This window comes from Bradyrhizobium vignae (assembly GCF_900324035.1).
GTDB classification, from domain to species: Bacteria; Pseudomonadota; Alphaproteobacteria; order Rhizobiales; family Xanthobacteraceae; genus Bradyrhizobium; species Bradyrhizobium vignae.
Genome location: NZ_LS398110.1, coordinates 4009812 through 4066655, shown reverse-complemented (window position 1 = coordinate 4066655; position 56844 = coordinate 4009812). Strand labels below are relative to the sequence as shown.

At 63.5% G+C, this 56844-nt stretch carries 50 protein-coding genes, 1 tRNA gene and 2 pseudogenes (2 of these 53 running past the window's edge); 34 read left to right on the top strand and 19 right to left on the bottom strand.

Annotated elements, in window-relative coordinates; translation table 11 throughout:
• Window positions 1-854, bottom strand: partial view of a glycoside hydrolase family 17 protein gene (locus BRAD3257_RS19790; RefSeq protein WP_122403199.1) — the 5' portion only. 706 nt of this gene lie to the left of the window's left edge; only the first 854 of its 1560 coding nucleotides appear in the window; it begins with the start codon at window positions 852-854; the stop codon falls past the left edge of the window.
• 345 nt (window positions 855-1199) lie between these two features.
• Here BRAD3257_RS19790 and BRAD3257_RS19785 point away from each other — a divergent pair, with 345 nt between their 5' ends.
• The 4 genes from BRAD3257_RS19785 to BRAD3257_RS19770 all read left to right on the top strand — a co-directional run bounded on the left by BRAD3257_RS19785 (window position 1200) and on the right by BRAD3257_RS19770 (window position 5511).
• Window positions 1200-1796: a beta-1-3, beta-1-6-glucan biosynthesis protein gene (locus tag BRAD3257_RS19785; RefSeq protein WP_122406664.1), complete on the top strand. Its 597-nt coding sequence runs from the start codon at window positions 1200-1202 to the stop codon at window positions 1794-1796.
• Window positions 1797-2013: 217 nt separating this feature from the next.
• A complete protein-coding gene (locus BRAD3257_RS19780; protein WP_122403198.1) occupies window positions 2014-4683 on the top strand; it encodes a glycosyltransferase in 2670 nt (889 codons plus the stop codon).
• Between the two features lie 293 nt (window positions 4684-4976).
• Window positions 4977-5052: transfer RNA gene (locus BRAD3257_RS19775), tRNA-Lys, on the top strand.
• A gap of 237 nt (window positions 5053-5289) precedes the next feature.
• Window positions 5290-5511 (top strand): hypothetical protein, encoded by a 222-nt coding sequence (locus BRAD3257_RS19770; RefSeq protein ID WP_122403197.1) that lies wholly within the window; start codon window positions 5290-5292, stop codon window positions 5509-5511.
• 496 nt (window positions 5512-6007) lie between these two features.
• Here the strand turns inward: BRAD3257_RS19770 and BRAD3257_RS39740 are convergent, their stop codons facing one another.
• Complete coding sequence (locus BRAD3257_RS39740) at window positions 6008-6169, bottom strand: hypothetical protein (RefSeq protein ID WP_160118827.1); 162 nt, start codon at window positions 6167-6169, stop codon at window positions 6008-6010.
• Between the two features lie 1806 nt (window positions 6170-7975).
• On the opposite strand from BRAD3257_RS39740, the gene BRAD3257_RS40345 reads away from it, so the two are divergent.
• Window positions 7976-8134 carry a hypothetical protein gene (locus BRAD3257_RS40345; RefSeq protein WP_164936882.1) on the top strand — a complete coding sequence of 53 codons (159 nt, stop codon included), beginning with the start codon at window positions 7976-7978 and terminating at the stop codon, window positions 8132-8134.
• 829 nt (window positions 8135-8963) lie between these two features.
• Here BRAD3257_RS40345 and BRAD3257_RS40070 read toward each other — a convergent pair.
• The 3 genes from BRAD3257_RS40070 to BRAD3257_RS19745 all read right to left on the bottom strand — a co-directional run bounded on the left by BRAD3257_RS40070 (window position 8964) and on the right by BRAD3257_RS19745 (window position 14485).
• A complete protein-coding gene (locus tag BRAD3257_RS40070; RefSeq protein ID WP_162500035.1) occupies window positions 8964-9248 on the bottom strand; it encodes a hypothetical protein in 285 nt (94 codons plus the stop codon).
• A 70-nt stretch (window positions 9249-9318) separates the two neighbouring features.
• Complete coding sequence (locus BRAD3257_RS19755) at window positions 9319-9987, bottom strand: hypothetical protein (RefSeq protein ID WP_162500271.1); 669 nt, start codon at window positions 9985-9987, stop codon at window positions 9319-9321.
• 1390 nt (window positions 9988-11377) lie between these two features.
• Window positions 11378-14485, bottom strand: coding sequence for a DEAD/DEAH box helicase (locus tag BRAD3257_RS19745; protein ID WP_162500597.1), 3108 nt, complete (start codon window positions 14483-14485; stop codon window positions 11378-11380).
• Window positions 14486-15107: 622 nt separating this feature from the next.
• Here BRAD3257_RS19745 and BRAD3257_RS19740 point away from each other — a divergent pair.
• Window positions 15108-15347: a hypothetical protein gene (locus BRAD3257_RS19740; protein WP_122403191.1), complete on the top strand. Its 240-nt coding sequence runs from the start codon at window positions 15108-15110 to the stop codon at window positions 15345-15347.
• 179 nt (window positions 15348-15526) lie between these two features.
• On the top strand, window positions 15527-15772 hold the full coding sequence (locus BRAD3257_RS19735; RefSeq protein ID WP_347338431.1) for a hypothetical protein: 246 nt from the start codon (window positions 15527-15529) through the stop codon (window positions 15770-15772).
• 1 nt (window position 15773) lies between these two features.
• Here the strand turns inward: BRAD3257_RS19735 and BRAD3257_RS19730 are convergent, their stop codons facing one another.
• Together BRAD3257_RS19730 and BRAD3257_RS19725 are read right to left on the bottom strand one after the other, a co-directional pair.
• Entirely contained in the window at window positions 15774-16166 is a 393-nt protein-coding gene (locus BRAD3257_RS19730; RefSeq protein WP_122403189.1) for an NUDIX hydrolase, read from the bottom strand.
• 146 nt (window positions 16167-16312) lie between these two features.
• Window positions 16313-17392 (bottom strand): AI-2E family transporter, encoded by a 1080-nt coding sequence (locus BRAD3257_RS19725; RefSeq protein ID WP_376707313.1) that lies wholly within the window; start codon window positions 17390-17392, stop codon window positions 16313-16315.
• A 505-nt stretch (window positions 17393-17897) separates the two neighbouring features.
• On the opposite strand from BRAD3257_RS19725, the gene BRAD3257_RS19715 reads away from it, so the two are divergent.
• The gene (locus BRAD3257_RS19715; RefSeq protein WP_122403186.1) at window positions 17898-18125 is read left to right on the top strand and encodes a hypothetical protein; all 228 of its coding nucleotides are present in this window, start codon (window positions 17898-17900) and stop codon (window positions 18123-18125) included.
• A 203-nt stretch (window positions 18126-18328) separates the two neighbouring features.
• Complete coding sequence (locus BRAD3257_RS19710; protein ID WP_122403185.1) at window positions 18329-18631, top strand: hypothetical protein; 303 nt, start codon at window positions 18329-18331, stop codon at window positions 18629-18631.
• Between the two features lie 162 nt (window positions 18632-18793).
• Here the strand turns inward: BRAD3257_RS19710 and BRAD3257_RS19705 are convergent, their stop codons facing one another.
• Window positions 18794-19012 carry a hypothetical protein gene (locus tag BRAD3257_RS19705; RefSeq protein ID WP_122406663.1) on the bottom strand — a complete coding sequence of 73 codons (219 nt, stop codon included), beginning with the start codon at window positions 19010-19012 and terminating at the stop codon, window positions 18794-18796.
• 321 nt (window positions 19013-19333) lie between these two features.
• Here BRAD3257_RS19705 and BRAD3257_RS19700 point away from each other — a divergent pair, with 321 nt between their 5' ends.
• The 3 genes from BRAD3257_RS19700 (at window position 19334) to BRAD3257_RS19690 (ending at window position 20959) form a co-directional block, all read left to right on the top strand.
• Window positions 19334-19921 carry a formyltransferase family protein gene (locus tag BRAD3257_RS19700; RefSeq protein WP_122403184.1) on the top strand — a complete coding sequence of 196 codons (588 nt, stop codon included), beginning with the start codon at window positions 19334-19336 and terminating at the stop codon, window positions 19919-19921.
• Window positions 19922-20118: 197 nt separating this feature from the next.
• Window positions 20119-20469, top strand: coding sequence for a hypothetical protein (locus BRAD3257_RS19695; RefSeq protein ID WP_122406662.1), 351 nt, complete (start codon window positions 20119-20121; stop codon window positions 20467-20469).
• A complete protein-coding gene (locus BRAD3257_RS19690; RefSeq protein WP_162500270.1) occupies window positions 20414-20959 on the top strand; it encodes a hypothetical protein in 546 nt (181 codons plus the stop codon). The genes BRAD3257_RS19695 and BRAD3257_RS19690 overlap by 56 nt, the downstream gene beginning before the upstream one ends.
• 49 nt (window positions 20960-21008) lie before the next feature.
• Here BRAD3257_RS19690 and BRAD3257_RS19685 read toward each other — a convergent pair whose 3' ends face one another.
• The gene (locus tag BRAD3257_RS19685; protein WP_122403182.1) at window positions 21009-21407 is read right to left on the bottom strand and encodes a RidA family protein; all 399 of its coding nucleotides are present in this window, start codon (window positions 21405-21407) and stop codon (window positions 21009-21011) included.
• 152 nt (window positions 21408-21559) lie between these two features.
• On the opposite strand from BRAD3257_RS19685, the gene BRAD3257_RS19680 reads away from it, so the two are divergent.
• The 3 genes and pseudogenes from BRAD3257_RS19680 to BRAD3257_RS41975 form a co-directional block, all read left to right on the top strand.
• Window positions 21560-22435 carry a DMT family transporter gene (locus BRAD3257_RS19680; protein WP_122403181.1) on the top strand — a complete coding sequence of 292 codons (876 nt, stop codon included), beginning with the start codon at window positions 21560-21562 and terminating at the stop codon, window positions 22433-22435.
• A gap of 200 nt (window positions 22436-22635) precedes the next feature.
• The gene (locus tag BRAD3257_RS19675) at window positions 22636-24063 is read left to right on the top strand and encodes a caspase family protein (protein ID WP_122403180.1); all 1428 of its coding nucleotides are present in this window, start codon (window positions 22636-22638) and stop codon (window positions 24061-24063) included.
• 91 nt (window positions 24064-24154) lie between these two features.
• A pseudogene (locus BRAD3257_RS41975) lies at window positions 24155-25138 on the top strand (integrase core domain-containing protein); the annotation flags it as partial.
• Between the two features lie 150 nt (window positions 25139-25288).
• Here the strand turns inward: BRAD3257_RS41975 and BRAD3257_RS39735 are convergent.
• Window positions 25289-25531 (bottom strand): BrnA antitoxin family protein, encoded by a 243-nt coding sequence (locus BRAD3257_RS39735; protein ID WP_129143470.1) that lies wholly within the window; start codon window positions 25529-25531, stop codon window positions 25289-25291.
• Window positions 25532-25534: 3 nt separating this feature from the next.
• Window positions 25535-26512 (bottom strand): cysteine synthase A, encoded by a 978-nt coding sequence (cysK, locus tag BRAD3257_RS19665; protein ID WP_122403178.1) that lies wholly within the window; start codon window positions 26510-26512, stop codon window positions 25535-25537.
• A 223-nt stretch (window positions 26513-26735) separates the two neighbouring features.
• On the opposite strand from cysK, the gene BRAD3257_RS19660 reads away from it, so the two are divergent.
• Window positions 26736-26954: a hypothetical protein gene (locus BRAD3257_RS19660; RefSeq protein WP_122403177.1), complete on the top strand. Its 219-nt coding sequence runs from the start codon at window positions 26736-26738 to the stop codon at window positions 26952-26954.
• 1 nt (window position 26955) lies between these two features.
• On the opposite strand, the gene tgt is transcribed toward BRAD3257_RS19660, so the two are convergent.
• Window positions 26956-28101 carry a tRNA guanosine(34) transglycosylase Tgt gene (tgt, locus tag BRAD3257_RS19655; RefSeq protein ID WP_122403176.1) on the bottom strand — a complete coding sequence of 382 codons (1146 nt, stop codon included), beginning with the start codon at window positions 28099-28101 and terminating at the stop codon, window positions 26956-26958.
• A gap of 193 nt (window positions 28102-28294) precedes the next feature.
• Between tgt and BRAD3257_RS19650 the strand changes: the two genes are divergently transcribed.
• The 4 genes from BRAD3257_RS19650 (at window position 28295) to BRAD3257_RS19635 (ending at window position 32510) form a co-directional block, all read left to right on the top strand.
• The gene (locus BRAD3257_RS19650) at window positions 28295-29503 is read left to right on the top strand and encodes a patatin-like phospholipase family protein (RefSeq protein WP_122403175.1); all 1209 of its coding nucleotides are present in this window, start codon (window positions 28295-28297) and stop codon (window positions 29501-29503) included.
• 134 nt (window positions 29504-29637) lie between these two features.
• Complete coding sequence (locus BRAD3257_RS19645) at window positions 29638-30384, top strand: TetR/AcrR family transcriptional regulator (protein ID WP_122403174.1); 747 nt, start codon at window positions 29638-29640, stop codon at window positions 30382-30384.
• Between the two features lie 252 nt (window positions 30385-30636).
• Window positions 30637-31239 (top strand): PepSY domain-containing protein, encoded by a 603-nt coding sequence (locus BRAD3257_RS19640; protein ID WP_162500269.1) that lies wholly within the window; start codon window positions 30637-30639, stop codon window positions 31237-31239.
• Between the two features lie 245 nt (window positions 31240-31484).
• Window positions 31485-32510: an aspartate-semialdehyde dehydrogenase gene (locus tag BRAD3257_RS19635; RefSeq protein WP_122403172.1), complete on the top strand. Its 1026-nt coding sequence runs from the start codon at window positions 31485-31487 to the stop codon at window positions 32508-32510.
• Between the two features lie 169 nt (window positions 32511-32679).
• On the opposite strand, the gene queA is transcribed toward BRAD3257_RS19635, so the two are convergent.
• The 5 genes from queA to coaD form a co-directional block, all read right to left on the bottom strand.
• Window positions 32680-33753, bottom strand: a complete 1074-nt coding sequence (gene queA / locus BRAD3257_RS19630) for a tRNA preQ1(34) S-adenosylmethionine ribosyltransferase-isomerase QueA (protein ID WP_122403171.1) — start codon at window positions 33751-33753, stop codon at window positions 32680-32682.
• Between the two features lie 143 nt (window positions 33754-33896).
• Window positions 33897-34361, bottom strand: a complete 465-nt coding sequence (locus BRAD3257_RS19625; protein WP_122403170.1) for a peptidylprolyl isomerase — start codon at window positions 34359-34361, stop codon at window positions 33897-33899.
• On the bottom strand, window positions 34358-34768 hold the full coding sequence (locus tag BRAD3257_RS19620; protein ID WP_122403169.1) for a hypothetical protein: 411 nt from the start codon (window positions 34766-34768) through the stop codon (window positions 34358-34360). The genes BRAD3257_RS19625 and BRAD3257_RS19620 overlap by 4 nt, the downstream gene beginning before the upstream one ends.
• A gap of 8 nt (window positions 34769-34776) precedes the next feature.
• Window positions 34777-35340, bottom strand: a complete 564-nt coding sequence (locus BRAD3257_RS19615; RefSeq protein WP_122403168.1) for a peptidylprolyl isomerase — start codon at window positions 35338-35340, stop codon at window positions 34777-34779.
• Window positions 35341-35376: 36 nt separating this feature from the next.
• The gene (coaD, locus tag BRAD3257_RS19610; RefSeq protein WP_122403167.1) at window positions 35377-35874 is read right to left on the bottom strand and encodes a pantetheine-phosphate adenylyltransferase; all 498 of its coding nucleotides are present in this window, start codon (window positions 35872-35874) and stop codon (window positions 35377-35379) included.
• Between the two features lie 267 nt (window positions 35875-36141).
• Between coaD and BRAD3257_RS19605 the strand changes: the two genes are divergently transcribed.
• The 7 genes from BRAD3257_RS19605 (at window position 36142) to BRAD3257_RS19575 (ending at window position 43140) form a co-directional block, all read left to right on the top strand.
• The gene (locus BRAD3257_RS19605) at window positions 36142-36399 is read left to right on the top strand and encodes a hypothetical protein (RefSeq protein ID WP_122403166.1); all 258 of its coding nucleotides are present in this window, start codon (window positions 36142-36144) and stop codon (window positions 36397-36399) included.
• Between the two features lie 195 nt (window positions 36400-36594).
• Window positions 36595-38448, top strand: coding sequence for a potassium transporter Kup (locus tag BRAD3257_RS19600; RefSeq protein WP_122403165.1), 1854 nt, complete (start codon window positions 36595-36597; stop codon window positions 38446-38448).
• Window positions 38449-38541: 93 nt separating this feature from the next.
• On the top strand, window positions 38542-38928 hold the full coding sequence (locus BRAD3257_RS19595) for a hypothetical protein (protein ID WP_160118826.1): 387 nt from the start codon (window positions 38542-38544) through the stop codon (window positions 38926-38928).
• Between the two features lie 188 nt (window positions 38929-39116).
• On the top strand, window positions 39117-40307 hold the full coding sequence (locus BRAD3257_RS19590) for an acyltransferase family protein (protein WP_160118825.1): 1191 nt from the start codon (window positions 39117-39119) through the stop codon (window positions 40305-40307).
• A 10-nt stretch (window positions 40308-40317) separates the two neighbouring features.
• On the top strand, window positions 40318-41451 hold the full coding sequence (locus tag BRAD3257_RS19585) for an ABC transporter permease (RefSeq protein ID WP_122403162.1): 1134 nt from the start codon (window positions 40318-40320) through the stop codon (window positions 41449-41451).
• Window positions 41448-42182, top strand: coding sequence for an ABC transporter ATP-binding protein (locus BRAD3257_RS19580; protein WP_122403161.1), 735 nt, complete (start codon window positions 41448-41450; stop codon window positions 42180-42182). Before BRAD3257_RS19585 ends, BRAD3257_RS19580 begins: the two co-directional genes overlap by 4 nt.
• A 31-nt stretch (window positions 42183-42213) precedes the next feature.
• Window positions 42214-43140 (top strand): alpha/beta hydrolase, encoded by a 927-nt coding sequence (locus tag BRAD3257_RS19575; RefSeq protein ID WP_160118824.1) that lies wholly within the window; start codon window positions 42214-42216, stop codon window positions 43138-43140.
• A gap of 94 nt (window positions 43141-43234) precedes the next feature.
• Here BRAD3257_RS19575 and gyrA read toward each other — a convergent pair whose 3' ends face one another.
• Together gyrA and BRAD3257_RS19565 are read right to left on the bottom strand one after the other, a co-directional pair.
• Entirely contained in the window at window positions 43235-45979 is a 2745-nt protein-coding gene (gene gyrA, locus BRAD3257_RS19570; RefSeq protein WP_122403159.1) for a DNA gyrase subunit A, read from the bottom strand.
• 311 nt (window positions 45980-46290) lie between these two features.
• Complete coding sequence (locus tag BRAD3257_RS19565; protein ID WP_122403158.1) at window positions 46291-46785, bottom strand: single-stranded DNA-binding protein; 495 nt, start codon at window positions 46783-46785, stop codon at window positions 46291-46293.
• Between the two features lie 439 nt (window positions 46786-47224).
• Between BRAD3257_RS19565 and BRAD3257_RS19560 the strand changes: the two genes are divergently transcribed.
• The 7 genes and pseudogenes from BRAD3257_RS19560 to BRAD3257_RS19525 form a co-directional block, all read left to right on the top strand.
• Window positions 47225-47995, top strand: a complete 771-nt coding sequence (locus BRAD3257_RS19560; protein WP_122403157.1) for an outer membrane protein — start codon at window positions 47225-47227, stop codon at window positions 47993-47995.
• A gap of 237 nt (window positions 47996-48232) precedes the next feature.
• Window positions 48233-48925: an outer membrane protein gene (locus tag BRAD3257_RS19555; RefSeq protein WP_122403156.1), complete on the top strand. Its 693-nt coding sequence runs from the start codon at window positions 48233-48235 to the stop codon at window positions 48923-48925.
• 237 nt (window positions 48926-49162) lie between these two features.
• Window positions 49163-49915: an outer membrane protein gene (locus BRAD3257_RS19550; protein ID WP_122406661.1), complete on the top strand. Its 753-nt coding sequence runs from the start codon at window positions 49163-49165 to the stop codon at window positions 49913-49915.
• 274 nt (window positions 49916-50189) lie between these two features.
• A complete protein-coding gene (uvrA, locus tag BRAD3257_RS19545; protein ID WP_122403155.1) occupies window positions 50190-53174 on the top strand; it encodes an excinuclease ABC subunit UvrA in 2985 nt (994 codons plus the stop codon).
• 220 nt (window positions 53175-53394) lie between these two features.
• Window positions 53395-54740 (top strand): annotated as a pseudogene (locus BRAD3257_RS19540) (IS5 family transposase).
• A gap of 980 nt (window positions 54741-55720) precedes the next feature.
• Window positions 55721-56362: an HAD family hydrolase gene (locus BRAD3257_RS19535; protein WP_122403154.1), complete on the top strand. Its 642-nt coding sequence runs from the start codon at window positions 55721-55723 to the stop codon at window positions 56360-56362.
• Window positions 56363-56642: 280 nt separating this feature from the next.
• Window positions 56643-56844, top strand: partial view of a hypothetical protein gene (locus BRAD3257_RS19525; RefSeq protein ID WP_122403153.1) — the start only. Its footprint extends 986 nt past the window's final position; the window shows 202 of its 1188 coding nt (coding positions 1-202); its start codon is at window positions 56643-56645; the stop codon falls past the right edge of the window.

The window sequence follows — 56844 nt, the reverse complement described above, 5'->3', positions numbered from 1 at the left end:
CTCCGGCGCACCGAGTCATACAGGCCCCAATAGCCGCCGACCGTGCCTTCCAGCCTGCGCTTCCACGGCTGGTCGTAGGATTCGATCAGATTGACGCGAAACTTCTGCGCCTTGGCAAGGCCCAGGATTTCCGAGACGACACGCGCCTGGTTGGTTCGCGACGGCAGCGCGCCGTCGCGCATGCGGCCCTCGCTCGGCCAGCCGGTTTCGCCGATCAGGATCTCCTTGCCGGGGAACGCCACCGCCATGCGCTCGCGGATCGCCTCGACATGGGCGGAGGCGAATTTCGCCCTCACGGGGAAATCCTCCCAATAAGGCAGGATGTGGATGGTGACGAAGTCGACGGCGTCGGAGACCTCGCGATTCCTCAGCCAGTATTCCCAGACGTCGGCATAGGTCACGGGCACGCTGACCTGCGTCTTCACCAGGCGGATGATCGAGACGAGATCCGCCGTCGTCATTTCACCGCGCAGCAGCACCTCGTTGCCGACGATGACCGCGGTGATGACGTCGGGGAATTGCTTGGTGAGGCGAATGGCGAGCCCGGCCTGTTCGAAATTCTTGGTGCGGTTGCTGGAGAGCCAGATGCCCTGGAGCACTTTCAACCCGCCGACTTTGGCGGCGATCGCCGGAACCTGATCGAGCCCGTTCTCCATCGAATAGGTGCGAACGCAGTCGGTGATTTGCTTGAGCTGGCGCAGGTCCTGCTCGATCTGGTCGGCTTCGATATGAGTCCATGCGTCCAGCGGCGACTGCTCGCCGCGGAACGGCGCGTAGGAGACGCATTGGACCTTGTCGGCGGGGTCGATCGGGGCGCGCGCGAGTGTGATCGGCGTGGCAAGCCACCACCACACGGCAGCGATCGCACCCAACGAAACGAGCAGAAGCGCCAGTGGCGTACGAAGAGAAATCGGTTCCGTCCTCCGCGAAGGGTCCGTCGATTACCTGCTCGCACGCCATCTGCCAAGGGGGTGGTCCAAATGCCGATCCACTCTGCGGATCCGCCCCTCCCCCAAAAAGGAATCTGGCTGCGGCCGTTCGACCGTGCTCTAGGATTGTGACTTTGCTGGACAAAATTCGAAATACAGGTCATGGACTCGCAAAGACTTTTCCGCCGCATTGGAGACCCATTTGGACGCCATCACCGGCGCGTCCGCGGGATCCTGATGCGGACGGCCAGCGGATACATTGGGGAATTCATGCGGCAACGGGTGTTCGAGTCACGAAATGCGGTCCTGCGGCAGTTCGCCGCCACCTTGGCCGTCTCCTCCCTTCTCCTTCTCGCCGGTCTTGGCGGCGTCTCCGCCCAGAGCGGCACACCGACCCCTGACCAGGGCAAGGCGGCTGCCCAGCCCGCCGACGCCGCCGCCAAGGATGCCGCCCAGAACCAGCGCCGCACCGACGAATTCGCCGAAGCGGCCCAGGTCATCAACGGCCCGGCCGGCAACCCCGAATGCGTCTGGCTCGGCCGGCGCGTGGTGCGGCTGATGTGGCGGGATGATCTCGACACCGCGTTTCGCCATCTCGACCTCTACGACCGTTTCGGCTGCCCGGGCGGCCACATCCAGGCCGCGTTCCGCTGCCTGACCCGATTCGGCGGGCAGATCGACCCCAAGGTCGCCGAAACGCTGGACAGCCGCGTGCACGCGTGCTGGATCAATCCGGCCGCCCAGCCGCAGCAGGCGGCGGCCACGGCCTCTCAGCCGGCGGCACCGGCAGCCGGCAATTCGCCGGCACCGCAGCCGGCCGCGAGCCCCTCGCCTGCAGCAAGTCCGACGCCGGCGCCGCAGAAATAGGCGAGGGTCGTTTCACCTGCCGTTCAGGAACGATCAGCCATAGACGCGGTTGGCACTGCCGCGCGTCGTTCGAAAAGACCATGCCCTCATAAGGACATGAGGCCATGACAGTTGTGAAACCGCGCGGCAGAGGTATGCTCCCTTTGCCGGGGACACGGTCGGATCTCGGGGTCGGATCCGCTTCCCTGCCACCTCAGCCCCTTTTGGTCTAGCCGCGATGCGCGTTGTCGCCGCCGTTCTGTTGCTTGTGTCCGCGCTTCACGCTGGTCTGTGGGGAGTCCTGCGCGACCAGAAACCCGCGCCCGACTTCAAGGGCCTCCTGCCCAGTGTGTCCTACGCACCGTTCGAAGGCTCGGCCCACCCCGACATCGACAACATTCCGACCGTCGAGAAAATCCGCGCCGACCTGAAGACGCTGTCGACCATGACGCGCGCGATCCGCCTGTATTCGTCCACGGGCGGCGTGGAACTGGTGCCGCCGATCGCCGCCGAGTTCGGCCTCAAGGTCACCGTCGGCGCCTGGATCGACAAGGACAAGGATCGCAACGAGCGCGAGATCAAGGCCGCCATCGAGCTCGCCCGCAAGAACAGCAACGTCGTCGGCGTCGTGGTCGGCAACGAGGTGATCTACCGCGGCGAGCAGAAGGTCGAAGACCTCATCGACATGATCAAGAAGGTGAAGGGCTCGGTCCGCGTGCCCGTCACCACCGGCGAGATCTGGAATATCTGGCGCGACAATCCGGACCTTGCCTCCAACGTCGATTTCATCGCCGCGCACGTTCTGCCCTACTGGGAAAACTTCCGTTCGGACCAGGCGGTCGACCAGGCCGTCGACCGCTACAACCTCCTGCGCAACCTTTTCCCGGGCAAGCGCATCGTGATCGCCGAGTTCGGCTGGCCGAGCCAGGGCTACAATTTGCGTAACGCCGATCCGGGCCCGTTCCAGCAGGCGCTGATCCTGCGCAACTTCGTCACCCGCGCCGAAGCCATCGGCATGGAATACAACATCGTCGAAGCCATCGATCAGCCCTGGAAGTTCTTCGAAGGCGGCGTCGGCCCCTACTGGGGCATCCTCAATGCCAGCCGCGAGCCGAAATTCGCCTGGACCGGCCCGGTGGAAAACCCCGACTATTGGAAGCTGATGGGCATCGCGCTGTTGGTCGGCGTCCTGCTGTCACTGCCGATCCTGCGGATCGAAAAAGCGACCGCGAAGCAGGCCTTCCTGCTCTCGGCGACCGCCAACGGCGTCGGTGCCTGGGCGGCGACCGTGTTCGCGTTCTGGAACAGCCATTACTTCATCTTCGGCTCGGCCTTCGCGCTGACGCTCGGCATGATCCTCCTTGTTCCCCTTGTTCTCATTGCGATGGCGCGCATCGACGAGATCGCGGCCGTCGCCTTCGGCCGGCCGCCGCAGCGGCTGCTCTCCAAGGGCAAGCCGGTCGAGAACGTGCCGGAGAATTACTATCCCAAAGTCTCGATCCACATCCCCGCTTATTTCGAGCCGGTCGACATGCTCAAGCAGACGCTGGATGCGCTGTCGCGGCTGAACTATCCGAACTACGAATGCGTGGTCATCATCAACAACACGCCGGATCCCGCCTTCTGGCAGCCGATCCAGGACCATTGCCGTGCGCTCGGTGAACGCTTCAAGTTCATCAACGCCGAGAAGGTGCAGGGTTTCAAGGCCGGCGCGCTGCGCATTGCGATGGATCGGACCGCGGCGGATGCCGAGATCATCGGCATCCTCGATGCCGACTATGTCGTCGAGCCCGACTGGCTGAACGACCTCGTGCCGGCATTCGCCGACCCGCGCGTCGGCCTCGTGCAGGCGCCGCAGGAGCATCGCGACGGCGATCTGTCGATCATGCACTACATCATGAACGGCGAATATGCCGGCTTCTTCGACATCGGCATGGTCCAGCGCAACGAGGCCAACGCCATCATCGTGCACGGCACCATGTGCCTGATCCGCCGCGCCGCGATGGACATGGCCGGCGGCTGGTCGTCGGACACGATCTGCGAGGATTCCGATCTCGGCCTTGCGATCCAGGAGCTCGGCTGGACCACCCACTACACCAACACCCGCTACGGGGCGGGCCTGTTGCCCGACACCTACGAGGCCTTCAAGAAGCAGCGGCACCGCTGGGCCTATGGCGGCCTCCAGATCGTCAAGAAGCACTGGCGCCGTTTCCTGCCCGGTTCGAGTCGGCTGACGCCCGACCAGAAGCGAGAATATGGCTTGGGCTGGCTCAACTGGCTGGGCGCCGAAAGCCTCGGCGTCGTCGTGGCGCTGCTCAACCTCGTCTGGGTGCCGATCGTCGCCTTTGCCGACATCGCCATCCCCGACAAGATCCTGACGCTGCCGATCATCGGCGCCTTCATCGTCTCGCTGGCCCACTTCCTGTCGATGTACCGCGCCCGCGTCGCGATCAAGCCCGGCCAGATGCTGGGCGCCATGATCGCGGCGATGAGCGTGCAGTGGACGGTGTCGCGCGCGGTGGCGCAGGGCCTGATCACCGAGCACATCGCCTTCGCCCGTACCTCCAAAGGCGGCCTGTCCAGGATGTCGATCGAGTTCCAGGCGTTCTGGGAGGCCGTGATCGGCACCCTGCTGGTGGTCGGTGCCGGCGTGCTGATCGCCTCCAACAGCTTCCGCCAGATCACCGAGATCTACATCTTCGCCGGCGTGCTGGTGCTGCAAAGCCTGCCGTTCCTCGCCGCGGTCGCGATCGCCATCCTCGAGCTCAGCCGGATCAACTCGTTCCAGTTCTGGCGCGACAGCGCCATCCGCACTGCCGAGCTGATCGGCCTACGCCCGGTCGCCCTGCCGACCCCCGTCGGCACGCCACAACCCGTGCCGAGCGAGGTGCGGCGGGAGCCGACGTGACGGGCGGCTTGTCCATCCTCGCTGTTCGGCGTGGATGACGGCCCGCCAATCAGGTTGAGAATCCCGGCTTAAGCCAACGATTCCGCGAGCAAATCTTCGTCCCTGCCAAGACTTTCGGCAACCACGCCCGGTATTGACCTCAGCGTCCCATCCCCCTACACAGCCCGGACCGAAAGCATGATCCGGAAACGGCCGGTTTTCCCCGCGACGCAAACTTGAAGCGCAGCGGCAAGACATGCTTCTCGAATGTCCGAACACGATGGCGATCTCGTCAAAGCCATCAGCGGCCATGGGAGCGCGTAGCTCAGCCGGTAGAGCACGTGACTTTTAATCACGGGGTCCTGGGTTCGAGCCCCAGCGCGCTCACCAAGCCGGATCAATGAGTTAGTTTAGATCGCAAGCCCACTGAAAAAGCTCTATGTGGGCACCGTGTTGGCAAATCGATTACGCGCGTGCGCAGCGCTCCGAGATATATGCCACTCAGCTCGGCAGTCCTGCCCGTAGCTTCCTTGCACTCGGCATTACGCCTCACCATAGGAACGTCTCCCTTCGGGATGCTTTCCGGAAATGGGACGAGCCGGAGCTGGCGAAGTTGGAGGTGCGGCCATGAAGCGGCACGCCATGAGCAAGCATTTCGGTAATGGCGCCGGCCACGTACTGCGCCAGCACAACAGTGCCGTGCTGCTGTTCAGCTGGCGCGGCAAGCCCGACGGATCGGCCAGCTATGTCGAGCACATCAACCGCTACGTCCGCAATGGCGTGGAATATCCCAGCCTTGCCGCCCTGCTCCGCGCCGTCGAGGCCGAACACGCTTACAAAGAAAACTGATATGCAGCTGTCCCGCAGAACGTCCCTACGCTCTTCTTCATTGGCTCAGATCAAACCCACGATGATCAGAACGCCGATCTCAATCAGTAGGAGCGCACCCGTTGCTGCGGAGATGAGACACAAATCACCTAGTGACAGGTGCATGATTTGCCTCACACTTTGCCCTAGAAGCGGCCTTACATCCTTGGCTGCAAGCAGGGCGGGATAATGGGGCCGCTTCTAGGAGGTCCTTGACGCGTTCGTCCGGCGCCAAGTGATTCTCATTCTAATCCAAATTTAAATCACGTCCAGTATTTAATTTATTTAATTTGGCTTATTGTCTTAATGCTTAATCGAGCCGCATCCGGACGATGCAGGCTGCTGATCCTGCGTGGAGCATCGTGATCGGCCATACCGTCGGCAGAAGCACTGGAACGACGGACCGGATTGCGAGCGATGGGCGCGGAGCCGCCCTGCGCACGACAACACCGCCGGATATGGCGACCACACGGCGGCGCTATTCCGTTTCGTCGCTCTGTGAATGCGCTGCCAGTGCTTTCCGCGCCTGCTGTTCGATGACCCTCACCGCCGCGTCGACGACCTGCTCGTGGGCCTCGTCGAGAGATTTGTCCCTCATCCAAGCATACACGTAGACCGCCAAAGCATCCTGCAGTGTCATCGCAGGCTCCTCTCTCGAACAGCGTCGTATGACCGTTCGGAATGATCCTGCTTTACGCACACCAAGGCAATCAGATGGAGCCTTTAAGTCGAGGTTAAGATTGATAGCAGCAATGCAATTCAAATGTTCGTCTCCGGTGGCGCTGCAAAGCGTTGCGCGAAGGCAGAACGATGTTCTCAGCAGTGGTACGGGTTGAGCTCTTGCTCGTGCAGCCTCAACGGCAAAAGGTTACACGTCAGGCCGTCGCAACCATCGTGCTTCTTGGAAATTTGTCATCGGTGGCTGTCTTGTCGTACCGACGCCTGCATCCCAACTCACCATTGCAGGTCACATGTGCGGAGAAAGGGAAACCATGCGTGTATTGTCGGTGGCACTCCTCGCGGCGGCTTCGCTCACCCAGGCCAATGCAGAGGTGAAGATGAAGGACCCCAGTCCTTCGTGCAGCTATACGATAGCGAGCGGGGAAACGTACCAGGTGCCCGCGGGCCAGACTCTTTGCTGGCGCGTCCCCCCGCCTTCCTACAGGACGTACACGCTCCTGCGTTGCGATCCGCCATTTCAGGAACTCAATCGGGTGCAACTGGGCGATGGTCGCTGCAACAAGTACGAAGAACGGCAATAGACGGCGGCCGGATGCGCATCCTCGGTGGCGGCTCGCGTCGAGCGAGGCGAAGGAGACCGTTCGCGCGGGCCTAGCTTAGCGCGGATATCTTCTGAGTGCTTCGCTTGTCTCGCCTTCAGCTCTCCGGAGCCGCGCTCGCAGCCGGCACACTTCCCAGTTGAGTCTTTCGGCCACGCTCGAACGCCGACGAAATTGCCTACTCTTGACCGGACGTCATTGTCCGACGTTCGGCGGCCGCGCCAAGCGCTTCTTTGGCCGATCGGGATTTGCCGATGACGATTTGGACTTCGCACTCCTGCGAATTGCTGCGGCCGGTTTGCCGTCGAGCCTTTGCCGCTCTTGCATTTGCTCGGCCGCGATCACGCGGGAGCGCAAATCTTCAAGCTCGGAACGACCGAAAGCCAGCTCGTCCCCACGCTGCTTTAGGACAGCGGTGCGATCACAAGTGCCCATTGACGCCCCCCAAGGCCCGACCGACCGGGAAAACCATGCAAGCGAGAAAACGCGCTGGCGAGGGTACAGTTCCTGCTTGGAAGTGCTGTCCAGGGGTCGCAGCGGCCTGCGCTGCAAAACGGCTCACCGACCCCAATGTCGCGAACGCTTAGAGGGCCAGCTTTACGGGATACGATCGATGGGTCGGGCTATCGCCAATGACGGCCCCGACCGTGGGGGCATTTGGGGTGTGGAGGCCGGGGCCGCTGGAGGTGCTTGGGCCTTTGGGAAAGGCCAAAGCCTCGAAAGACTAGGAAAAATCGGCAATCGCTTCTGTTCGCTTTCGGACATTGGTTGTACAGTTCCGCTTGCGGGGGACGGAGCCAGTTACCGATGAAGGATTATCTGGCCCAGCTTGAGAACTTCGGAACGATGCCGCTGAATGCGCCCTGATCCGCGATTTGGCAACAGATCCCGCCAAGCGCGAAGTGTTCGACCGGCTTGCGTGCCACCTCACGGTCCTGGCTGACCATGTTGAAATGGCGATGCTTGAGCGGAAGACCGGGACTGCCCCGTCGGCCTAAAAGCGTGCCGCCGCTAATCCAGCGGGCCAGGTGAGCGCGGACGCCAGCTGATTTCGTGTCTCCAGCTTTCGGAGCCGCAGATGCGGCTCAAATATAAGCACAGGAACGTTTCGACCCGCGGTGAGTCCTACAGGCGCAATCCATCCCGTATTCCTCGTGGATCGAATGATGGAAAAAGCACTCGCCTATGCCATCTCGGCGGCCCTCGTCGGCTTCGGTCTCCTGATCTTTTTCGCCGGCTTATCCTCCAGCTCGCCAGCCTTATGGACAATCGTCGCGCTGGTCCCGATCACGATCGGGATCGTGAGCGCCTTTGGTCCTGTGTGAACGGATGTGGAAATCAGGCCTTTAGGTCAGCGCGTCTGTATTTTCCGAATCGGCAACTCGTGTTCGCTCTCTCGTAGTTTCAAACTGCGGGTGATGCGCGTGAGCCATTTCGTCTCGATGCTTCTGCTTGCGACAGCCCTGGTCTTGACCTTGTGCTTCGGAGTGGCAGCCTGGCGCCTCTCAGCGGACAAAGAGGCCGACATCACCGCCGCGATTTCACATCAGGACTACGGCTGGAGGTTAAGGCCCAACAATTGACGCTCTTGATTAGGGTGACATTGCAGCGCGGCCGCGATCCGATCGGTTTTCCTGCCAATCCTCAACCCCCTTCGTCGCAAAAGAGCGGCAGATTCCGATAGAGCACCGTAGTCCCCCCGAGATGAACTGCCCGCAGCATCCGCGTAGTGTGCCCTACCCCCTGGGCACTTTGGCGATGATCGGTACAGCGCAAGACGGGCCGCCCGTTCTGATCTGCTGCAAGTGCAGACGGCCGATGACGTTCCTGGCCACGCTTCCCGCCATCCTCGATCTGCCCGCGGTACACGCCTTCCAGTGCCGCCCCTGTCTGCGCGTCGACAGCATTCCGCTGGGGTAGGCGTCGTGGAGCAGCGTGGTCCTCCCGGACAGTCCCCGTGGAGCGCGCCTTGCGGACGCATTTGTACTTGCAAGCTTGCAACGCCACCGCGCGGACACTGCGCGTTCAGTAGGTGGGTCAGTATTCTTCTAAGCCCGCCAGAACGTCGATCAGCAATCCGAGATGAAACGGATCGATAGTTATCGCGAGGCGCTATGAAGCGGTTCGTCGCTGACGAAGATGTCGCTTTCGCATTCACGCATGCGATTCAGACGGCAGCAATTTTGTGTTCTGGATCGGAGACAACGAGTCGATCTTGGGGAGATGCGGTTCAAGAGCACACTCTGCCGCGCCCTGCTCGCGCCTCAAAATGCTTGCCGGAGCGAGACAGCCGCCGCTTGGGCAGGATAGTCTCCACATCGTCATGGCCGGGCTTGTCCCGGTCATCCGCGCCTTGCCATGCAGCACAAGAACGTGGATGGCCAGGCCTTCGCCTCGCCGAAACGGCTTCGGCCGCGCAGGCGCGACGAGCCCGGGCATCACGACTTCCGATGAAGGTTCAAATGCGATTAGCCTGCCTCACTGGTGGAGAGGCAGCCGAGCCCGCGCCTCAGCTCTCCGGAGCTGACGTCGCAGCCGGCACACTCAGCGGGGCTCCGCCGACCGAAATGGGCCCTACGGGCTTGGACTCCCGAGCCAAGCGCTTCCGCATTGCCGCGGACAATCCATAGCGGGCATTCGCTCGTCGAATGGAGGACGTGACGTCCGACATCATTGCGTTTTGCAGCGAGTCGACCTTCGCGATCAGCGTGGACAGCTGCGAAGATATCTTCTTCACATCGACCCGCTCGTCCGTGATGCTCTGTCGCAGGGACAGCAGCACCATCGAATCCTGCTGCATCAGAGCTGCATTTTGCTGCAAGGCCTGATTGTTCTCCTGCAGCGATGCCGTGTGTTGCTGCTGGGCCGACTGGATCTCCTTCAAGGCGGCGACAACCGGATCCGGCTTCGGCGCGGGCGCTTCGCGGCGTGGAAGCAGCTCAGCCAGGCTGCTGACATTCAGCGGCGGCAAATCGGGCGGCAACGTATAGATGGCCGCGGCGCCGTTGATGGCCAGGGCACATACCGAGAGTGCCAAGACCGATTTCCGCCTGTAGCGCTTGATCGGTGCTGGAGCCTCCAGGGCCGGGGGCTCGTGCGCTGCTGCGGCGGCAGCAAGTGCTACCGCGTCGAGTTCTTCGGCGAAGCTTTGCGTTTCGAAGGTCGTGGTCACGTGCATTGACCCCAGTGAGCGAGCAACAGGAAGCCGCCCCTGGAACGTCCTCGCGACGAGTCCTTGTACGCAGCACCCAACTCCAACTGCCTAAAATTGTGAGCATTTCGGATTAATTTCACGTTAGCGACGCTGCTGGCCGACGGCTCAGCGACCCCGGCCGATTACGGGGTCGATGCGATGCAGGGACGAAGACAGCCGGGAAGCTACCCTGATGGGTGCAGTCGCCCCGGCCTGCGCACGCCTCGAAACGGATTTTCCGAAGCTGGCAGAATACCCGGTTTTGCCCGACGGTGTGCAATTGCTGTGTGCTGGAACTCCGGGGCCAGAGAATGCGGCATGCGCCGTTGGGCCCATCCTGATCACAGACCGACAGCTGTGTCGGCCCGGTGCAGCGATCGCGACCACCTTTTGCGCGATGCAGAAGACATTATGGCAGAAGCACTTAGCTACTGTGCATGGGGTTGTTCTCGCATTTTTGATGCGTCCTACCCCTCATCCAGCAGCTCGAACAACTCCTCCACACGCTCCAACCACGCCTCCCGCATCGGGCTGTGGTTGAGCGCGACGATCCATTGCCGATCCTTTGCCCTTCGCTCGCAGACTATAGACCTGGCTTTATCGGGCTCGAACCGCGTCTGGGCGACACATTCGTTCGTCGCTCGACCTGCGCTTTGGCATCCAGCACCTTGTCTCCAGCTCGTGCGGCTCGCCGGTGACTGATCTGATCCGAAAGACTCGAGCCTCTCCCCGACAGACCGTGTGAACCAGCACCGGTGTTTCCTTGAGCCTGTGTCGCCGGCCGGAATCTGTCTTGGGAGGACGTTGAGCCAGTGGCCAGTTGATCCTCATTGCTCGTGCCGCTCCCAATGGCGCCGATGGGCAGGCCATTTTGGGCGTGACCAGCCCCGGCATTTCTCGCGGCCTGGGCTGCCGCCCGCGACCTCGCGGGCGTGGCGGGCTGAACGTTCGGATTGGCCGGTTCGCTGTTGGTGCCCGGATTTCCGCCGGTGCCGGTATCTTTCGTCCCCATCCCCGGGGGCGCTGAGGGAGCCGCATTGCCTGCACTCGTCCCCATTCCAGAAGGTGCCGACCCGCCAGCGGTATTCGGCCCCGTTCCCATGCCCGCCCCTGCGGACCCGGCATTTGCGCCGCCTGCTTGCGCCAGGACCAACAAACATGAGCTTGCGATAATCGCGACAATGACCGGAGGAATGGCATGGGACATCGGACAATCTCCTGCGCCAAGCCCCCATTAACTATAACGGTGGAACAGGGTTCCCGCCACGAATTGGCAATTGAAAAGGCCCGGCCGGTGAGCGACCTCGGATGCGCGATCCGCGCTGGCGATGACGTCAGGCTGCTGTCGAAGGAGGACGCCAAGGCGCGGGCGCCCTCACCCCTCATCCAGCAGCTCGAACAACTCCTCCACCCGCTCGAATGGCGCATCGCGCATCGGGCTGTGATGAACGACGCGATCGCCGTCGCGTTGCAGTGACTTGCCCCGCGACTTCCGCAAGCGCCCCGGCAGGAACGTTGCAGCCGCGGCCTCAGGCCCGACATCGAGCCGGATGATGCCGCGTCGCTTGCACTCGATCCTGAGCTTCGCCGCAGCGAAGAAGTCGCGCGCGATCTTCGGCAAAGGTCCGAAGCGGCGGGAGGTTTCCTCCTCGAGATCGTCGAGATCATCCTCGCTGCTGCATCGTGCGGCGCGCGCATAGAGCTCGAGCCGCACGGGCTCGGACTGCACGTAGCTCTCGGGGAGCATGTCCCCGACCGGCAGGTTCAGGTCGGGCACCCACACCGCGGCGCGCTCCTCATCGGCCTTCTCCGAAGCCATTTTCAGGAGGTGGCTGTAGAGCACGGGCCCGAACACCTGGACATGGCCCGATTGCTGCTCCGAGAACAGGTCGCCTGCGCCCCTGAGATCGAGGTCGCGCTCGCTGATGGCAAAGCCGGCGCCCGGCCGGCTGAACTCCTCGAGCACGGCGAGCCGCTTCTCGGACTGTCCGGACTCCGTCTCGGTCAAGAGATGGGCGAAGGCGCGGATGCCGCCGCGGCCGACGCGTCCGCGCAGCTGGTGCAGCTGGGCAAGGCCGAACTTTTCCGGCCAGCACACCACGATGGTGTTGGCGCGGGGAATGTCGAGGCCGCTCTCGACGATGTTGGTCGCGAGCAGGACGTCGGCATCGCCTTCGACGAAGCTCATCATGCGATCGTCGATCTCGTCGGCGGGCAGTTTGCCGTGCAGACAGACGATGCGCAGGTCAGGCGCCACCGCTCGCACCCGCGCCAGCATGGGATCGAGATCCTGGATGCGCGGACAGATCAAAAAGCTCTGGCCGTGGCGGCGTTGCTCGCGCAGCAGCGCGGAGGCAATGGCCGCATCCGACAGCGGCGCGATCCGGGTTGCGACCGGAAGCCGGTGCACTGGCGGCGAAGCGATCACGCTGAGATCGCGGAAGCCGGCAAGGCCGGCGGCCAGCGTCCGCGGGATCGGCGTCGCGCTCATCATCAGCACATGGACGTTCTTGGCGAGGCCGGCGAGCTTTGCTTTCTCCGCCGCGCCAAAATGCTGCTCCTCGTCGATGATGACGAGACCGAGATCGTCGAACTTCACGTCCTTCCCCGTAAGCGCCTGGGTGCCGATCACGACCTTGATCCGGCCGCGGCGCAGTCCCTCCTTGGTCTCCCGCAGCTCCGCGCCCGAGGTCGCACGCGACAGGTTGCCCACCTCGATGCTGAACGGCGCGAAGCGCTTCTGGAACGTCGCGACATGCTGCCGTGCCAACACCGTCGTCGGCACCGCGATCGCCACCTGCTTGCCCGACAGCACCACCGCGGCCGCGGCCCGCAGCGCGACCTCGGTCTTGCCAAAACCGACGTCGCCGCAGATCACCCGGTCCATCGGATGACCGGATGCAAGATCGTCCAGCACGTCGTTGATCGCCTTGGCCTGGTCGATCGTCGTGAAGTAAGGGAAGCGCGCGACGAACTTCTCGTAGGTCGATCCCGGCGGCACCAGCTTTTCGCCGCGCCGCCGGCGGCGTTGGCTGATGTGCTTGGCGAGCACCTTGCCGGCGATCTGGATCTCGCGCTCGGCTTCGGTACGACGCGCCCACCATGTGCTGCCGTCCGCCTTGTCGAGCGCCAGCTTGCCGAGCTCGGTCGCGTAAGGCCACATCAAGGCGAGATCGGGCGGCGGCACCAGAACCGCGTTTTCGCCCGCGAACTTCAGGCGGATCATCTCGCGCATGGCGCCGCCGCCGGTGTTGACGGTCTGCAAGCCGTCGAGCACGGCAAGGCCGCGCTGGAGATGGACGACCACCGTACCCTGCTCGGGCACGTCGGCATGGTCGAAGGCCGCGCTCCAGGCGCGCGCCATCGGTTGCGGATGATGGGCGCGGCTGCCGAGCACGTCGGACGCCGTCACCACGACCACAGGCTTCTTTCCTGGCAAGACGAAGCCTGCATCGAGATCGGCCAGCAGCGCCGTCTCGCCGTTCCGCCCGCGCGTCGCCTCGTCCCAGTCCTCGCAGCGCGGCGTCTTGATGCCGCTCATCCGCTCCATCACGCGCAGATCGTCCTCGTGCGCGGCGATGAGGATCAGTCGCGCTCCGGCCCGGCGTGTCTCCTCGACGAAGGCCCGCAGCGCCTTCCTGGAGGACGTCAGCTTCGAAAATTCCGGAACGGGCTGGAACGACGCCGTCCGCGGCAGCATCTTCATGCCCTTGGAGAGCCGTTTCCAATCGCTCCGCCCGAGATATTCGCGCTGGCGCTCGCTGCGCGGCGCGGCCTCCTCGATCGTGTCGAGCCATCCGTCGGCGTGCGAGGGGACGCTTGCATCGGCGATCCATTTGGCACCCGCGCAATAATCGAACAGGCTCGCGCGCTTGCCGCCTTTGCCGGCAAGGCCGAGCCGCTCCGACATGGGATCGACGAGCAGCTCCCTGGTCTCGAAGATGATCCTGTGCTCATGCGGGTCGAACGCCACGATCCGTCTGATCGCATGCTGCGAATGCTCGATCCGGAACGGCCCCAGTGCGCCCGCGGGAAATATCTCGAAGGTCTGACCGTGGAACAGCGCTCCGCCTGGATAATCCGGTTCGTCGTCGAGATCGTATCCCAGAGCCGCGAGGCGAGTCTCGAGGTCCCGCTCGGAGAACGTGCCGCCCACCTTCAAGCTCAGGCTCAGGCGCGACAGGCTCGCCGGCGGCGGCAGGCGCTCCATCACCGCTTCCGCGGTCGACACCAGAAACAGGGGTTTCTTGGATCTTGCGAGGCGCCTCAGCACGGAAGCTCTGCGCCCCGCGAGCTCGTGCGACGGCTCCAGCTGATCGAACGGCAGCGTGTTCAATCGCGGAAACACCAGCACCTCGCAGGACGGGTCGAGCGCGTGAATCACGCTGCCCAGCCGCTCCGCCCTGTTCTCGCTCTCGGCGAGAAAGACGATGCCACTGCGTCCAGACTGCTTCCATTGTGCAAGCAGATGAAGGGCCATCATGCCGAGGGGCGACGAAGATGAGATCGTGGCGCGCTGCGATCCTTTGCCCTTCTTTGGCGCCTTCTTGGCCACCCCTGCCTTTTTGGAAAGCCTCACTTGAACCCGCTTCTGGTCTTGAACCGTCGCAAACTGAATGCGAGCCGCCTTCATCTCGAATCGGCAGCTCGCCGCCATGCATATGGGATTTGCCCCGCGAACGCATCCCTCGCAGGCAACGTCCGGGGACGCCATCGCGATCCCGGCAGTAGCCGGCACGAAAAAGCCCCAGCGCTTGGAGCCACGCTGGGGCGTTCGTTTAAAATGAAGCGGTTAAGCAATGACGTCTCCATAGCAGAGGTTTCGCCGCGCGCTTGTGAACTGGTTCACACGCGTACGCCAAACGACCTCAGTGCGAAGGCCTGAGGTCGCCAACCTTTATGGGGAAGGTTTTCTCGCGGCCCGGGGGCTTTTGGGGTTGGGGATGGGCCGGGAGCCAAGAATCTACGCGCGACGCGCAGAGTCGTTCCAAGCGGTCCGGCAGAAAGTCCACCGGCGCGACCTATCGGGAACGGGGTACCTCACGCTTTCCGGTTTGGGCTTGCGCAAGCGGCACGCTAGGATACCTCGTTTGACGGAGGCTCATTTGAAACCATTCATTTTCATCGGCGCCATCGCGCTGCTTGCGACGGCTCCCGCCCATGCACAAACGCTGGTCGATCCCAACAAGGTTGCTCCCGAATATCGCGAGGCAGCCGAGAAGCGCCGGGCCGAGCAGTTGCGCCAGCGTGAATGCGCGCTGAAGGCGGACCTCGAGAAGATACTGCCCAGGGATCGCACCGCCTTCCTCAACCATTGCCTGGACGCGATGGTGGCCAGGCAATAGCGGCTGGCTGACTGTTCCAACCGGTCTTCTGCCGTTGGCCGCGCGCGTTCTGCCGGCGTCCGGCCGCAAATGCATTCAAGCTTTCTTCAGATATTTCGGATCAGTTGACGATCCATTTTCAAAGTCATTGTTGTCCGCGCATGAGTTCGGTCCAGATTCAGTGCACGCGGTGCAAGAACGTGTTTCGCGATCGCGCCGGGCGGTTGCAGGACGGCTATTCCAGGCAATGTCCGAGTTGCGAAGTGGTGCTGTTCTTCACCGAGGACTCCCAACATCCCTTCATCCAGCGGGCGATGCGCGATGCGCGCAAGGTCCGCAAGGAGATGCGGGAGGCCGAGGCTGTCAGGCTCGCGGCTCTGGAGCCGCTCGCGACGCGGTCGAGGTCATTCGCTGGGCGGACGCGATCGGCGGAACGCGAGGATTAGCTCAGCTCCGCCGTCGCTTCCTCGGGAACAGGCGATCGCGGATGTAGCGCGAGGTCGGCGTCAGGCGGATGCCGCGGGGCTTCTGCCAGGCGGCGCGATCGATCTCCTTCTTGTCTCCGATCGCCAGCCTGCCCTTCGCAGACTTGGTGAGGAAGATCGCGTCGCTCATCTTGCGGCCGGAGCGCTTGTTCCTCGCCTTGACTTCCTTCCAAAGGCTGATCCTGCCGAGCTTCAGTTTGGGCAATTCCTCCTTGATCTCCCGCCGCAAGCAGTCTTTCTCCGACTCGCGCGCACGCTTGCGGCCGCCCGGGAACATCCACCGGCCGTCCGACCGGCGTCTGACCAACAATACCTTGCCGCGCCTGACGGCAACCAGCTTGGAAGACTTCGCCATTGCTGCCGTCATCGAAAACTAGAATCGAGCCAATCGTAACTTGTCTAGTGGAACAGACAAGTTCGCGGCACACCTTGATCACAGGACGCCAGCCATCGGGGGCCTGGCGTGGCACGGCCGGCAGACCGCGCCGTTCGGGGGCGAGATCAGCCCTTGCCCGCCTCCGCCCGGTCCTCGGTCCTGATCCAGGCCATCATCATTTCCCAGGCCACCGACAGGACGATCGGGCCGATGAACAGGCCGACGATGCCGTGGGCGAGCGTGCCGCCGATCACGCCGACGAAAATCACGATGGTCGGGGTGGTCAGGCCGCGTCCCATGACCAGCGGCTTCAACATGGTGTCGATGAAGCCGACGATGACGAGAAACACGGTGAGGAGCAGCGCCGTGGTGACGTCCTTGGCGGTCCAGATCCAGATGATCACCGGCAGCAGCACGAGGAAAGCACCGATCTGTACGATCGAGAGCAACAGCACGATGAAGGCGAGAAGGCCCGCGCTCGGCACAGAGGCGAGCTTGAAGCCAATGCCGGCGAGCAGCGCCTGCACGATCGCGACGCCGATCACGCCCTGCGCCACGGCGCGGATGGTCGCGCCCGCAAGCGATAGGAAATGCTCGCTCTGCTCCGGCACGATGCGAAACAGGAAGCTGCGGCCGGCGGCGACCAGCCGCGGCCCATGCGGAAACAGGAAGCCGGCCACGAACACGGAGACGAGAAACTGAAGCGTGCCCACGCCGGCATCGCCCGCGAGCGAGAGCAGCGGGCCTGCCAGCGGCTGGAGATACGGCGCCACCTCGCGCACGACCGCCCGAACGTTGTTGTAAGCTTGGTCCCAGAGATCGTAGAGCCAGGGGCCGACGAGCGGCCACGCCTTGAGCTGCTCCGGCGCCGACTGGAGCACGAGGTCGCCGGTGCCGAGCTGGTGCGCCAGCTCGCGCACGCCGTCCACCGCGCTGATGCCGAGCCAGGTCGCCGGACCAATGACGATGCCGAGCGTAATCAGGGTCAGGATCGCCGCTGCGGTCTTGGGCCGGCCGCCGAGGATCTTGGCAACCCAGCTGAACGCCGGATAGAACGCGACCGCCAGCACGCCGCTCCAGGCCAGGATCGGTACGAACGGGCGGATGATCAGGAAGGTCCAGATGATCAGCAGGGCGAGCAGGCCGAGCCGGATCACGAGCTGGATGACGTCCTCTCCCGTCAGGAGCTGACGGAGGTTTTTCACGGGCACAGCTTTCCTTGCGGCATGAACGCAACTTCCGGCGCTTGCGAGGCCCTGCCGTTATGCCAGCAACGCATCCTGCGTCAAGGCGACTGGAACTGCCCATGCTCCCGATTGGGAACAGATCGGGCCATTCCGCATTCCGAGACGATGACGCGCCCTCCCGAAGAGCCTCTTGCACGCGCAGGGACGCACCGCGGCATCCGTTACTCTCTGAGGCCAAACGCCGCGCCCGGCTTTTGGCGCTATACCTATGCGATCAGGGACAAGGTCCGCTCGGGGCGAGTGCAAGGCAGGCTGTCGCTGCTCGCCATCAGACGGGTGCAGATGCTCATCGACCGGGACATTCGAAGCGCTCGAGGCGGCTGATATGGATGGGCGGCGGATGGCCTCCCCTCCAACCCGGGCTTGGCTAATGCCCATTAACCGGATTTCCCCGCGCCAGTTTACGCTGCTGCAAACGCTGCTGACTACTGTGGATCGAGACCACCGAAACACATTCTGGGCAATGGCCAACAGCATCTGGACGATCGAACAGTTCACCTGTGCGGGTTGCGGCATGAACTACACCGCGACCAGAGAGGAGCACAGCGAGGCCCACACCGGCAGCTTCAAATGCGGCATCTGTAGCGGCGTGGTGCACGCCTGGTCCGGCAAGCATCATTTCTTCGGCTGGCAAGCCGTGAAGACGAGGCCGCCTGTGTTCGGGAGGCGCTGGGCGGGCGTCGAGTGGTAAGCCGTCCACGGCGTTCGCAGGATCGGCCGAATTGCACCGGCGCCGTTTGGACTCCGTTCACCGATCGCCGCTAAAGCATGATCCGGAAAAGTGCGAAGCGGTTTTCCGGAAAGATCATGCGTAAACAACAAGCTAAAGCGCGATGACGATTCATCCAAATCTCATTGCGCTTTAGATCAGGATGGATCCTCCGCGTCGAACCCATGGCCGATCTCAACGCCGTCCTGACCAGGCTCAACGACCGTCTGCTCCGCCTCGAGGGCGAGCTGTTCGTGCTGCGCTCGCTGGCGCGAGCGACGCTGACGGCGGGCGACGACCATGCGGCACGCATGCGCAAGCTGGTCGAGGCCGCAAAGGTCGCGCTCGACGACGAGGCCAAGCGCCCTCTCGACAGGCCGACCCGCAAATATGTCGATGCGGCAACCGCACTGGTGGAGGAGCTGCTGGTCGAGCCGACTCCGGCGCGACCGCTGTTCACGGTGATTGACGGCGGCCGGCGCGACTGAGCGATAGACGCTCGACTCCTCCAAATCGCAGGGACAAAGCCTCAGGATGGTGTCCCACGGAACGACCCGACGATTGAGACACTGCCGCCCCCAACCATGCATGAACCGGGCGCGGACCAAGACCATGCATCGGCCTCAGATCCCCCGCAACGACGCAGACCTCTAGATTGCCGTGGAATTCTCCGCGTTGAGCCGGCTGAGCCCTGCCTCGATGATCGCGATCTCCTCGTCGATCTTGCCGATCGGCAGGCTGAAATCATAGCCGGACCGGCTCTTCAGATCGACCGCGAGCCGCTGCCTGTGCATCATCAGCTCATCGAGTCCACGGCGGTTCTTCAGACGCACATAGGCGTCCACGATCTGCTCGATTGCACTCGGCATGAGATCCATCCCGGCGAAAAGGCGCGGCGGCGCGCCCACGCCGGCGGACGTCTTCGTGTCGCGGTACGCAATACAAATCCGCGACAGATTCGTCGATACACGAAGCTGGTTGAGATCGTGTTACCGCCCGATGATTTCGCGATGCATGGGCGCAAAGGCCGCCGGCGATCAGCTGAGCGATCGACTGCGCAATCCCAGAGTTCGTCGCAGCCAGCGCCCAGCGCATTGTTGATAACCCACGCAAATGCCGCGCGGGTGGTGACAGGGCATACGAACGTGTTATCGGGAGGATGACGCAGTTGCGAGACGGATCGGACACATATGCGCATTACCCTCGTCGGCTCCCGCCATTTCGGCGTGACCACCCTCAACATGTTGCGGGAGCACAGCGTCGCGGTCGTCCGGGTCGTCGTGGCCGATGCCGAAGATCGCCTCGCCGCGACTGCCAGGGCTGCCGGCATCGAGGTCGTGGTCCAGGCCAATCCGAAACTGGTGGTGGCGTCCGAGATTGCCCCGGATACCGATCTGATCATCACGGCGCACAGCCACGCCCGAATCGGCAAGGACGCGCTCGCCTCCGCCAAGTTCGGCGGGATCGGCTATCACCCCTCACTGCTGCCACGCCATCGCGGCAAGGCCGCGGTGGAATGGACCATCAAGGAAGGCGACCCGATCGCCGGCGGGACCATCTACCATCTCGCCGACCGCATGGACGCAGGCGCGATCGCCGCCCAGGACTGGTGCTTCGTCAAGAAAGGCGAGACCGCACGGGAGCTTTGGGAGCGTGCGCTGGCGCCCCTCGGGCTCAAGCTGCTCGCCGATGTGATCGACTACATCAAGGTGCACAAGGCGCTGCCCGCCAAAGTTCAGGACGAGCAGTTCGCGACCTCCGCGCCAAGCCTTTCCTGACCGAAGCCTTTCCTGAGTCGCCCTTACGTTTACTCTTAACGTGAAGCGACCTTGATTCCACTTCGGAAATTGGCACCAAGAGCGCAAATAAACCATTGTTCCCACAGGAACAATTTTGCCTTTGGCATTGCAACAAATTTCGGTCACATTTCGCCCGAATAAGCGTCAGCATATCGGACACATTCGAGGACGAATTCATGCGTTTTGGTCGCATTGCGGTGTTTTGTGCCGCCTCAGTTTTCGCCGGCACCCTCGCTGCCCCCGCCTTTGCCCAGAACCCCTATGATGGCAACTGGCAGGTCACCATCGTGACCAAGAGCGGTTCGTGCGAACCGACCGCTAGCTCCATGCTGACGGTTGCCGATGGCAAGATCACCGCACCCGGCGCTAACGTTTCCGGCACCATCGGCAGCGGGGGACTTGTGAAAGTTTCGATCAATGGTGCATATGCCAACGGTCAACTCAACGGCAACGCCGGATCGGGGAAGTGGAATGGAGCATCTGCAGGCATACCGTGCAGCGGGCGGTGGGAAGCATCGCGCCAATAAGCCAACTGAGTCTCGCGCTGGAAGCCGGCGGCTGCTGATCGCGGCCGCCGTTTTGTTTGCAGCGGGCATCGCCCACACCGAAAGCAAAGCTCAGTCAGGCCCGTTTGCGCCGATGGCAGGCACCTGGAGCGGCGGCGGTACTGTCGTCCTCGACGACGGCTCGACCGAGCGAATCCGCTGCCGGGCCAAGTACGCCCCGATCGGCCCGACCATGGAGATGTCGCTGACCTGTGCCAGCGACGCATACAAGTTTCACCTCTCCGCCAATGTCCGTGCCGAAGGCAGCGCCGTCACCGGCAGCTGGGCCGAAGCCAGCCGCAACATCTCCGGCTCGCTCGAGGGCCGCGGTGGTGGCGGAAACTTCGAGGTGGTCGCCTCGGCCGCCGGCTTCAACGCCAACATCGCGCTGAGAACGAGCGGCAACAAGCAGACCGTCACGATGCGCGCCGACAGCCAATTCCGCGGCGCCAACATCGCGATGACGCGCTGAGCCAGATCACGTTCAAGACCATCGACCCGGCGACCTCGCCGGGTTTTTTTTATGCATTCGGCACGAACGCCGTGACCTCGATCTCGACCTTGGCCCGCTCATCCACGAGACCGCCAATACAAAGCAGCGTCGAGGGCGGGAAATTGCGTCCGAGCGTTTCCTTCCATGCTGCGCCAATGCCAGCAGCGGCCGCTTCATATTCGCTGCGGCTGGTCAGGTACCAGGTCAGACGGACGATGTGCTCGGGGCCCGCGCCGGCCTCGCCCAAGAGCTTGATGATCCGCTTCAGCGCAGTCGCGACCTGCGCGGCCATGTCGGGCGCGTAGTTGCCGGCCTCGTCGCCACCGGTTTGGCCGGCCAGAACCACCCACCGGCCCGGCCCCTCAACCACGACGCCATGGGAAAAGCCACGGGGTTTCTTCCATTCGGCCGGCTGCAAGATATGCATGAGCGAGATCTCCCGATTTTTCTCGTTGTTCGCTGATGCATTAACACGCCGACCTGCATTGCTGCATCCGCAGATTTGGCCGTTGCAAACGGCAGCGACGTCGCCGATACCAGCCGTCCCTTCGGAATTTCACCCTTCCGCATCCGCCAGCAATGAGCACGACACCGTCCAAAACGATGGCTGCACTGTGGATGGCGGGCTGGCTGTCGCTGATGCTGATCATGGCGGTGGCTGGGCGCGAGACCACGCGCGAGCTGAATGTCTTTCAGATCATGGAAGTGAGGTCGCTGGTCGGCTTCCTGTTGCTCTCGCCGATCATCTACCGCGTCGGCGGCTTGAAGGTGCTCAAGACATCGCGCCTGCCACAGCATGTCGGGCGCAATTTGGTGCACTACGTCGCCCAGCTCGGCTGGTTCTTCGCGCTGACGCTGATCCCGATCGGCCAGGTGGTGGCGATCGAGTTCACCATGCCGATCTGGACGGCCCTCCTCGCGGCAAGCTTCCTGTCCGAGCGAATGACGCCATGGAAGATCACCGCCATCGTGCTCGGCCTCGTCGGGGTGATCATGATCGTGCGGCCGGCTACTGGCGAGATCAATCCGGGCCAGCTCATCGCGCTCGGGGCCGCCATGGGATTTGGCGTCTCGATGGCCCTGGTCAAATCGCTGACCCGCACCGAAAGCGCGCTCTCGATCCTGTCCTGGATGCTGGTGGTGCAATCGGTCGCAGGCTTCGTTCCGACGCTGTTCGTCTGGACGTGGCCATCGGTCTATGTCTGGGCCTGGGTCGGCGTGATCGCCATCTGCGGCACATTCTCGCACTACTGCCTCGCCAGCGCGATGCGCTACGCCGACGCGACGATCGTGGTTCCCATGGACTTCCTGCGGGTCCCACTGACCGCAACCGCCGGCTGGTTGCTGTATTCCGAGCGGCTCGACGCCTGGACCGTACTCGGTGCGGCGCTGATCCTTTTCGGCAATCTCCTGAATTTAAAGCCCGCTTCGCCGGTTCCCGCTCGCGCGCAGTGAACCTCGCGCCACCTCGCGCGACAAAACGAAGTGGCCGTGTGATTTGGGTCACGTTGGAGTGTCCCTCCATCGTGCACATTCGGCCACACAGCAGCGGGTTGGTGCAACGGACTGCCGTTTTGGTGGCGCGAAGTCGGGCACTTCGTGTAGCTTCGTTGCCGATTTGTTGCTGCCTGCAATTCGATTCTGGGGATTTCAGAATGCGCTATCTCACCCTCCTCGCTTCGCTGATGTGCATGGCCCTGTCGGTCAGTGCCGCCAAGGCTGACCGCCGCGTCGCCTTCGTGGTCGGCAACGGCTCGTACAAGAACGTCGCGCAATTGCCGAACCCGCCAATCGATGCCAAGGCGATGGCGGCGACGCTGCGCAATGTCGGCTTCGAGGTGATCGAAGGCTCCAACCTCAGCCGCGACCAGATGACGGAGAAGCTGCTCGATTTCGGCCGCAAGGCGCAGGGCTCCGACATCGCGCTGTTCTATTATGCCGGGCACGGCATCGCCGTCAGCGGCACCAACTATCTCCTGCCTGTCGATGCCGACATCAAATCGGAGATGGACGTCAAGCTGGGGGCCGCCATCAACATCGACCTGACGCTCGAGCAGACCATGGCCGATGCCAAGGTCAAGCTCGTCTTCCTCGATGCCTGCCGCGACAATCCATTCGCCGCCAAGATCAAGTCGAACTCGGCGACCCGCAGCGTCAACGTCCAGAGCGGTTTGGCCGAGATGAAGTCCGGCGAAGGCACGCTGATCGCGTTCGCGACCGGCCCGGGCCAGACCGCGCTCGACGGCCAGGAGGGCAACAACAGCCCGTTCACCCGTGCACTGATCGACAACATCACCAAGCCCGGCGTCGAGATCCAGCAGGCGATGACGGCGGTGCGCGCCCAGGTCAATGAAGAGACCCGCAAGAGCCAGCTGCCCTGGGGCCACACCAACCTGACCGGCTCGGTCTATCTCAACCAAGCCCCGACGACCCAGGTCGCCAACGCGGCCCCGACCGCTTCCGCGGTCGTGCCGGCGGCGGCCGGGAGCTCGGACGGTGTCGAGCTCGAATATTGGCGCTCGGTGAAGGAGTCCAACAAGCCGGAGGAGCTCAACGCCTATCTCTCCGCCTATCCGAACGGTCAGTTCAAGGCGCTGGCGCTGGCACGGCTCGCGGCGATCAAGAGCGGACCCTCGACCGCGACCCGTACGCTCAACGCCGGCGTCGATCCTGCGACCTTCACCGACGAGGCCACCCAGCTCACCGAGGACCAGATCGGCCTCGACAAGGCCCAGCGCCGCGACGTGCAGCGCCGCCTCACCGGCCTCGGCTTCGACACCAAGCAGACCGGCGTGTTCAGCGACGAGACCCGTGCGGTCATCAAGCGCTGGCAGGCAGCGCGCGGCTATCCATCGTCCGGCTACCTCAACAAGCACCAGCACAAGGCCCTGCTCTCGGAGGTCGTGGCCGCTCCGCCCGTTGCGAGCGACAACGGCCAGAAGGCGGCCCGGCGCGCCAGCGCTCCGCCTCCCAGCAGCGCGCCGGCGCCGGCCCCTCAACGCAGCAGCCCCGGCGATGCTGCCGGTGCCGCCTTCGTCGGCGGTGTCGTCGGCGGCATGATGGGCGGCATGTTCCGCCACTGAAACGAAGCCAAATTGACAACACAAAAGCCCGGCTCGCGCCGGGCTTTTCGTTGGCACGACGGCGTCGCAGCATGCTCCGTCATTGCTGTGCATGTTCAATAATTCGCTGATTGGATCGCTCCAGCGGAGGAACGATCCGATGCGAGACAACAGCTATGACCGAACGGTTGAACGCAACTATCTGCAGAAGTGGCGTTTTCTGATTTCGGAGTATGAGGCGGTGAAGGCTGGCCGATCGCCGCTGTTCAAGCGGGTCGGCGACTTCTACCGGCACCACGGGACCTGCTCGCAGACGTTCCGCAAGTATTACAATCGCTATCTGCAGAGCGGCGAGGACGCGGATCTGCTGCCGCGGCGGCGCGGCCCGAAGTGGCGGGAACGGCGCGAGCCGGAAGGGATCGAGGCGGAGATCGTCGCCCATCGCAAGCGGGGGATGAACCGTTATGAGATTCATGCCGTCTTGCGCGAAACGCGCGACACGGTACCTTCGCCGATCACGATCTACCGGGTGCTGAAGCGCCACCGCCTGAACCGCCGCACGCCGGCGATGCGCGAGGAGAAACGCCGTATTATCAAGGACAAGCTCGGGGAGCTGGGCCACGTCGATCTGCATCAATTGCCGCGCGATATGTTCCTCGCGCCACCCCCGGTCACGGCCTACATCATCAGCCTGATCGACAGCTGCTCGCGTCTGGCCTGGGCCGAGGTCCTGACATCCAAGAAGGCGCTGCCGGTCATGTTCAAGACCCTGAAGATGATCAACACCCTCAACGTCACCTATGGGCTCGTCTTCCAGGAAATCCTGTCCGACAACGGCGCCGAGTTCGCCGCCCGCACCAAGCCGGCCGAGCATCCATTCGAGGCCATGCTGCTCGAGCTCGGCATCAAGCACCGCTACACCAGGCCCTATCGGCCGCAGACCAACGGCAAGGTCGAACGCTTCTGGCGTACCCTCGATGACGACGTCATCGACGGCGCGACCTTCGACAACCTGGACCACTTCGCCAATGAACTGTTCGAGTACCTCGTCTACTACAACAACCACAGACCCCATCAGGCCTTGGCAGGACAAACTCCCAAGGCTTTCGCCTTCCAAGACCACCGCGATCCAATCAGCGAATTATTGAACATCGACAATTGCGAGGAGCCCTTGCGACGAAGCAATCCAGGCTGTCAACCGTGGAAAGATTCTGGATTGCGTCGCTGCGCTCGACGACGATGTTGGCTACGACTTCCCCGCCGCTTTCCGCAGCGCCTCGTTGATACGGTCCTGCCAGCCGGGACCGCCCTCCTGGAAGAACTCCAGCACGTCCTGGTCAATGCGGAGCGTGACCTGCTCCTTGATGCCGGGAACGGCGTTTTGCTTGGGCGGCGCCGCGGCGACCTTCGCCGTCACCTTCTTGAACGCCGCCTCGGCCTCCGTTCTGGCATCGCCAAGCGTACGCGGCCGCCTCGGTTGATCTGCCATGTCCTAGATTCCCTCGAATAGAGCCGTCGAAAGATAGCGCTCGGAGAAGGACGGTACGATCGCCAGGATCGTCTTTCCCGCAGCTTCGGGGCGTTTGCCGATCTGCAGCGCGGCCGCGATCGCCGCGCCCGAGGAGATGCCGCCCGGAATGCCCTCATGCCGCGCCAGCGCGCGCGTAGTCTCGATCGCCGTCGTCGAGTTGATCTTCACGATCTCGTCAATCACGGAACGATCGAGGATGTCGGGGACGAAGCCGGCGCCAATCCCTTGGATCTTGTGCGGGGTATGCTGTCCCCCCGACAGCACCGGGCTCTCCTCCGGCTCGACCGCCACCACACGCAGCGAGGTCTTGCGCGGCTTGAGCACCTGGCCGACGCCGGTGATCGTGCCGCCGGTGCCGACGCCGGCCACGAAGAAATCAATGTTGCCGCCGGTGTCGTTCCAGATCTCCTCCGCGGTGGTGCGGCGGTGCACTTCGGGATTGGCGAGGTTCTTGAACTGCTGCGGCATCACCGAGTTCGGCGTCGTCTTCAACAGCTCCTCGGCGGCCGCTATCGCGCCCTTCATTCCTTGCGCTGCCGGCGTCAGCACCAGCTCGGCGCCGAGAAAAGCCAGCATCTTGCGTCGCTCGATCGACATCGATTCCGGCATCACCAGCTTCAGGCGGTAGCCGCGCGAAGCCGCCACGAATGCGAGCGCAATGCCGGTATTGCCGGAGGTCGGCTCGATCAGCACGGTGTCGGGCTTGACGATGCCCGCCTTCTCCATGGCGATGATCATGGCCGCGCCGATGCGGTCCTTCACGCTTGCCGCGGGATTGAAATATTCAAGTTTTGCCAAAATGGTCGCGTTCACGTCGTGCATGCGCGGCAGTCGCTGCAAGCGCACGATGGGCGTGTTGCCGAAGGCATCGACGATCGAGTCATAGATCCGGCCGCGGCCGGGTTGGTGCGCTGCACCCGTGGTGGACGATGCGTCCATGATGAACTCCTATGGCGACGATCTGTGCTTCTGTCGCGACCATTCTGGCAGTTACAGACAGCTTGCGGCGACACGCAAGCGACAATGCGGCACATGCTAAATACGCTGCATCGCAAAATCACGTGAGCGGCAGCGATCAGAAAACCAACGCATTTGTGTTGCGATCTCGTCAACTGGTTCTGCTTATGTTAGACTTACGTCTCAAAGCAGGGAGGTCACCGCGATGTCAGCAGTTGCTGAAGTGTTGTCGACCGTCGCGACCAACCGCGATCCGCGTTGCAGCGAATTGCCCACCTGCCCTGTCTGCGCCGACTCCATGGTCGCCGCCGAAGCATCCGCCTACGTGTCGGACCACGTGATCAGCTATCTCTGGACCTGCGATAATTGCGGCTACGGCTTCGTGACCAAGCACGCCGTGAAGCATCGCTTCACTTGCAACTGATCTAGCGTGGGGCGATGTCGCCCCTCGCCCAGTCCTCGCGCGTGCGCTGATAGAATTCGTCGAACTTTCCGTGTGCGATCGCGTCCCTGACGCCCCGCATCAGGGACTGGTAGTAAGCGACATTGATTTCGGACAGCAGCATCGCCCCCAGCGTTTCGCCCGCCTTGACGAGATGGTGCAGGTAGGCGCGCGCGCAGTTGCGCGTCGACGGCCATGAGCTCTCTTCATCGAGCGGGCGCGGATCGTCGGCGTGGCGTGCATTGCGCAGATTCACCTGGCCGAAGCGCGTGAACGCGACGCCGTGCCGGCCATTGCGGGTCGGCATCACGCAATCGAACATGTCGATGCCGCGCTTCACCGCTTCGAGGATGTCGTCGGGCGTGCCGACGCCCATCAGGTAGCGCGGCCGCTCTCTCGGCAGCAGCGGTGCGGTCTCGTCGATCATCGCCAGCATGACCGCCTGCGGCTCGCCGACGGCAAGACCGCCGATCGCATAGCCGTGGAAGCCGACTGCGACCAGGCCTCTGGCGCTCGCGTGGCGAAGCTGCGGCACGTCGCCGCCCTGCACGATGCCGAACAGCATGTAGCCTGCGGGCGCGCTCTCGAAGGCGCGCTTGCTTCTTTCCGCCCAGCGCAACGACAATTGCATGGCGCGCTCGATGTCCGCGTGCTCGGCCGGCAGCCGCACGCATTCATCCATCTGCATGGCGATATCGGAGCCGAGCAAACGCTGCACCTCGATCGAGCGCTCCGGCGACAGCTCGACCTTGGCACCGTCAATATGCGAGCGGAACGTGACGGCGTTCTCGCTGACTTTGCGCAGATCCGACAACGACATCACCTGGAAGCCGCCGGAATCGGTCAGCATCGGACCGTTCCAGCCGGTGAACCGCTGCAGACCGCCGAGCGCCGCGATCCGCTCGGCGCTCGGACGCAGCATCAGATGGTAAGTGTTGCCGAGCACGATATCGGCGCCGGCATCGCGCACCTCGCGCCAGTGCATGCCCTTCATGGCACCGGCGGTGCCGACCGGCATGAAGGCCGGGGTCCGCACCACGCCGTGCGGCGTGGTCAGCCGCCCGGTGCGCGCGGCGCCATCGGTGGCGAGCAACTCAAAGTGATTGGGTACGTCATCGTCGGGATTCATGGCGGTGCTTATTGCTTGTCGGAGGGAGCCGATCAACCCGCAAGGCCGCGCTCGGGGCCCGTTTGTGCTTCAGACCGGGACAGCAAGCAGCGCGAGGATATTGCTTGTCCCTCTTGTCGAACAAAACGATACAGTATAGTTTCGTCATGGGGGCTGGACGAGATGCCGCGGTGAATTTTGCCGGCGGCGCTAGATGCGTGATCGCCAGCCACCGACAATGCCGTATCCTTCGTGTTCGACCGACGCATCCGTCTCCTCGCGTGACCGGATCAGGCAGACAGGTGTCAGCCTGGTCGAATTGCTGGTCCTTATGTGCAGCCTTGCGCTCGGCGCCTGCACCTCCCTGCCGCGTACGCCCTACACGGCCGCTGAAGCCAGCGTCTCGCGCGTGCTGGATATCGACGGCCTCAGGCGCTACGCCGACGAGCCCATCACGAAATTCAGCTTTGAGAAGGGCACCAGCGCCACGACGAAAACCTATCTGGCGCTCTCCGGCGGCGGCGCCGATGGCGCCTATGGCGTCGGGGTGCTCAACGGCTGGACCGCGGCCAAGACCCGCCCCACCTTCTCGGTCGTCTCGGGCGTCAGCACCGGCGGCCTGATCGCGCCCTTCGCGTTTCTCGGCCCGCAATATGACGACACGCTGAAGGAGGTCTACACCAGCGGCATTGCGGAGAGCCTCCTGAACGATCCCAGCATCATGCGCGTGCTGTTCGGATCCGGCCTGTTCGGCAACACAAGGCTGCGCGAGCTCGTCGCGCGCTATGTAGGTCCGGAAATCATGGCGCAGGTCGCGCGCGAGCACGCGAACGGCCGGAAGCTACTGGTGGTGACGACCGATCTCGACACCCAGCGGACCGCGATCTGGGACATGGGCAAGATCGCCGCTGTTGGAACGCCCGAGGCCCTGAAACTGTTTCGCGACGTGATGGCGGCTTCCGCCAGCATTCCCCTGGTGTTTCCGCCGATCATGATCGATGCCGAAGGCCAGGGCCGCCGGTTTCAGGAGATGCATGTCGACGGCGGCGTGACGGCGCCGGTGCTCACCTTGCCGGAAGCCCTGTTGTTCCAGAGCAGCCGCCTGCCCGGCAATGCAAACATGGACATCTACATCCTCGTCAACAAGAAGATCGAACGCAACTTCGAGCTCGTCTCCAACGGCACCATCGACGTTGCCTCACGGAGCCTGTCGGCGATCACCCAATCGCAGACGCGGTCGATCATCTTCTCGACTTACGATTTCGCCAAGCGCAACCGACTGGGCTTCCATCTCTCCTACATCGCGCGCGATTACCCGGCGCCGCCGTCGGAAGGATTCGATACCGTCTATATGCGGGCGCTGTATGAGTACGGATACGAGAAGGCCGCATCCGGGCGGGCCTGGACCTCGACGCTTCCGTAAGCCGGCACGACGGAACGGGGGCGGATCGAGACCGTTGACGATACGGCCAATTCGGCCAGATTCGCGATGACGCCTCGATTGCTGCGCGTTATAGAGCAAAGACGACTGTCAGAAACGCGCAGGAATCATTGGGCATGGGATTGACTGCGACCAGGACGAGACCGGCAGCGCCACGGCGCGAGGTGCCGAAATCGCGCGGCGGCCGGCCGACGAAGTCAGCCGCGATCGAGCGCGATCAGCGGCTGATCGAGGTCGCCACCCGCCTGTTCCTGGACCGCGGCTTCGATGCGACCTCACTCGACGCGGTCGCGGAAGCCGCGCGGGTGAGCAAGCCCACGGTCTATTCCCGCTATGGCGACAAGCGCGGGCTGTTTGCGGCCGTGCTGAGGCGCGAGATCGCGCGCTGGCTCGCGCCGCTCTCGGCGGCGGCGGAGACACAGCTCTCCAGCGCCTCGAACATCTCGGTCGAGCAGCGGCTGGTCGAGATCGGGCGCGAGATGCTGACCTTCACCTGCGGTCCCGACGCCGTCGCCTTCAGCCGCATGATGACGTCGCAGGCCATCAACTTCCCCGACGTCGCCAAGCTCGGCAAGGAGGAAGGCTGGCTCAAGGCCGTCGCCACCACCGCGCGCTTCTTCGACCATCTGGTGGCGCAAGGTGCGCTCGATGTCGAAGACACCACCATTGCAGCCGAGGTATTCCTCGACGTCGTCGTCGGTCACACCCACCGCATGGCGACGTTCGGGACGGCGCTGGAGCTGAAGGCCGCCGAAAAGCGCATGCGCGCGGCGATCAAGCTGTTCCTGGCCGGCGCGCTGGGGCCCCCCGACCGCGTCCAGGACGCCCCCAAAGTCACGCCACGGCGCCGCTCCTCCCGCTGACAATTCCGTGAGCTTGCGATCTTTCCCCAAAGGGGACCGCGCGGCAGCGTTGACCAAAATAAAACGATACGGTATGGTTTAGTTATAAGCCGGGTACGGATCGCTTTTTCACCAGCCCCAAAGAGGTCCGGACCGCTTCGATCGTCACGGCGGGTATAGCCCGCCGCGGCGCTCCGCGGCCGGCCGATGCCCAAGGCCGGCCGCGAATTCTTTACGATCATCCGGCACACTCGCTGGCCGAGGGTTTCGAGCATGACGACAGCCAAACGATGGACCTCGCAACTGCTTGCGATCGCCTTGCCCGCGCTGCTCATCACCGCGCCGGCGCAGGCAATCGTGACTGCGGGCACGCCGACCGCGCTTCACAGCGAGACAGATGGTGATGCTGAAGCGGACCGCCAGGCGGTCAGCCGCGAAATAGAACGATTCCGCAGCTCGTCGATCACGATCAGCCAGGCCATGGCGATCGCGGAAGCCCGCCATGCCGGCGCCACGACGGCGGATGTGAGCTTCGACGGCGCCTCGGGCGTGCCGGTCTACCGCGTCAAGACCCTGCACAACGACCGAATCTGGCGCCACACCATCAATGCTGCGACGGGCGAGCTGGTCGGCGGGGAGGCCGCCCTCCCCCTCACTGAGCTCGACCACGAGGACCGCAGCAATCTCGCCGCGCTCGGTGCGATCAGGCACCGCCTCGCCGACGCCGTACGCGTCGCCGAGCGCGCAGCCTCGGGCAAGGCCATCAGCGGCGGCTTGGTGCGCGAACGCGGCCGGCTCAATTTTGCGATCGTCGTGATCAGCGGCGACGACCTCAAGGAGGTCATCCTGGAGCCGCCGGCTGCCCGGGCCAAATAGCGACAGGTCCCCGCGCTGCCACGTTCCCGCCGAAAACCCATTGACGGACGCAAGACTCTCCCGCATAAGTCGCCGCCATGTTCACGATCACCAAACGCACGACCAAAACCACCACGGCCTCAGGGGCCCGGGGAGGCGTGCGCACGTAGGTCGTCGACTTAAACGCATCAGCTCTACGGCAAGCCCCGCCCTCGATGGTCCGGGGCTTTTTTGTTGTCTAATTCGCAAATTCAACGGAGGACAAAGTGAGTAACGATCCCGTCGTCGCGATTGTCGGCGTCACCGGTGCGGTGGGCGCCGAATTCATCGCCGCCATGGACAAGCGCGGCTTTCGCATCAGTAAGCTCAAGGCGCTGGCGAGCGCCCGCTCCGCCGGCAAGACGGTGTCGTTCCGCGGCCAGAACGTCGTCATCGAGGAACTGACCGAGCGGTCTTTCGAAGGTGTCGATATCGCCCTGTTCTCCGCCGGCGGCAGCATCTCCAGGAAGTATGCGCCGATCGCGGTCAAGTCGGGCGCGGTCGTGGTCGACAATTCCTCCGCCTTCCGCATGGACCCGAACGTGCCGCTGGTGATTCCCGAGATCAACGCGAACCGCATCCGCGATCACAAGGGCATCATTGCGAACCCGAACTGCGCCGCGATCACCGCGCTGGTGCCGCTGTGGCCGATCCATCAGAAGAACCGGATCAAGCGCGTGATCATCTCGACCTATCAGGCGGCCTCCGGCGCCGGCGCCGCCGCGATGGAGGAGCTCGTCGAGTCCACCCGCGCCAATCTCAACGGGCAGGTCTATACGCCCAAGGTGATGCCGCACCCCTACGCCTTCAATCTCTTCAATCACAACACGGCCGTCGATCCCGAGACCGGCTACAACGACGAAGAGACCAAAGTCATCAAGGAGACCCGCAAGATCTTCGAGGACGACAGCATCGCCGTCGGCGTCACCTGCGTGCGCGTACCGGTGCTGCGCGCCCATTGCGAGGCCATCACCTTCGAATGCGAGCAGCCGATCACCGAAGACCAGGTCCGCGCCATCATGGCGCAGGCGCCCGGAGTGAAGGTCGTCGACGACCGCGCCAAGAACTACTTCCCGATGCCGATCGACGCCTCGGGCCAGGACGACGTGCTGGTCGGCCGCATCCGCAAGGACCTCAGCGACGCTAGCGGGCATTCGATCTCGATGTTCGTGGCGGCGGACCAGCTGCTCAAGGGCGCGGCGCTGAACGCGGTGCAGATCGCGGAGCTCTTGCCGCAGCGGGTGATGGCGTAACGGAGCACGCCCGTCGATCCGTCATCCTGAGGTGCGAACCATGCCGCGCCAGGCGCTGCATGGTGAGCCTCGATGAGCGGCCGAGATGCAGCAGCCGGGCCGTCGCCCTTCGAGGCTCGCCGAAGAGCCGAGCACCTCGGGGTGACGGCGATGGGTTTGCGTTGGTCGCCTACGGCACCGACGGAAACAGCAAACACGCATCCCCGTACGAATAAAACCGGTAACCATTCGCGATCGCATGCGCATAGGCCTGCTTCATGGTCTCCAACCCCGAAAACGCCGACACCAGCATAAACAGTGTCGACTTCGGCAGGTGAAAATTGGTCATCAGGACATCGACGGCGCGGAAGTGATAACCCGGCGTGATGAAGATCGAGGTCTCGGCCGCGAACGGTTGGATCATGCCGTCCTCGCTCGCCGCGCTTTCGAGCAGACGCAATGACGTCGTGCCGACCGCGACGATCCGCCTGCCATTTTTCCGCGCGCTGTTGAGCCGCTCCGCGACCTCGGCCGAGATGGTGCCCCACTCGGCGTGCATCTTGTGGCCCTCGGTGTCCTCGGCCTTGACCGGCAGGAAGGTCCCTGCCCCGACATGCAGCGTCACGCGGTTGATCCCGATGTCGCGCGCGCGCAGCGCCTGCTCCAGCGCGGGCGTGAAATGCAGACCCGCGGTCGGCGCTGCAACTGCGCCCTCGTTGGCCGCGAACATGGTCTGGTAATCCGCAAAATCCTGGTCGTCAGGCGTGCGCTTGGAAGCGATGTAGGGTGGTAGCGGCGGGCTGCCGAGATCGGCGATGGCCTGGTCGAGTGCCGGGCCGTGGAATGAGAACGACAGCGTCACCTCACCTTCTGCCCCCTTGGCCTCGACGTCGGCGTCGAGGTGGCCGAGCAGGCAGACCTTGCCTTCATTACCGAAGCGGATGCGATCGCCGGCAACAAGCTTCTTTGCCGGCTTCACCAGCGCCTGCCAGCGCGAGCCGTCGACGCGCTTGATCAGCGTCGCTTCGATCTTCGGCTCCGTCTCGCGGCCGATGCGGCGGCCCTTCAGCTGCGCCGCGATCACCTTGGTGTCGTTGACGACGAGCTGGTCGCCGGGCTTAAGCCATTGCGGCAGGTCAGAGATGGTCTGGTCGCGCAACGCGCCGTTCTCCACGACCAGCATCTTCGCGGAGTCGCGCGGACTCGCCGGACGCAATGCGATGCGCTCGGCGGGCAGGTCGAAATCGAAGAGATCGGTGCGCATGTGCGGGCCTAGCGCGACACAGCCAGCCCTCATGGTGAGGAGGCGCGTAGCGCCGTCTCGAACCATGAAGGCCGAACTGCAGCAGCGGAGCCTTCATCCTTCGAGACGCGCGTTCCGCGCTCCTCAGGATGAGGGTCGCGTGCTTACTCCTTGTCCGCGGCCATCCGCGCCTTGACGATCTTGTCAGGATTCATCACGGGCTCGCCGCGCTTGATCTTGTCGACGTTCTCCATGCCCTCGGTGACCTTGCCCCAGACCGTGTACTGGTTGTCGAGGAAGCGGGCATCGTCGAAGCAGATGAAGAACTGGCTGTCGCCGGAATCGGGATTGGCGGCGCGGGCCATCGAGGCGGTGCCGCGCACATGCGGCTCCTTGTTGAACTCGGCTTTCAGCTTCTTGCCGGAGCCGCCGGTGCCGGTGCCATGCGGACAGCCGGTCTGGGCCATGAAGCCCTCGATCACGCGGTGAAACACGATGCCGTCATAGAAGCCCTCGCGCACGAGCTCCTTGATGCGCGCGACGTGGTTCGGCGCGAGGTCGGGCCGCATCTCGATGGTGACGGGACCCTGCGTTGTCTCGAGGATCAGGGTGTTTTCGGTGACGCTCATGCTCGTCTCTCTTGTGTTGGAGGTGAAGTCTTCCGGTTGCGGAACTGGATCGCGAATGGACGTCCCGCCGCGGCGCCGGCCATTGCATCGGTAAATGGCACCGGCGTGCAGCGTTGCAACGCCTCCATCACCGCGATCCGGTATTGCAGCCGGTCGTTGTCGGAGGCCTCCGCGGATTCATAGGTAATCCTCGGATGGCCCAGAATGTTTCCGGCCCGGTTAAAGCTCACGACGACGGTGATGTCGAGGGGGCGCGCCTTGGCCGGCGACGGCGGTCTCCAGCAGGTACGCAAGTGCCGGAAGATGTCCTGGATGGTGTTGACCTGCGCGTCCTCCGCGGCCGCACGGGGAACGCCGAGCAGCAGCATCGCGGCAACCAGCAGGAGCTTGCCACCGCGGCGCGCCATGGCCGCTCCTACTTGATGTCGGAGGCGACCTGCACCTTCACCATCTTGTCGGGATCGGTGACGGTGCCGCCGGGCGAGCCGGGGGGCGCCTTCTTCAGCTTGTCGACGACGTCCATGCCCTGCACGACCTCGCCGATCACCGTGTACTGGCCGTCGAGGCTGCCGCCGTCGGCGAACATGATGAAGAACTGCGAGTTGGCGCTGTCGACGCTGTCGCCGCGCCGGGCCATGCCGACGATGCCGCGGGCAAAATGCACCTTGGAGAATTCCTGCTTCAGGTTCGGATATTTCGAGCCGCCGGTGCCGTTGCCGTTCTGGCCGTCGCCCGTCTGCGCCATGAAGCCGTCCATGACACGGTGGAACGGCACGTTGTTGTAGAAGCCCTCGCGCGCGAGCTGCTTGATGCGCTCGGCATGCTGCGGCGCGATGTCGGTCCTGAGCTTGATGACGATGCGGCCTTTGGTGCTGTCGATGACGATGGCATTGGCCTTGTCGAGGTTTGCCGGCAATTGCTGCGCCACCGCCGGCACCGCGAACACAAGCGCGGCAAGAACTGCGAAAATTCGGATCATGACAACTCCGGTCAGGATGAGAAAGGAAGCGGGCCGTTAACCGGCGAATTTGGCCTTGAGCTGTGCCGCGACCTGCGGCGGGACGAAGGCCGAGACATCCCCGCCCATGCCGGCGATCTGGCGCACCAAAGTGGCGGTGATCGGGCGGACCATGGGAGAGGCCGGCAGGAAGACCGTATGCACTTCAGGCGCCATGGCCTCGTTCATGCCGGCGAGCTGCATCTCGTAATCGAGATCGGTGCCGTCGCGCAGGCCCCGGATCATGATGATCGCGCCGTGCTTGCGCGCCGCGGTCACCGACAGATCGTCAAACGTCGTCGCCTCGAGCACGCAGCCGGCCTGGGCCGCGATTGGCCCGCAGACGTCATGGAGCATCTTCAGCCGCTCCTCGGTGGAGAACAGCGGTTTCTTGCCTGGGTGCACGCCGATCGCGACCACCAGCCGGTCGCACAGCGAGACGCTGTGCCGGACCACGTCCAGATGGCCGTTGGTGATGGGGTCGAAGGAACCTGGGTAGAAGGCAATGCGCGACATGGCCCCGTCCTACCGCGCCCGGCCCGGCCCGGCAAGCCGGGCAGGTTCCTTGTCCGTTTCCGGACCTTTTACACGGAAAATGTCTCGCCGGACGTCGGCAATGGCCGTTTTGTTTCGTCCTCGGGCAGCGACGAAACAAAACGGAGCGCGAACGAAACCATTTCCAGCCTCCGCGAAGACGTCCGGAAACTGGCCATGGTTACTAATCCAGCCAACGAATGACGGGCCGCACACTGGGCGAGGCGGCCGCATCACAGGGGACCGTCAATGATCAAGACCATTTCAGCGATCGCAGTCTCTGCGTGTGTTGCCGCAGCCCTCACCCTCCTGCCCGGCTTTGCCCCGACCGTCGAAGCCAGCGTGCCGCAGCCGCTGGCCAAGAGCGACCGGCTCGACATCCGCACCATCGGCCGCGACTGCTCACAGCAGGCCTGGCCGAATTTCGAGGCGTCCTGCCTGCGCCGCGCCGGCAGCAAGGCCAGTGTCCGCGAGGCCCGCCTCGTGACAGCCGACCGCACCCCGTAGTCGGACCTGTAAGTTTCGCGTCAGGAAGCCCCCTCAAGATAAACCCCGTGGATATTTGCGACGTCTCGTCGCAAACTGCATCGTGCTCGCCCCCATCGGAATGACCCGACGGGCGCGTTTCCATCGGGGGAGTTGCCGTTGTCCAGTACGCCCGCAGTCGCCTCCGGCCATCGCCCCGACGCGCTGCCGCTTGCCATGACCATGGGCGCCCTTGGGGTGGTCTACGGCGATATCGGCACCAGTCCCCTCTACGCCCTGAAGGAAGCCGCCAAGGCGGCTGCTCATGGAGGCACGCTGAGTCAGGACGCTGTCCTGGGGGTTGCCTCGCTGATCCTTTGGGCGTTGCTGCTGATCATCTCGCTGAAATACGCGCTGCTGATCCTGCGCGCGGATAACCGCGGCGAAGGGGGCATCGTCGCGCTGCTGGCACTGCTGCATGCCCGCCACGCCCAGCCAGGCACATGGCGCGCCCATCTCCTGGTGGTCGGCCTCATCGGCGCCGCCCTGCTCTATGGCGACGGCGCGATCACGCCGGCGATCTCGGTGCTCAGCGCCATCGAAGGCCTCAAGGTCGACGCCCCCTCGCTGGCACCGGCCGTGGTGCCCGTGACCGTCGCCATCCTGATCGGGCTGTTCATGATGCAGAAGCAGGGCACCGGCTTCATCGGCCGCATCTTCGGCCCTGTGATGCTGGCCTGGTTCGTCGTGCTTGCCGCGCTTGGCATCCACGGCATCGTCAAGGCGCCGGCGGTGCTGGCGGCGCTCAGCCCGCTCTATGCCTTCGACTTCCTGATCCACCAGGATTTTCACGTCTCCTTCGGAATTCTCGGCGCCGCCTTCCTCGCGGTCACCGGCGGCGAAGCCATGTATGCCGACATGGGGCATTTCGGGCGCTTCCCGATCCGGCTCGCCTGGTTCGCGGTCTGCCTGCCGGCGCTGGTGCTGAATTATTTCGGCCAGGCAGCGCTTCTGATCACCGATCCCGCCATGATCGAGAATCCGTTCTTCCAGCTCTGCCCCGACGCCCTGCACTATGTGCTGGTCGCCTTCTCGGCGGTCGCGACCGTGATCGCCTCGCAGGCGATCATCTCCGGCGTGTTTTCGCTGACACAGCAGTCGATCCAGCTCGGTTTCCTGCCGCGCATGCAGATCCGCCACACCACGAGCGCTGCGATCGGCCAGATCTACGTGCCGCTGGTCAATTGGCTGCTTGCTGCCGCAACGCTCGGGGCGGTGCTGAGCTTCGGCAGCTCGGACGCGCTCGCCGGCGCCTATGGCATCGCAGTGTCGCTGCTGATGGCGATCACCACGTTGCTCGCGGCGCTGGTGGCGATCCAGTGGGGCTATTCGCCCTGGCTGGTGGTTGCCGTGAACGGCGCCTTCTTCGTGATCGACGTGATCTTCTTCTCGGCCAACTCGATCAAGCTGTTCGAGGGCGGCTGGTTTCCGTTGCTGCTCGCGGCCCTCGTTGCGTTCCTGATGCTGACCTGGCGCGGCGGCGTGAAGCTGGTCGAGGCGGCGCGGGCGCGGCTGCGCCAACCCGAGGAGGACCTGATCGAGACCGTCGTGAACCAGTGCAGGGCGAGGCTGCCCGGGACCGCGGTGTTTTTGGCCTCCGCGCCGCGCGGCGTGCCGCTGGCGCTGACCCAGTTCGTCAAGCACAATCGCGTGCTGCACGAACGCGTGCTGCTGGTCACCGTGCTGATCGAGGAATCGCCGCACATTCCCGACGAGGAACGCGCCGAGGTGCTCGAGATCATCCCGGGCATCACCCGCGTGATCCTGCATTACGGCTTCATGCAGAACCCGACGATCTATGAAGGACTGAAGCTCATCTGCCGCCTGGGCAAGCTGCCCGGCATCGACCTCTCCGACATCACCTACTACGTTGGCCGCGAGACCATCATCCCGCGCGAGGACGTCCCGGGAATGTGGGTCTGGCGCGAAGGCGTGTTTGCCTTCCTCCAGCGCAACGCCGAACGCTCCGCCGCGTTCTTCGGCGTGCCGACCAAGCAGGTGGTGGAGTTCGGGACGGAGCTGGAGATTTAGCGGAAGCGCGTAGCCCGAGTGGAGCGGCAAGCGCAATCCGGGTTTCTCGACAAGCGTGAGAGCCCCGGATTGCTGCATGAGGCAGGTGCGAAAATGTCCAGCGATCCGCCTCTGCAGTTGAAACCTCGGCTGACAATCTCGTTCGATCAGGTGCAGTCGATCATCGGTCGGATCTTTCCGCAGGCCTCGGTGCTGGACGTCGCCGAACTGCATGGCAGGGAGATCGGTACCGTCCTGGAGATCATGGCGGCGGATTCGCCTGCTTGCGTCCTCAAGGCCTACCCTGCATCGCTGCAGTGGAAGATGGCAAAGGAGGGTCTACGTTCTGGGCTTCTTCGCGACGTTGACGATGCGCCGAAACGAGAGGGACTGCTCGCGGGCTATGGCAAGATTGAGCGTCCCCTTTGGTGCTGGATGGCACAAATCGGAAAGCGGGAGGCGCTTGCCGATTTGACGAGAGAGCTTTCGACCGCCTCGTAGCCCACCAGCGAGCGCGCCTGGCCCTGGAGGCGTTGGCTTCAGCAAAACCGCGTCCGCTGCGGATCCAATCTGAAATTGCCCGTCGGCGAATTGGAACCAGGTGGATCGGCTTTCGGTTGGTTCCGGCGAGATCAATCCCGGGCTGGTGCTCCCCCATGAACTCTGGCGCCAACGTCACATTCAGCAATTTGCGCGCCGTCGTCATCCTGATCGTGGTCGCCTTCCATTCGGCCCTTCCGTACCTCGCCTCTCAGCCGCCGCATCCGTTCGCCTTCGACGCGTCGCCCTATCGCTGGATCGCGTTTCCGATCATCGACAGCGAGCGCTGGTTTGGGCTGGACCTGTTCTGCGCATGGCAAGACGTCAGCTTGATGTCCCTGATGTTCCTTTTGGCGGGCCTGTTCACCCCGCGTGGCCTGATCCGCAAGGGCGCCGCCGCCTATCTCGCGGATCGCTGGTGGCGAATTGGATTGCCCTTCGTCCTCGCCGTCGTCCTCCTCAGTCCGGTGGCGTACTACGCCTCGTATCTGACGACCGCGACCGACCCGTCGCCTGCGGCATTTTGGCAGCACTGGCGCGCTTTGCCGATGTGGCCCTCGGGCCCGCAATGGTTCTTGTGGCAGCTTCTGCTGCTCAGCGCACTGGCTGCTGCGCTGCATGAGCTCGTGCCATCGTGGCCACGCGCCGCGAGCTTCATCGTCGCCAAATGCGACGATCGTCCCCTGCTCCTCTTCGCAGGCCTGACCAGTCTGTCGGCACTGGCCTATGTCCCGCTCGCGATGATCTTCACCCCCTGGGAATGGACCTTTTTCGGCCCATTGTCTTTCCAGCTAAGCCGCCCGCTGCACTATCTCCTCTATTTCTCCGCGGGGCTCGCCATCGGCAGCTACGGCTCTGATCGCAGCGTCTTCCGCATCGACGGCCCCCTCGCGCACCACTGGCCAACGTGGGTTGCCGCAGCTTTCGCCTGCTTTGCCGTATGGGGCGGGCTGACCGCACTGACCATGCCGGACTGGAATGCCAGTCCGCCGGCGTACCGGATCGCCGCTGCTTTCGCGTTTCCCCCTGCATGCGCGACGGGCGTGATCGCTTTTGTGGCGAGTTCGCTGGCATTGTTGCGTCGCAGGTCGGCGGTCGCCGACAGCCTTTCCACCAATGCCTACGGCATCTACCTCACGCATTACCCGTTCGTGCTGTGGCTGCAATATGCACTGCTCGACACGAGACTGAACGCCGCCGCCAAAGCCGCGTTCGTCCTCATTGTGGCGCTGGCTCTGAGCTGGGCCGCGAGCGGATTCCTGGCCGCAGGCGCGAGACTGCTGGGCCACCGGCATTCCGGATTCCCCGGTAAGGGCGCTATCTCAGATCAACCTCGATGACGGAACGTCCATGTCACTGGTCCCGACGCTCGCGTCCCGCAATCTCTTCCACGACCGCCTGCGCTTTGTCGCGACGCTCGTCGGCATCGTTTTTTCGGTCGTCCTGGTGATGATCCAGATGGGCCTGTTCCTGGGCTTCGGTCGCATGGTGACGACGATGATCGACCATGCATCGGCCGATCTCTGGGTGCTGCCGAAGGGAGCGAAATGCTTCGAGGATCCCTCGCTGCTGGATGCGAAGCTGCGCGACAAGGTCATGTCCGTCGACGGCGTCGCCTCCGTGGTCCCGCTGGTCATCGGCTTCTCGGACTGGCGCCTCGAGAGCGGCGAGATGACACCCATCTTCGTTGTCGGCGCCGATTTGCGTGATGGAAGCCTGAGGCCATGGAACGTGGTCGAGGGTGACGTTCGCGCGCTGTCGCAAAATGGAGCGGTGGTCGTCGACCGCTCCTACTACGATCGCCTCGGCGTCTCAAAAATCGGATCAACGGCCGAGATCCGCGGCCGCCGCGTGAAGGTCGTGGCCTTGACCGACGGCATCCGCTCCTTCACCACCACGCCCTACGTCTTCGTGGACCTGAAAAACGCTCGCACCCACACCGGAACCTTCCCGGATCGCGCCAGCGATCTCCTGGTGCGCCTCAAGCCCGACGCCGATCGCGACACAGTTCTCAAGGCCATTCGCTCTCAAGTTGGTGAGCACGAGGTGCTCACCACCGATGAATTCCGCAGCCGTAGCCGCTCGTTCTGGCTGTTCGGAACGGGCGCCGGCGCTGCGCTATTTGCAGGTGCATTGCTGGGAGTGATCGTCGGCACCGTCATCGTCGCGCAAACGCTCTATTCGAGCACCAAGGATCACCTCAGTGAATTCGCCACCCTGCGGGCAATGGGTTCTTCGAATGGATATATCTACAGGGTCATCATCTATCAGGCGCTCCTCAACGCGATCATCGGCTTCGTCATCGCGGGTGCGATTGGCGCCGTCGTCGTGGAGATGACTGCCAAGAGCGCGCTGCCGATCGTCATCACGCCGTGGCTGATTGCAGCCCTGTTCGTGCTGACGGTCGTGATGTGCGTGGCGTCGGCGATCGGTGCAATCGTGCGCGTGGTGCGGATCGATCCAGCAACGGTATTCATGCGATGAACGAAATCATCATTGAGGCGGCCGGAATCAAGAAGACGCTTGGGCGTGGCGCCGGTGAGGTGAAGGCGCTGCGCGGGATCGACCTGACGCTGCGGCGGGGCGAGTTCACACTGCTGATGGGGCCCTCGGGCAGCGGCAAGACGACGCTGCTGCTCGTGCTCGGATGCATGCTGGCACCAAGCTCGGGTACACTCACCGTGTGCGGCACGCCCACGTCGGGTGTCGACAAGGAGGGACTAGCCCAAATCAGGCGCGACCATATCGGCTTTGTGTTCCAGTCCTATCATCTGTTTCCGACGCTCACTGCAGCGCAGAACGTGCAGCTCGCGCTCGACATCCGTCACGAGCGTGGGCGCAAAGCCGGGAAACGCGCGCGGGAAGCGCTGAACCTGGTTGGTCTGGAGCAGAAGGCCGATACCTTGCCGGGCGAGCTCAGCGGCGGTGAGCAGCAGAGGGTCGCGATCGCGCGAGCCTTCGTCGCCAATCCCTCGGTCATTCTCGCCGACGAGCCGACGGCCGCGCTCGACGGCAATAACGGACGAAGCATCATGCGGATTCTCGCAGACGCCGCACATCAGCGCGAACGCGCCGTGCTCGTCGTGACCCATGATCCGCGAGTCATTCCCTTTGCGGATCGCATCGTCGAGATCGAGGATGGCCTGCTGGTCGACACCGGATCCGGCGAACCCGAACGGCTGCATTTGCCAAAGGCGGCCGCATTCAGGTCGTAAGACCCACGCGAATGAATCAAAAGGACGCACCATGAGCCTGCGCGGGGAAATGCTGCGCCTCGGCATCCGCATGTTCCTGAAACGGCACCGTCGGCCATTCGATGTCGGAACGTGGCGGGCAAACATGCATCGCATGGAGAGGTGGGTGCCTCGCCCGCCACGCAGCACCAAGACAAGCGTCGTACAGGTCGGTCACCTCAGATTGCACCGGATCGCCACCCCGGCGTCGCGCCCGGGGCGCAACATGCTGTATCTTCACGGTGGCGCCTATATTTCGGGCGCGCCGATCTACTATCGGCATTTCACCTGGCGCATTGCCAATGTGACCAAGTCGACGGTCTGGGCGCTTGAATATCGCCTCGCCCCCGAACATCCGTTTCCGGCCGCACTGGACGATGCCGTGGCGGCTTTTCTCTGGCTCGCCGGCGAGACGGCCGATCCAAGCGAACTGTTCGTGATGGGTGATTCAGCCGGTGGAGGATTGGCTCTGTGCCTTCTCATGAGACTGCGTGACGAACGCAAGCCGCTTCCTGCCGCCGCGGTTGCCATGTCGCCCTGGACCGATCTGGCGCTCACCGCGCCCTCGTTGACCGAGAATGCCGCATCAGATCCGATGCTGAACGTGGACGATATTCCGGAATTCGTGCGTTGCTATCTGGCAGGCGCCGACCCGTATAACCCCCGTGCATCGCCGCTCTATGGCGATGCATTCGGCCTTCCGCCGGTGCTGATCCAAGTCGGCAGCGACGAGATCCTGCGCGATGACGCGGTCCGTATGGCCAACAAGCTGAAAAACGGTGATCCGCGGAGCCGCCTGGAGGTCTGGCCGCGCATGCCGCACGTGTTCCAGCTCTTCGTCCCGGTGCTGCCGGAAGCCCATGCAGCCATCGCCCAGATCGGAGAATTCATCTCCAACCTGCGTTGCGATACAACTGCGTCGGCTTCCGGGCCAGCCTGAAGCGCGATGAGATCAGGATAAATCGTCGTCATCGCGCTTTGGGCTGTAACATGATCTTTTCGGAAAACCGCTGCGCACTTTTCCGGATCATGCCCTAGGCCCCGCTACCGTTGCCGCTCTCTCCGTTGCCGTTCTCGGCCTCTTCGGTGATGTGCTCGACCGAGACGACGTGCTCGTCCTCGGCGGTGTCGAACACGATCACGCCCTGCGTCGAGCGGCCCGCGATGCGGATGCCTTCGACCGGGCAGCGGATCAGCTGGCCCTTGTCTGTGACCAGCATGATCTGATCGGCCTCCTCCACCGGGAAGGACGCCACGAGGTTGCCGTTGCGGTTGTTGACGCTCATGGCGACGATGCCTTTGCCGCCGCGGCCCGTGGTGCGGTACTCGTAGGACGAGGTCCGCTTGCCGTAGCCGTTGACGGATACCGTCAGCACGACCTGCTCCTGCGCCGACATCTCGACATAGCGCTCCTGCGGCAGCTGGAAGCTGCCGGAGGCCTCCTCGGCCTCGGCGTCCGCTGCCGGCTCCTCGGCCGCGCTTTCGCCAGCCACCGCGCGGCGCATCTTCAGGTAAGCCGAACGCTCGTCCGAGGTGGTCTCGACGTGGCGCAGGATCGCCAGCGAAATCACCTTGTCGCCTTCGCCGAGCGCGATGCCGCGCACGCCCATCGAGGTGCGCCCGGTGAACACGCGCACGTCGGTGACCGGGAAGCGGATGCACTGGCCGCCGGCAGCCGTCAGCAGCACGTCGTCGCGTTCGGTGCAGATCTGCACGTCGACGATCGCCTCCCCCTCCTCCAGCTTCATCGCGATGATGCCGGAGCGGCGGACGTCGACGAAGTCGGACAGCTTGTTGCGACGGACGTTGCCGCCCGTGGTGGCGAACATCACGTCGAGCTGCCCCCAGGTCGATTCATCCTCCGGCAGCGGCATGATGGTGGTGATGCGCTCGCCCTGCTCCAGGGGGAGGATGTTGATCAGCGCCTTGCCGCGTGCGTTCGGCGCAGCCATCGGCAGCCGCCAGACCTTCTCCTTGTAGACCTGGCCGCGTGAGGAGAAGAACAGCACCGGCGTGTGCGTGGAGGCCACGAACAGCCGGCTGACGAAATCCTCGTCGCGGGTCTGCATGCCGGCGCGGCCCTTGCCGCCGCGGCGCTGGGCGCGATAGGCCGACAGCGGCACGCGCTTGACGTAGCCGGCGTGGGAGACGGTGACGACCATGTCCTCGCGCTGGATCAGGTCCTCGTCCTCGACCTCGCCCTCCTGCTCCATGATGACGGTGCGGCGCGGCGTGGCGAACTCCGCCTTCACCTCGGCGAGCTCGGTCTTGATGATGTCGAGAATGCGGGCGCGGGAACGCAGAATGTCGAGATAGTCGCTGATCTCGCCGGCGAGCTTGGAAAGCTCCTCGCCGATCTCGTCTCGGCCGAGCGCGGTGAGGCGCGCGAGGCGCAGCTCCAGAATCGCCCTCGCCTGCTCCAGCGACAGGCGAATGGTGCCGTCGGCATTGATGCGGTGGCGCGGATCGTCGATCAACGTGATGATGTCCTCGACGTCGCGGGCGGGCCAGTCGCGCGTCATCAGGGTCTCGCGCGCCGCAGCCGGCGTCGGCGAGTGCCGGATCACCTTGATGATCTCGTCAATATTGGCGACCGCGATGGCAAGGCCGACCTGCTCATGCGCGCGCTCGCGCGCCTTGCGCAGCTTGTACTTGGTCCGTCGCGTGACGACCTGCTCGCGGAAGCCGACGAAGATCGTCAGCATGTCCTTCAGGTTCATGGTCTGCGGACGGCCGGAATCGAGCGCGACGGCGTTGACGCCGAAGCTCGTCTGCAGCGGCGTGAACTTGTAGAGCTGGTTCAGCACCACGTCGGGCACGGCATCGCGCTTGAGCTCGACGACGACGCGATAGCCGTCGCGGTCGGACTCGTCGCGCAGGTCGGAGATGCCCTCGATCTTCTTTTCCTTGTAGAGCTCGGCGATGCGCTCGACCATCGTCGCCTTGTTCACCTGATACGGGATCTCGGTGATGACGATCGCCTCGCGTTCTTTCCGGATCGTCTCGAAGGTGACCTTGCCGCGCATCACGATCGAGCCGCGGCCGAGATGGTAGGCGCTGCGGATGCCCTGGCGTCCGAGGATGATGCCGCCGGTCGGGAAATCCGGCCCCGGAATGATGTTGTTGAGCTCGTCGATGGTCAGCGACGGATTGTCGATCAGCGCCACACAGGCGTCGATCACCTCGCCGAGATTATGCGGCGGGATGTTGGTGGCCATGCCGACCGCGATGCCGCCGGCGCCGTTGACCAGCAGGTTCGGGAACCGCGCGGGCAGAACCACCGGCTCCTTTTCAGAGCCGTCATAGTTGTCCTGGAAGTCGACCGTGTCGTCGTCGATGTCCTCGAGCAGCTTCAGCGCGATCTTGGTCAGGCGCGACTCGGTGTAGCGCATCGCCGCCGGCGGATCGCCGTCGACCGACCCGAAATTGCCCTGTCCGTCGATCAGGGGCGCGCGCATCGAAAAGTCCTGCGCCATGCGCACCAAGGCGTCGTAGATCGCCTGGTCGCCGTGCGGGTGGTATTTACCCATGACTTCGCCGACGGCACCGGCAGACTTCTTGTGCTTCTTGTCCGGGGTGTCGCCGCGATTGTTCATCGCGAACAGGATGCGGCGGTGCACCGGCTTCAACCCGTCGCGCGCATCGGGCAGCGCGCGCGCCACGATCACGCTCATGGCGTAATCGAGGTACGACTTCTTCATCTCCTCGTAGATGGAAACGGGGCGAATGTCCGAGGGTTGCGCCGGCTGGTCGCCGGGCTTGTTGTCGTCGTCAGCCAAGGGGAAATCCGGTGAGGTTTTATCTGGGAATCATATAGCGCATCCAGGGTCGGATAACCACCCTTGCAGCCCCCTCGAAAGCGCTTTTTCCGCTTATTTTTCCAATAACTTAAGGCTCCGGACCAGCCCCTGAACCGCTCCCGGAATCGGCCCTTCAGAACCACCCGTCGCGCCTGGCTGATCACGCGAGAAGCCGCCCCGTCGGCCAACTTCGCATGGGCGCAACGCGGACCTCATCCCAAACATGAAGCGGGCCCGGAAAATCCGAGCCCGCCCTATCAATTAGTAAGAATTGCTGACACGACGCACGCTCAGAACGGGATATCGTCGTCCATGTCGCTGTTGCGGCCACCGCCGGCGGCAACCGGACGGCGCGGTGCGCTGCTGATGGGACCGGAGGAGCCGAAATCGCCGCCCGGCTCGTCGCCGAAGCTGCCGGCTCCTCCGCCGCCACCGCGGCCGTCGAGCATGGTCAGCGTCGAGTTGAAGCCTTGGAGCACGACCTCGGTCGAGTACTTCTCGACGCCGCTCTGGTCCGTCCATTTGCGGGTCTGCAGCGCGCCCTCGATGTAAACCTTCGCGCCCTTCTTCAGGTACTGCTCGGCGACCTTGCAGAGCCCTTCATTGAAGATCACGACGCGATGCCATTCGGTCTTTTCCTTGCGCTCGCCGGTGTTCTTGTCGCGCCAGGTCTCCGAGGTGGCGATGCTCAAATTCGCGATCGGCCGCCCGTCCTGGGTGCGGCGGATTTCAGGATCCTTGCCGAGATTTCCAACCAGAATGACCTTGTTGACGCTTCCCGCCATCGCCGCTCTCCACTCCGAATGCCACTGAATTTCAAAAGGGCGAATCCGCTGCCCGCGTTGCTCTGCGCCCCGTCGAGGCGACCCTATACGCTTGCGGGCACCGGTCAGCCCGGCACCCCCAGGGTTATCCCCACATATAGCATCACCATCGGCTTTGTTCCAGATTTGTTCTTTGCGGCGACGCACCAGAACATTCGGTCGCGTGCCGATAAAAAGACAATTCCTCCGATGGAACCTTTCCGGGTTCCCGTGAACGGCAAAAACCACTTAACATTCATCAAGTTGCAGCCACTTCAGTCGGTCGCCGAGTGTGGCATTTCGGAGACGGACTCTGCTCTTTCCTTAGGCTACGGTTGCCTCGGAATTAGTTCATATGGGCGTCGCGCCTGATCAGCCGCTTTGGGGATTTCGAGAAGCGGACGAAAGTGGGGAGACTGCAATGAATAAGATTCTGTTTAGTGCAATCGGTGCAATGGCGTTGGTCCTGTCGGCTCCTGCAAGCGCGGCGGATCTCGCAGCGCGTCCTTACACCAAGGCTCCGGCGCCGGCGGTCGCTGCCATCTACGACTGGAGCGGCTTCTACATCGGCATCAACGGCGGCGGCGGCACGAGCCACAAGTGCTGGGACTTCGTGACGCCCGTGACGGGCGTTCTGGTCGGTGAAGGCTGCCACAACGCCACGGGCGGCACGGTGGGTGGCCAGGTCGGCTATCGCTGGCAGTCGGCGAACTGGGTGTTCGGCGTCGAGGGCCAAGGCAACTGGGCCGACTTCTCCGGCGACAACATCAGCCCGCTGACTGGCCTGCGCGATCGTTCCAAGATCAACGCTTTCGGTTTGCTCACCGGCCAGGTCGGCTACGCCTGGAATAACGTGCTGCTCTACGTGAAGGGCGGCGGCGCCGTCGTCGGGGATCGCTATCGCACCTACGATCTGGCGACAGGCCTCGAATTCGATCGCGCCAACGAGACCCGTTGGGGGGGCACGGTCGGTGCAGGCATCGAGTTCGGATTCGCGCCGAACTGGTCAGTCGGCTTGGAGTACGACCACATCTTCCTCGGCAACCGCACGATCAACTTCACCGGATCCGGCAATTTCGCCATTGCCCCGCTCGGTGTCGTCACACGGTCCGAGCGCATCAGCCAGGACGTCGATATCGGCCTCATCCGCGTGAACTATCGCTGGGGTGGCCCGGCGATCGCGAGGTACTGATATCTCGCTGAAATTATTCGGAGATCAAAGGCCGGCCTTGCGCCGGCCTTTCTTGTTTCGGCTCGATCGCTTGGAAGTAATAAGTCAGTAACCATCACCTTTTGCGGCTATGTGGCTTTTCGGAGACACAACGTGCGCCTTTGGTGGTGTAGAGATGGCATCAGTTGGGCCGTTGAGTCCGCTGCCCTTCCGTCGCGGAAGGCAACAACAGAAACTGGGACTGGGATTAAGTTGAAAATGAAAAAGGTTTTGCTGGCTTCGGCCTGTTTGCTCGCTCTCGCCGCTCCGGCCTCGGCCGCTGACCTCGCGGCGCGCCCCTACACCAAGGCTCCGGTCGCTCCGGTCGCTGCTGTCTACAACTGGACCGGCTTCTACCTCGGTATCGTCGGCGGCGGCGCGTGGGAAAACGCTTCGGGCGACCCGAAGATGAAGGGTGGCTTCGTCGGTGGCACCGCCGGTTACAACTGGCAGACCGGCAACGTGGTGTTCGGCGTTGAGGCCGATGGCGCCTGGGCCGACGTCAGCGCGACGGCTGCAGGTGTGGTTTTCGTCCCCGGCGTCGGTGGCGTCCCCGCCTCGCTGACCTCGAAGACCGACGCGATGGGCACCGTGCGCGGCCGCATCGGCTGGGCTGTCAACAACGTGCTGTTCTACGGCACCGGTGGTTACGCCTGGATCGACAACAAGCTCACCGCCAGCCTGGGAGCCCTCTCGGTCTCCGACAGCAAGTTCCACTCCGGCTGGACCGTTGGTGCGGGCGTCGAGGCGTTCTTCGCTCCGCAGTGGTCGGTCAAGGGCGAGTACCTCTATCGCAGCCTGGGCGGCGAGACCTACTTCTCGGGCGCCATTCCTACCGGCACGCTCAACTTCCACACCGTGCAGGTCGGCGTGAACTATCACTTCGGCGGCCCGATCGTCGCGAAGTACTGAGCTGCGTCTCTGACGCTACCCGCGTTACGAAAGGCCGGCCTCGCGCCGGCCTTTTTGTTGTTTTCAGGCGCGTAGCAATACGCCAGCCCGCCCCCAGCGTTTTCGCCGAGATGTGGCTCCAGGGAGACACAACCTTTGGCTTCGGTGGTGTAAAATCACCACGTTACTTGAGTCATAGGGTCCGCTGCTCTTCCGCTCTCCGGAAGGCCGGAATGGAAACGGAACTGGGGAATGGATATGAAGAAGCTTTTGCTGGCTTCGGCCAGTTTGTTCGCACTCAGCGCGTTGGCACCGGCCTCGGCAGCCGATTTGGCGGCCCGCCCCTACACCAAAGCTCCGGTCGCGCCAGTCGCGATGTACAATTGGAGCGGCTTCTACCTCGGCATCAACGGCGGTGGTGCCTCGAGCCGCAATTGCTGGGATCTCAATGCTGTGCTCGGCGCGCCAATCCCGGTCGTGTCCGAAGGTTGTCACAACGCGACCGGTGGACTCGTCGGTGGTCAGGTCGGCTATCGCTGGCAGGCGGCCAACTGGGTGTTCGGGCTCGAAGCTCAAGGAGACTGGGCCAATCTGAAGGGGTCGAATGCGAGCCCGCTTGCCGCATTCGCGCCGGTCGTCAATCAGACCAAAATCGATGCGATCGGCCTGTTCACCGGCCAGGTCGGCTATGCCTGGAACAACGTGCTCTGGTACGTGAAGGGCGGCGCCGCGGTCACGCACGCCAAATATAACGGCCTTCTGGGCGGCGTGGTCGTCGACAGCGCAAGCGAGACCCGCTGGGGTGGCGCGGTCGGCACCGGCCTCGAATTCGGTTTCGCACCGAACTGGTCCGTTGCCATCGAATACGACCACCTGTTCATGGGCGGCCGCAACCTCAATTTCACTGTGCTTGGCATCAACGACCGGACCGACCGTATCAAGCAGGACGTCGACATGGGCACCGTTCGCCTGAACTACACTTTCGGCGGCCCTGTCGTCGCGAAGTACTGATCGCTGACCGACGTCACATCGCCACGAAAGGCCGGCCTCGCGCTGGCCTTTTTGTTGCGGCGGGCTGTTCAGGTGCAGTTCCGCGCCCGCTTGCTGCCACTTGCCGCCAGCGCGCCAACAATCCGTTGACGATTCGCAAGTCCCACTGGAAATCCTCCGCCGTTCTTCCTACGTTCGCTGCCATACCCATCGGCGCCGATCCCGGTTCCGGGCGAAGCGCGCCTTTTGCATTGGCGCGATCGCGCGTCTTTGGATTCCTTGAGGGACCAGCGGGATGGACGAAGTGATCAGGGCGAAGCGCCAACAACAGAACGCGGGCTCCAGCCTGCGCGCAATTACGATCCGCGGCGCGCGCGAGCACAACCTCAAGAACATCGACGTCGAGATTCCCCGCGACAAGCTGGTGGTGTTCACCGGCCTCTCCGGCTCCGGCAAATCCTCGCTCGCCTTCGACACCATCTATGCCGAGGGCCAGCGCCGCTACGTCGAGTCGCTGTCGGCCTATGCCCGCCAGTTCCTGGAGATGATGCAGAAGCCCGACGTCGACCAGATCGACGGCCTGTCGCCGGCGATCTCGATCGAGCAGAAGACGACGTCGAAGAACCCGCGTTCCACCGTCGGCACGGTGACCGAGATCTACGACTATATGCGCCTGCTCTGGGCCCGCGTCGGCGTGCCCTATTCGCCCGCCACGGGCCTGCCGATCGAAAGCCAGACCGTCTCGCAGATGGTCGATCGTGTGCTGGCGCTGCCCGAAGGCACCCGCCTCTATCTGCTGGCGCCGGTCGTGCGCGGCCGCAAGGGCGAGTACAAGAAAGAGCTCGCCGAATGGCTCAAGAAGGGCTTTCAACGCGTCAAGATCGACGGCACCTTCTACGAGCTGGCGGAAGCCCCAAGCCTCGACAAGAAATTCCCGCACGACATCGACGTCGTGGTCGACCGCATCGTGGTCCGCTCCGACATCGGCCAGCGCCTCGCCGAGAGCTTTGAGACCGCGCTGAAGCTCGCCGAGGGGCTCGCCGTCGTCGAGTTCGCCGACGCGCCCGCAGCCGCGCCCGCCGAAGAGAAAGAGAAAAAGAAGACCGCCAAGATCCACGACAAGAGCGGCCCCGAGCGCATCCTGTTCTCGGAAAAGTTCGCCTGCCCGGTGTCCGGCTTCACCATTCCCGAGATCGAGCCACGCCTGTTCTCCTTCAACAATCCTTACGGCGCCTGCCCCGCCTGCGGCGGCCTCGGCGTCGAGCAGCATGTCGACGAGGATCTCGTCATCCCCGAGAAGGATCTGACGCTGCGCAAGGGCGCGATCGCGCCCTGGGCCAAATCGTCATCGCCCTATTACGTGCAGACGCTGACCGCGCTCGGCAAGCACTACAAGTTCACGCTCGACACCAAGTGGAAGGATCTGCCGAAGAAGACGCAGAACGCGATCCTCTACGGCTCGGGCGAGGACGAGATCAAGTTCTCCTATGAAGACGGGGTGCGTTCCTACGACACCAAGAAACCGTTCGAGGGTGTCATCACCAATATCAACCGCCGCTACCGCGAAACCGAAAGCGAGTGGGCCCGCGAGGAGCTGGCGAAGTACTTCCACGACGTGCCCTGCGAGGGCTGTAATGGCTTCCGCCTGAAGCCCGAGGCGCTTTGCGTCAAGGTCGGCGGCAAGCATATCGGCGAGATCTCGGAGCTGTCGGTGAAGAAGGCCGGCGAGTGGTTCGCGGGCGTGCCCGAGGCGCTGAACAAGCAACAGAACGAGATCGCCGGCCGCATCCTGAAGGAGATTCGCGAGCGCCTCACCTTCCTGCTCGACGTCGGCCTCAACTATCTCACGCTGTCGCGCTCCTCCGGCACGCTGTCCGGCGGCGAGAGCCAGCGCATTCGCCTGGCCTCGCAGATCGGCTCCGGCCTGACGGGCGTGCTCTACGTGCTCGACGAACCCTCGATCGGCCTGCACCAGCGCGACAACGCCCGCCTGCTCGATACGCTGAAGCGGCTGCGCGACCTCGGCAACACCGTGGTCGTGGTCGAGCATGACGAGGATGCCATTCGCCTCGCCGACTACGTGCTCGACATCGGCCCCGGCGCCGGCATGCATGGCGGCAACATCGTCGCCGAAGGCACGCCCGCCGACATCATGCGCAACCCGAAATCGCTCACCGGCAAGTATCTCACCGGCGAACTCGAGGTCGAGGTGCCGGAGCGGCGTCCGCCGAACCACCGCCGCACCATCAAGGTGGTGAACGCGCGCGGCAATAATCTCAAGAACGTCACGGCGGAGATTCCGCTTGGCCTGTTCACCTGCGTCACCGGCGTCTCCGGCGGCGGCAAGTCGACGCTGCTGATCGACACGCTCTACCGCGCCATCGCCCGCAAGCTGAACAATGCCAGCGAAGGTGCCGCGCCGCACGATCGCATCGAAGGCCTGGAGCACATCGACAAGATCATCGACATCGACCAGTCGCCGATCGGCCGCACCCCGCGCTCCAACCCCGCGACCTACACCGGCGCCTTCACGCCGATCCGCGAATGGTTCGCGGGTCTTCCCGAAGCCAAGGCGCGCGGCTACGAGCCCGGCCGCTTCTCCTTCAACGTCAAGGGCGGCCGCTGCGAGGCCTGCCAGGGCGACGGCGTCATCAAGATCGAGATGCACTTCCTGCCCGATGTCTACGTCACCTGCGACGTCTGCAAGGGCAAGCGCTACAACCGCGAGACGCTGGAGGTGCTGTTCAAGGGCAAGAGCATCGCCGACGTGCTCGACATGACCGTCGAGGAAGCCGCCGAGTTCTTCAAGGCGGTGCCGCGCGTGCGCGAGACCTTCCAGACCCTGCACCGCGTCGGCCTCGACTACATCCATGTCGGCCAACAGGCCACCACGCTCTCAGGCGGCGAAGCCCAGCGCGTCAAGCTCGCCAAGGAGCTGTCCAAGCGCGCCACTGGCCGCACGCTCTACATCCTGGACGAGCCGACCACCGGCCTGCACTTCCACGATGTCAAGAAGCTGCTGGAGGTGCTGCACGAGCTGGTCGCGCAGGGCAACACGGTCGTCGTCATCGAGCACAATCTCGAAGTCATCAAGACCGCGGACTGGGTCATCGATCTCGGCCCCGAAGGCGGCGATGGCGGCGGCGAGATCGTCGCCTGGGGCCCGCCGGAAGATATCGTCAAGGCGCCGCGGAGCTATACGGGGAAATTCCTGGCTCCGGTACTGGAGAAGGCGCGAAAGCCGAAGCGGAGGCGTGCGGCGAGCGAGGCGGCGGAGTGAGGGTCGGTTTGGACTCGGCCAATCTACGCGAAACCAAAGGTCTGCAATCAGAGTCATCCGTGAAGAGCGGCTAAGCGATTGAGCTGGAATCGCATTTGTGGTTGCGGGGTGTTTTAGGATTGCAGGGTTTTGATGCTTCGGGCATCGGAACCTTGCAATTTCATTTTCAGGATTCCGTCGAATCGCCAGACATGATTCGGTGGCCGCATCGGAGGTGGCGATGCGACCGAAGAAGCACAGGACGACGGGATCGGGCGATCTGTTCCGGGCCAGGCTGGACCAGATCATCAACATGAAGCACGAGCTGGTTCAGCTCGCTGGCAAGGTCGATTGGGACTGGATCGACGGCGAGATCGCGCCGCTCTACAGCGAGAACGGCCGGCCCGGCATCGCGACCCGCTTCGTGATCGGGCTGCTGCTGCTCAAGCACATTTACGGCCTGTCCGATGAGGGGTCTGCGAGCGCTGGGTCCACGACCCATATTTCCAGTACTTCACCGGCGAAGAGTTCTTCCAGCACGCCTTCCCGCACGAGCGCTCGGACCTGAGCCACTGGCGCAAGCGGCTCGGCGACAAGCTGGAACTGCTGCTGGCCGAGAGCCTGCGGGTGGCGCACGAGGCCGGCGCGTTACGCGGCCAAGACCTCAAGCGGGTCACAGTCGATACCACGGTGCAGCCAAAGGCCATCACCTTCCCGACCGATGCCAAGCTGCTGCACGCGGCGATCAAGGGGCTCAACCGTCTAGCGAGGAAGCACGGGATCAGGCTGCGGCAGTCCTATCTTCGCATTGCCAAGACCGCGGCCATGATGGCTTCCCGCTACGCCCATGCCAAGCAATTCCAACGGCATCAGCGGCAGTTGCGCATCCTGCGCAGCCGGTTGGGCCGGATCATCCGCGATATCCGCCGCAAGATCGAAGCTCAGGCCGTGCTCGAGAACGCCTTCGCCCTGCCGCTCAGCCGGGCCGCGCAGATCCGCTCGCAGCAGCAGCGCCAGCGCGGCTGGAAGCTGTATTCCTTCCATGCTCCGGAGGTCGAGTGCATCGGCAAGGGCAAAGCAGCCGCGCCTTACGAGTTCGGTGTCAAAGCCTCCATCGTCACCAACAACCGCCGTGCTCCCGGCGGCCTGTTCGTGCTGCACGCCAGGGCGCTACCCGATAACCCGTACGACGGTCACACCCTGCGGGACGTCATCGACCGCACCGAGACACTCACCGGCTATCCGATCGAGCGGGCCTATGTCGACAAGGGATACCGCGGCCATGACGCGCAGAACCCGCGCCGTGTCTTCATCTCCGGCCAGAAGCGCGGCGTCTTCGGTATCATCAAGCGCGAGCTGCGCCGCCGCTCCGCCATCGAACCCGTCATCGGACACCTGAAGGCCGATGGTCACCTCGGCCGCTGCTACCTCAAAGGCCGCGCCGGCGATGCCGCCAACGTCATCCTCTCTGCCGTCGGTCACAACTTCCGCCGCATCCTCGCCTGGCTGAGGGTTCTTTGGTGCCTCTTCCTGGCCACCCTCATCGCAGCCATCAGCGACCGCTCACCGCTGCAATCGGCTTCTTAACGGACGACATCAGACAATCATCGGAGACCGGGCTGCCACATCGGGCGGCCCCTTCGCAGATGCGCAAAGTTGTTCAGACGACTACGCTATTAGCCGACACAACCTATGGTTATCTCGCGGGTGATGACTATACTCAATTGGCTTCGCCGCGGAGATGAGATTTGAGCGACGTAATTGATCAGTCAAGCTTTCGTTTCCAATTCAACATCACAATAGAGGAAGATAGATCCTTCCGAAAACTTGTAGGCAAACGTCTAAAGGTGCACTTCGATACGGAAGCCTACCAAGTTCAAGCGCTCAACATTTGGGCTGTCCTGATGATAGCGGGTCTATCACACTGCAAACTCTGTTTGTATTGGTAGTCTGCCTCGTACTTGGGCAGATTCAGGCATTTTTCCTAACATTGCGGATCATCCGACGAATCCAGGACAACCTGTTTGAGGTAGATCGCGTAGCGCAAATGACATGGAACGTCACTCTTGACGATAGCTCGATTGTCGTCAGAACCCCCGGCAGCGAACGCCGGAGGACGTGCTGGCATTCCATCAAGGGCGTGACAGATGCATCGACCATGGTGGGGATATGGTACAATTCAGGGCAAGGCTTTTTCATACCGGCGCGAGCCTTTTCCGATCCCTCCGCACACGCTGCTTTTGCTGAATGGGCCAGTGAGCGGCTCCGGTCCGCCACCGTTTCCTCGAGCGCCGTCAAGTCCGCTTAATGGCGATACCGGGCCGCGCGCGCCCTTACCTCCATGTCGCTCAGGCTCGCGGCATATTCGGCGATATAAGGCACGTCGCGACCGGCGCGCGGCTCTCGTACAGGGGAGGCAGCGATGCACTCATCGGCGAGCCAGAGCATTGGCTTGCCGCCCATGATTGCAGGTTGATTTCGATCCGCTCGTGTCGCATGGCTGTGCTCGAACTCGCGAATACTAGCACGCGACCTCTCGCTCGTCGGTGAGCTCAAAATCAGCCCCCATGCCCTATGCCCTCGTCATCTTTGACCTCGACGGAACCCTCGCCGACAGCTTTCCCTGGTTCCTGCGCACCATCAACGACGTCGCCGATCGCTTCAATTTTCGCCGCGTAAGGGATGAGGATATCGAGGAGCTCAGGCATGCGTCGAGCCGCGAGATCCTGACCCGGCTCGAGGTGCCATTGTGGAAGCTGCCGGCGATCGCGCGGCATGCGCGGCGGTTGAAGGCGGAGGCAGCTGGCGAGATTTCGCTGTTTGCGGGCGTTGAGACGATGCTGCGGACGCTGGCCGACAACGGCGTGCAGCTCGCGCTGGTGACCTCCGACAGCGAAGCCAATGCGCGCGAGAAGCTCGGCGAGTCCGCCGCACTGTTTTCGCATTTCGACTGCTCGGCGTCACTGTTCGGCAAGGCCGCAAAATTCCGTCGAGTCATCCGGCGCGCGGGTGTTGAGCCTGGCAAGGTCATCTCGATCGGCGATGAGGTCCGCGACATCGAGGCGGCACGCACTATCGGAATTGCCTGCGGCGCGGTTTGCTGGGGCTACGCGGCCCCGGCGGCGCTGCGAGCTCGGGGGCCCGACCACATGTTCGAGCGGATGAATGAGATCACGGATATCGCCGGCCGCATCCCGGCCAGGATATGATCCGCATTTGCCAAGCAAGGCCCAGGGAGATGGTGATGACGCTCACGGACGCAGTCCGCCTGAACTCCTGACGTCGCCGGTCGGCAGGGTGCGCGTCGTGCTCGATACCGATATCTACAACGAGATCGACAATCAGTTTGTCGCTGGTCCAGATGCTGCTGTCGACTTTTTTCGGGTAGCAAACCACAAGTAGAAAAATCTGTGGTATCGTATTCACTCCCAAGTTTCTTCAGCGACTATTGTGCACGGTGGTATCCCGACAAAAGCCCGGAGAAGCTGAATGTTGGGCCGGTTTGCCGAAATCTTCGCCAAAGAGATATCAGCGCTGATCGACGCGCTCGTGAAAGCCGAGCCGCTAAAGGCGCTATCTGCAAAGATCGTATTCATCGCGACCCTCGTCGCCGAGTCCATCTACACCGACATCTTTGATCGCGTGGCCCTACTCCTTGCTACGCGGCTTGCCGAGAGGTTAGCGACGAAAC

Excerpts from the sequence above, each read along its gene's own strand:
- BRAD3257_RS19660 (WP_122403177.1), top strand. The coding sequence starts at position 26,736 with ATGTCAGCAGTTGCTGAAGTGTTGTCGACCGTCGCGACCAACCGCGAT.
- BRAD3257_RS19600 (WP_122403165.1), top strand. The coding sequence starts at position 36,595 with ATGACCATGGGCGCCCTTGGGGTGGTCTACGGCGATATCGGCACCAGT.
- BRAD3257_RS19625 (WP_122403170.1), bottom strand. The coding sequence starts at position 34,361 with ATGAGCGTCACCGAAAACACCCTGATCCTCGAGACAACGCAGGGTCCC.
- BRAD3257_RS19605 (WP_122403166.1), top strand. The coding sequence starts at position 36,142 with ATGATCAAGACCATTTCAGCGATCGCAGTCTCTGCGTGTGTTGCCGCA.
- BRAD3257_RS39740 (WP_160118827.1), bottom strand. The coding sequence starts at position 6,169 with ATGACACTGCAGGATGCTTTGGCGGTCTACGTGTATGCTTGGATGAGG.
- BRAD3257_RS19770 (WP_122403197.1), top strand. The coding sequence starts at position 5,290 with ATGAAGCGGCACGCCATGAGCAAGCATTTCGGTAATGGCGCCGGCCAC.
- BRAD3257_RS19715 (WP_122403186.1), top strand. The coding sequence starts at position 17,898 with ATGGCCAACAGCATCTGGACGATCGAACAGTTCACCTGTGCGGGTTGC.
- BRAD3257_RS19780 (WP_122403198.1), top strand. The coding sequence starts at position 2,014 with ATGCGCGTTGTCGCCGCCGTTCTGTTGCTTGTGTCCGCGCTTCACGCT.
- BRAD3257_RS19710 (WP_122403185.1), top strand. The coding sequence starts at position 18,329 with ATGGCCGATCTCAACGCCGTCCTGACCAGGCTCAACGACCGTCTGCTC.
- BRAD3257_RS19575 (WP_160118824.1), top strand. The coding sequence starts at position 42,214 with ATGAGCCTGCGCGGGGAAATGCTGCGCCTCGGCATCCGCATGTTCCTG.
- BRAD3257_RS39735 (WP_129143470.1), bottom strand. The coding sequence starts at position 25,531 with ATGGCAGATCAACCGAGGCGGCCGCGTACGCTTGGCGATGCCAGAACG.
- queA (WP_122403171.1), bottom strand. The coding sequence starts at position 33,753 with ATGCGCACCGATCTCTTCGATTTCGACCTGCCCGCCGAGCGCATCGCA.
- BRAD3257_RS19650 (WP_122403175.1), top strand. The coding sequence starts at position 28,295 with ATGCGTGATCGCCAGCCACCGACAATGCCGTATCCTTCGTGTTCGACC.
- BRAD3257_RS19565 (WP_122403158.1), bottom strand. The coding sequence starts at position 46,785 with ATGGCGGGAAGCGTCAACAAGGTCATTCTGGTTGGAAATCTCGGCAAG.
- BRAD3257_RS19695 (WP_122406662.1), top strand. The coding sequence starts at position 20,119 with ATGCGTTTTGGTCGCATTGCGGTGTTTTGTGCCGCCTCAGTTTTCGCC.
- BRAD3257_RS19645 (WP_122403174.1), top strand. The coding sequence starts at position 29,638 with ATGGGATTGACTGCGACCAGGACGAGACCGGCAGCGCCACGGCGCGAG.
- BRAD3257_RS19535 (WP_122403154.1), top strand. The coding sequence starts at position 55,721 with ATGCCCTATGCCCTCGTCATCTTTGACCTCGACGGAACCCTCGCCGAC.
- BRAD3257_RS19755 (WP_162500271.1), bottom strand. The coding sequence starts at position 9,987 with ATGCACGTGACCACGACCTTCGAAACGCAAAGCTTCGCCGAAGAACTC.
- BRAD3257_RS19560 (WP_122403157.1), top strand. The coding sequence starts at position 47,225 with ATGAATAAGATTCTGTTTAGTGCAATCGGTGCAATGGCGTTGGTCCTG.
- BRAD3257_RS19700 (WP_122403184.1), top strand. The coding sequence starts at position 19,334 with ATGCGCATTACCCTCGTCGGCTCCCGCCATTTCGGCGTGACCACCCTC.
- BRAD3257_RS40345 (WP_164936882.1), top strand. The coding sequence starts at position 7,976 with ATGGAAAAAGCACTCGCCTATGCCATCTCGGCGGCCCTCGTCGGCTTC.
- BRAD3257_RS19620 (WP_122403169.1), bottom strand. The coding sequence starts at position 34,768 with ATGGCGCGCCGCGGTGGCAAGCTCCTGCTGGTTGCCGCGATGCTGCTG.
- BRAD3257_RS40070 (WP_162500035.1), bottom strand. The coding sequence starts at position 9,248 with ATGCCCGGGCTCGTCGCGCCTGCGCGGCCGAAGCCGTTTCGGCGAGGC.
- BRAD3257_RS19595 (WP_160118826.1), top strand. The coding sequence starts at position 38,542 with ATGTCCAGCGATCCGCCTCTGCAGTTGAAACCTCGGCTGACAATCTCG.
- BRAD3257_RS19550 (WP_122406661.1), top strand. The coding sequence starts at position 49,163 with ATGAAGAAGCTTTTGCTGGCTTCGGCCAGTTTGTTCGCACTCAGCGCG.
- BRAD3257_RS19745 (WP_162500597.1), bottom strand. The coding sequence starts at position 14,485 with ATGATGGCCCTTCATCTGCTTGCACAATGGAAGCAGTCTGGACGCAGT.
- BRAD3257_RS19705 (WP_122406663.1), bottom strand. The coding sequence starts at position 19,012 with ATGCCGAGTGCAATCGAGCAGATCGTGGACGCCTATGTGCGTCTGAAG.
- uvrA (WP_122403155.1), top strand. The coding sequence starts at position 50,190 with ATGGACGAAGTGATCAGGGCGAAGCGCCAACAACAGAACGCGGGCTCC.
- BRAD3257_RS19555 (WP_122403156.1), top strand. The coding sequence starts at position 48,233 with ATGAAAAAGGTTTTGCTGGCTTCGGCCTGTTTGCTCGCTCTCGCCGCT.
- BRAD3257_RS19785 (WP_122406664.1), top strand. The coding sequence starts at position 1,200 with ATGCGGCAACGGGTGTTCGAGTCACGAAATGCGGTCCTGCGGCAGTTC.
- cysK (WP_122403178.1), bottom strand. The coding sequence starts at position 26,512 with ATGGACGCATCGTCCACCACGGGTGCAGCGCACCAACCCGGCCGCGGC.
- BRAD3257_RS19680 (WP_122403181.1), top strand. The coding sequence starts at position 21,560 with ATGAGCACGACACCGTCCAAAACGATGGCTGCACTGTGGATGGCGGGC.
- BRAD3257_RS19690 (WP_162500270.1), top strand. The coding sequence starts at position 20,414 with ATGGAGCATCTGCAGGCATACCGTGCAGCGGGCGGTGGGAAGCATCGC.
- BRAD3257_RS19615 (WP_122403168.1), bottom strand. The coding sequence starts at position 35,340 with ATGATCCGAATTTTCGCAGTTCTTGCCGCGCTTGTGTTCGCGGTGCCG.
- BRAD3257_RS19675 (WP_122403180.1), top strand. The coding sequence starts at position 22,636 with ATGCGCTATCTCACCCTCCTCGCTTCGCTGATGTGCATGGCCCTGTCG.
- BRAD3257_RS19580 (WP_122403161.1), top strand. The coding sequence starts at position 41,448 with ATGAACGAAATCATCATTGAGGCGGCCGGAATCAAGAAGACGCTTGGG.
- BRAD3257_RS19685 (WP_122403182.1), bottom strand. The coding sequence starts at position 21,407 with ATGCATATCTTGCAGCCGGCCGAATGGAAGAAACCCCGTGGCTTTTCC.
- tgt (WP_122403176.1), bottom strand. The coding sequence starts at position 28,101 with ATGAATCCCGACGATGACGTACCCAATCACTTTGAGTTGCTCGCCACC.
- BRAD3257_RS19730 (WP_122403189.1), bottom strand. The coding sequence starts at position 16,166 with ATGGCGAAGTCTTCCAAGCTGGTTGCCGTCAGGCGCGGCAAGGTATTG.
- BRAD3257_RS19585 (WP_122403162.1), top strand. The coding sequence starts at position 40,318 with ATGTCACTGGTCCCGACGCTCGCGTCCCGCAATCTCTTCCACGACCGC.
- coaD (WP_122403167.1), bottom strand. The coding sequence starts at position 35,874 with ATGTCGCGCATTGCCTTCTACCCAGGTTCCTTCGACCCCATCACCAAC.
- BRAD3257_RS19640 (WP_162500269.1), top strand. The coding sequence starts at position 30,637 with ATGACGACAGCCAAACGATGGACCTCGCAACTGCTTGCGATCGCCTTG.